This window comes from Salinigranum marinum (assembly GCF_024228675.1).
GTDB lineage: Archaea > Halobacteriota > Halobacteria > Halobacteriales > Haloferacaceae > Salinigranum > Salinigranum marinum.
Genome location: NZ_CP100461.1, coordinates 1,127,892 through 1,182,849, shown reverse-complemented (window position 1 = coordinate 1,182,849; position 54,958 = coordinate 1,127,892). Strand labels below are relative to the sequence as shown.

General features: G+C 69.0%; 57 protein-coding genes and 1 pseudogene (1 of these 58 running past the window's edge). 17 read left to right on the top strand and 41 right to left on the bottom strand.

Features of this window, described 5'->3' with window-relative positions; translation table 11 throughout:
• Positions 1-38 precede the first annotated feature (38 nt).
• Positions 39-1,238, top strand: a complete 1,200-nt coding sequence (locus tag NKJ07_RS05795) for an MFS transporter (RefSeq protein ID WP_318569636.1) — start codon at positions 39-41, stop codon at positions 1,236-1,238.
• Between the two features lie 27 nt (positions 1,239-1,265).
• Positions 1,266-1,661, top strand: coding sequence for a hypothetical protein (locus NKJ07_RS05790; RefSeq protein ID WP_318569635.1), 396 nt, complete (start codon positions 1,266-1,268; stop codon positions 1,659-1,661).
• Between the two features lie 6 nt (positions 1,662-1,667).
• Here NKJ07_RS05790 and NKJ07_RS05785 read toward each other — a convergent pair whose 3' ends face one another.
• Together NKJ07_RS05785 and NKJ07_RS05780 are read right to left on the bottom strand one after the other, a co-directional pair.
• Positions 1,668-2,372, bottom strand: coding sequence for an NAD(P)H-binding protein (locus tag NKJ07_RS05785; protein WP_318569634.1), 705 nt, complete (start codon positions 2,370-2,372; stop codon positions 1,668-1,670).
• 52 nt (positions 2,373-2,424) lie between these two features.
• Positions 2,425-2,688: a hypothetical protein gene (locus NKJ07_RS05780; protein WP_425504744.1), complete on the bottom strand. Its 264-nt coding sequence runs from the start codon at positions 2,686-2,688 to the stop codon at positions 2,425-2,427.
• Positions 2,689-2,906: 218 nt separating this feature from the next.
• On the opposite strand from NKJ07_RS05780, the gene NKJ07_RS05775 reads away from it, so the two are divergent.
• Positions 2,907-5,216, top strand: coding sequence for an ATP-dependent DNA helicase (locus NKJ07_RS05775; RefSeq protein ID WP_318570417.1), 2,310 nt, complete (start codon positions 2,907-2,909; stop codon positions 5,214-5,216).
• A gap of 6 nt (positions 5,217-5,222) precedes the next feature.
• On the opposite strand, the gene NKJ07_RS05770 is transcribed toward NKJ07_RS05775, so the two are convergent.
• Positions 5,223-5,417: a DUF7576 family protein gene (locus NKJ07_RS05770; RefSeq protein WP_318569632.1), complete on the bottom strand. Its 195-nt coding sequence runs from the start codon at positions 5,415-5,417 to the stop codon at positions 5,223-5,225.
• Between the two features lie 63 nt (positions 5,418-5,480).
• Positions 5,481-5,771: a hypothetical protein gene (locus tag NKJ07_RS05765; protein ID WP_318569631.1), complete on the bottom strand. Its 291-nt coding sequence runs from the start codon at positions 5,769-5,771 to the stop codon at positions 5,481-5,483.
• 141 nt (positions 5,772-5,912) lie between these two features.
• On the opposite strand from NKJ07_RS05765, the gene NKJ07_RS24390 reads away from it, so the two are divergent.
• Entirely contained in the window at positions 5,913-6,098 is a 186-nt protein-coding gene (locus tag NKJ07_RS24390) for a DUF7511 domain-containing protein (protein ID WP_425504729.1), read from the top strand.
• Here NKJ07_RS24390 and NKJ07_RS05760 read toward each other — a convergent pair.
• The 11 genes from NKJ07_RS05760 to mce form a co-directional block, all read right to left on the bottom strand.
• Positions 6,029-6,262, bottom strand: coding sequence for a DUF1059 domain-containing protein (locus NKJ07_RS05760; RefSeq protein WP_318569630.1), 234 nt, complete (start codon positions 6,260-6,262; stop codon positions 6,029-6,031). The genes NKJ07_RS24390 and NKJ07_RS05760 overlap by 70 nt on opposite strands.
• A gap of 140 nt (positions 6,263-6,402) precedes the next feature.
• Positions 6,403-8,133 carry a MutS-related protein gene (locus tag NKJ07_RS05755; RefSeq protein ID WP_318569629.1) on the bottom strand — a complete coding sequence of 577 codons (1,731 nt, stop codon included), beginning with the start codon at positions 8,131-8,133 and terminating at the stop codon, positions 6,403-6,405.
• 58 nt (positions 8,134-8,191) lie between these two features.
• Positions 8,192-8,443 carry a UPF0058 family protein gene (locus tag NKJ07_RS05750; protein ID WP_318569628.1) on the bottom strand — a complete coding sequence of 84 codons (252 nt, stop codon included), beginning with the start codon at positions 8,441-8,443 and terminating at the stop codon, positions 8,192-8,194.
• Between the two features lie 85 nt (positions 8,444-8,528).
• Entirely contained in the window at positions 8,529-8,927 is a 399-nt protein-coding gene (locus NKJ07_RS05745) for a helix-turn-helix domain-containing protein (protein ID WP_425504728.1), read from the bottom strand.
• A 139-nt stretch (positions 8,928-9,066) separates the two neighbouring features.
• Positions 9,067-9,876 (bottom strand): N-acyl homoserine lactonase family protein, encoded by an 810-nt coding sequence (locus NKJ07_RS05740; RefSeq protein WP_318569627.1) that lies wholly within the window; start codon positions 9,874-9,876, stop codon positions 9,067-9,069.
• 155 nt (positions 9,877-10,031) lie between these two features.
• Entirely contained in the window at positions 10,032-10,925 is an 894-nt protein-coding gene (locus NKJ07_RS05735) for a dihydrodipicolinate synthase family protein (protein ID WP_318569626.1), read from the bottom strand.
• Between the two features lie 47 nt (positions 10,926-10,972).
• Positions 10,973-11,785 (bottom strand): SDR family NAD(P)-dependent oxidoreductase, encoded by an 813-nt coding sequence (locus NKJ07_RS05730; RefSeq protein WP_318569625.1) that lies wholly within the window; start codon positions 11,783-11,785, stop codon positions 10,973-10,975.
• 94 nt (positions 11,786-11,879) lie between these two features.
• Positions 11,880-13,028, bottom strand: a complete 1,149-nt coding sequence (locus tag NKJ07_RS05725; protein WP_318569624.1) for an acyl-CoA dehydrogenase family protein — start codon at positions 13,026-13,028, stop codon at positions 11,880-11,882.
• Positions 13,029-13,172: 144 nt separating this feature from the next.
• Positions 13,173-14,828: a long-chain fatty acid--CoA ligase gene (locus NKJ07_RS05720; protein ID WP_318569623.1), complete on the bottom strand. Its 1,656-nt coding sequence runs from the start codon at positions 14,826-14,828 to the stop codon at positions 13,173-13,175.
• Between the two features lie 46 nt (positions 14,829-14,874).
• A complete protein-coding gene (gene menE, locus NKJ07_RS05715) occupies positions 14,875-16,821 on the bottom strand; it encodes an o-succinylbenzoate--CoA ligase (protein WP_318569622.1) in 1,947 nt (648 codons plus the stop codon).
• Between the two features lie 235 nt (positions 16,822-17,056).
• Positions 17,057-17,440, bottom strand: coding sequence for a methylmalonyl-CoA epimerase (mce, locus tag NKJ07_RS05710; protein WP_318569621.1), 384 nt, complete (start codon positions 17,438-17,440; stop codon positions 17,057-17,059).
• Between the two features lie 150 nt (positions 17,441-17,590).
• Between mce and NKJ07_RS05705 the strand changes: the two genes are divergently transcribed.
• Positions 17,591-17,734, top strand: coding sequence for a hypothetical protein (locus NKJ07_RS05705; RefSeq protein WP_318569620.1), 144 nt, complete (start codon positions 17,591-17,593; stop codon positions 17,732-17,734).
• A 29-nt stretch (positions 17,735-17,763) separates the two neighbouring features.
• Here NKJ07_RS05705 and NKJ07_RS05700 read toward each other — a convergent pair whose 3' ends face one another.
• Both NKJ07_RS05700 and NKJ07_RS05695 read right to left on the bottom strand, forming a co-directional pair.
• On the bottom strand, positions 17,764-19,443 hold the full coding sequence (locus tag NKJ07_RS05700) for an acyl-CoA mutase large subunit family protein (protein WP_318569619.1): 1,680 nt from the start codon (positions 19,441-19,443) through the stop codon (positions 17,764-17,766).
• A 164-nt stretch (positions 19,444-19,607) separates the two neighbouring features.
• Positions 19,608-19,736 (bottom strand): hypothetical protein, encoded by a 129-nt coding sequence (locus tag NKJ07_RS05695; RefSeq protein ID WP_318569618.1) that lies wholly within the window; start codon positions 19,734-19,736, stop codon positions 19,608-19,610.
• Positions 19,737-19,883: 147 nt separating this feature from the next.
• Between NKJ07_RS05695 and NKJ07_RS05690 the strand changes: the two genes are divergently transcribed.
• On the top strand, positions 19,884-20,555 hold the full coding sequence (locus NKJ07_RS05690) for an O-methyltransferase (protein ID WP_318569617.1): 672 nt from the start codon (positions 19,884-19,886) through the stop codon (positions 20,553-20,555).
• A gap of 29 nt (positions 20,556-20,584) precedes the next feature.
• On the opposite strand, the gene NKJ07_RS05685 is transcribed toward NKJ07_RS05690, so the two are convergent.
• Genes NKJ07_RS05685 through NKJ07_RS05675 form a run of 3 tightly spaced genes read right to left on the bottom strand, consistent with a single transcriptional unit; the run spans position 20,585 to position 22,505 of the window.
• Positions 20,585-21,064: a hypothetical protein gene (locus NKJ07_RS05685; protein WP_318569616.1), complete on the bottom strand. Its 480-nt coding sequence runs from the start codon at positions 21,062-21,064 to the stop codon at positions 20,585-20,587.
• Positions 21,065-21,117: 53 nt separating this feature from the next.
• The gene (locus tag NKJ07_RS05680; protein ID WP_318569615.1) at positions 21,118-21,702 is read right to left on the bottom strand and encodes a PH domain-containing protein; all 585 of its coding nucleotides are present in this window, start codon (positions 21,700-21,702) and stop codon (positions 21,118-21,120) included.
• Entirely contained in the window at positions 21,699-22,505 is an 807-nt protein-coding gene (locus NKJ07_RS05675) for a hypothetical protein (RefSeq protein WP_318569614.1), read from the bottom strand. The genes NKJ07_RS05680 and NKJ07_RS05675 overlap by 4 nt, the downstream gene beginning before the upstream one ends.
• Before the next feature lie 102 nt (positions 22,506-22,607).
• On the opposite strand from NKJ07_RS05675, the gene NKJ07_RS05670 reads away from it, so the two are divergent.
• The 4 genes from NKJ07_RS05670 (at position 22,608) to NKJ07_RS05655 (ending at position 25,846) form a co-directional block, all read left to right on the top strand.
• The gene (locus NKJ07_RS05670; protein WP_318569613.1) at positions 22,608-23,822 is read left to right on the top strand and encodes an outer membrane protein assembly factor BamB family protein; all 1,215 of its coding nucleotides are present in this window, start codon (positions 22,608-22,610) and stop codon (positions 23,820-23,822) included.
• A gap of 53 nt (positions 23,823-23,875) precedes the next feature.
• On the top strand, positions 23,876-24,649 hold the full coding sequence (locus tag NKJ07_RS05665; RefSeq protein WP_318569612.1) for a creatininase family protein: 774 nt from the start codon (positions 23,876-23,878) through the stop codon (positions 24,647-24,649).
• Positions 24,650-24,720: 71 nt separating this feature from the next.
• On the top strand, positions 24,721-25,119 hold the full coding sequence (locus NKJ07_RS05660; RefSeq protein WP_318569611.1) for a nascent polypeptide-associated complex protein: 399 nt from the start codon (positions 24,721-24,723) through the stop codon (positions 25,117-25,119).
• 4 nt (positions 25,120-25,123) lie between these two features.
• Entirely contained in the window at positions 25,124-25,846 is a 723-nt protein-coding gene (locus NKJ07_RS05655) for a methyltransferase domain-containing protein (protein WP_318569610.1), read from the top strand.
• A 544-nt stretch (positions 25,847-26,390) separates the two neighbouring features.
• Here the strand turns inward: NKJ07_RS05655 and NKJ07_RS05650 are convergent.
• The 7 genes from NKJ07_RS05650 to NKJ07_RS05620 all read right to left on the bottom strand — a co-directional run bounded on the left by NKJ07_RS05650 (position 26,391) and on the right by NKJ07_RS05620 (position 31,620).
• On the bottom strand, positions 26,391-28,145 hold the full coding sequence (locus NKJ07_RS05650) for an alkaline phosphatase D family protein (RefSeq protein WP_318569609.1): 1,755 nt from the start codon (positions 28,143-28,145) through the stop codon (positions 26,391-26,393).
• An 88-nt stretch (positions 28,146-28,233) separates the two neighbouring features.
• The gene (locus tag NKJ07_RS05645; RefSeq protein ID WP_318569608.1) at positions 28,234-28,803 is read right to left on the bottom strand and encodes a DUF6517 family protein; all 570 of its coding nucleotides are present in this window, start codon (positions 28,801-28,803) and stop codon (positions 28,234-28,236) included.
• The gene (locus NKJ07_RS05640) at positions 28,800-29,396 is read right to left on the bottom strand and encodes a DUF6517 family protein (RefSeq protein ID WP_318569607.1); all 597 of its coding nucleotides are present in this window, start codon (positions 29,394-29,396) and stop codon (positions 28,800-28,802) included. The genes NKJ07_RS05645 and NKJ07_RS05640 overlap by 4 nt, the downstream gene beginning before the upstream one ends.
• 1 nt (position 29,397) lies before the next feature.
• Positions 29,398-29,724 (bottom strand): RPA12/RPB9/RPC11 RNA polymerase family protein, encoded by a 327-nt coding sequence (locus NKJ07_RS05635; protein ID WP_318569606.1) that lies wholly within the window; start codon positions 29,722-29,724, stop codon positions 29,398-29,400.
• A 27-nt stretch (positions 29,725-29,751) separates the two neighbouring features.
• A complete protein-coding gene (locus NKJ07_RS05630; RefSeq protein ID WP_318569605.1) occupies positions 29,752-29,991 on the bottom strand; it encodes a DUF5789 family protein in 240 nt (79 codons plus the stop codon).
• A gap of 109 nt (positions 29,992-30,100) precedes the next feature.
• Positions 30,101-31,156, bottom strand: a complete 1,056-nt coding sequence (locus NKJ07_RS05625) for a PAS domain-containing sensor histidine kinase (RefSeq protein ID WP_318569604.1) — start codon at positions 31,154-31,156, stop codon at positions 30,101-30,103.
• Between the two features lie 206 nt (positions 31,157-31,362).
• Positions 31,363-31,620 carry a DUF5789 family protein gene (locus NKJ07_RS05620; protein ID WP_318569603.1) on the bottom strand — a complete coding sequence of 86 codons (258 nt, stop codon included), beginning with the start codon at positions 31,618-31,620 and terminating at the stop codon, positions 31,363-31,365.
• Positions 31,621-31,749: 129 nt separating this feature from the next.
• On the opposite strand from NKJ07_RS05620, the pseudogene NKJ07_RS05615 reads away from it, so the two are divergent.
• Positions 31,750-33,015, top strand: a pseudogene (locus NKJ07_RS05615) (MFS transporter).
• A gap of 7 nt (positions 33,016-33,022) precedes the next feature.
• Here the strand turns inward: NKJ07_RS05615 and NKJ07_RS05610 are convergent.
• Positions 33,023-33,802 carry an enoyl-CoA hydratase/isomerase family protein gene (locus NKJ07_RS05610; protein ID WP_318569602.1) on the bottom strand — a complete coding sequence of 260 codons (780 nt, stop codon included), beginning with the start codon at positions 33,800-33,802 and terminating at the stop codon, positions 33,023-33,025.
• Between the two features lie 301 nt (positions 33,803-34,103).
• Between NKJ07_RS05610 and NKJ07_RS05605 the strand changes: the two genes are divergently transcribed.
• Positions 34,104-34,643 (top strand): DUF5797 family protein, encoded by a 540-nt coding sequence (locus NKJ07_RS05605; RefSeq protein WP_318569601.1) that lies wholly within the window; start codon positions 34,104-34,106, stop codon positions 34,641-34,643.
• A gap of 7 nt (positions 34,644-34,650) precedes the next feature.
• On the opposite strand, the gene NKJ07_RS05600 is transcribed toward NKJ07_RS05605, so the two are convergent.
• Positions 34,651-35,622: a DUF5787 family protein gene (locus NKJ07_RS05600; RefSeq protein ID WP_318569600.1), complete on the bottom strand. Its 972-nt coding sequence runs from the start codon at positions 35,620-35,622 to the stop codon at positions 34,651-34,653.
• Between the two features lie 9 nt (positions 35,623-35,631).
• The gene (locus tag NKJ07_RS05595; protein WP_318569599.1) at positions 35,632-36,087 is read right to left on the bottom strand and encodes a bis(5'-nucleosyl)-tetraphosphatase; all 456 of its coding nucleotides are present in this window, start codon (positions 36,085-36,087) and stop codon (positions 35,632-35,634) included.
• Positions 36,088-36,266: 179 nt separating this feature from the next.
• On the opposite strand from NKJ07_RS05595, the gene NKJ07_RS05590 reads away from it, so the two are divergent.
• Positions 36,267-36,599, top strand: coding sequence for an uS10/mL48 family ribosomal protein (locus NKJ07_RS05590; protein ID WP_318569598.1), 333 nt, complete (start codon positions 36,267-36,269; stop codon positions 36,597-36,599).
• A gap of 49 nt (positions 36,600-36,648) precedes the next feature.
• Here the strand turns inward: NKJ07_RS05590 and NKJ07_RS05585 are convergent, their stop codons facing one another.
• From NKJ07_RS05585 to NKJ07_RS05575, 3 genes are all read right to left on the bottom strand, one after another.
• Positions 36,649-36,909 carry a DUF7513 family protein gene (locus NKJ07_RS05585; RefSeq protein ID WP_318569597.1) on the bottom strand — a complete coding sequence of 87 codons (261 nt, stop codon included), beginning with the start codon at positions 36,907-36,909 and terminating at the stop codon, positions 36,649-36,651.
• On the bottom strand, positions 36,906-38,429 hold the full coding sequence (locus NKJ07_RS05580; protein ID WP_318569596.1) for a Na+/H+ antiporter NhaC family protein: 1,524 nt from the start codon (positions 38,427-38,429) through the stop codon (positions 36,906-36,908). Before NKJ07_RS05580 ends, NKJ07_RS05585 begins: the two co-directional genes overlap by 4 nt.
• A 126-nt stretch (positions 38,430-38,555) precedes the next feature.
• Complete coding sequence (locus NKJ07_RS05575) at positions 38,556-39,287, bottom strand: hypothetical protein (protein ID WP_318569595.1); 732 nt, start codon at positions 39,285-39,287, stop codon at positions 38,556-38,558.
• A 150-nt stretch (positions 39,288-39,437) separates the two neighbouring features.
• Between NKJ07_RS05575 and NKJ07_RS05570 the strand changes: the two genes are divergently transcribed.
• The gene (locus tag NKJ07_RS05570; RefSeq protein WP_318569594.1) at positions 39,438-40,709 is read left to right on the top strand and encodes an amidohydrolase; all 1,272 of its coding nucleotides are present in this window, start codon (positions 39,438-39,440) and stop codon (positions 40,707-40,709) included.
• Between the two features lie 161 nt (positions 40,710-40,870).
• Complete coding sequence (locus NKJ07_RS05565) at positions 40,871-41,878, top strand: sensor histidine kinase (RefSeq protein WP_318569593.1); 1,008 nt, start codon at positions 40,871-40,873, stop codon at positions 41,876-41,878.
• 42 nt (positions 41,879-41,920) lie between these two features.
• On the opposite strand, the gene NKJ07_RS05560 is transcribed toward NKJ07_RS05565, so the two are convergent.
• From NKJ07_RS05560 to NKJ07_RS05535, 6 genes are all read right to left on the bottom strand, one after another.
• On the bottom strand, positions 41,921-42,994 hold the full coding sequence (locus NKJ07_RS05560) for a sodium:phosphate symporter (protein ID WP_318569592.1): 1,074 nt from the start codon (positions 42,992-42,994) through the stop codon (positions 41,921-41,923).
• Positions 42,995-43,088: 94 nt separating this feature from the next.
• A complete protein-coding gene (locus tag NKJ07_RS05555) occupies positions 43,089-44,456 on the bottom strand; it encodes a geranylgeranyl reductase family protein (protein ID WP_318569591.1) in 1,368 nt (455 codons plus the stop codon).
• Positions 44,457-44,531: 75 nt separating this feature from the next.
• The gene (locus tag NKJ07_RS05550) at positions 44,532-45,722 is read right to left on the bottom strand and encodes an MFS transporter (protein WP_318569590.1); all 1,191 of its coding nucleotides are present in this window, start codon (positions 45,720-45,722) and stop codon (positions 44,532-44,534) included.
• A gap of 84 nt (positions 45,723-45,806) precedes the next feature.
• Positions 45,807-46,877: an ABC transporter permease gene (locus NKJ07_RS05545; RefSeq protein WP_318569589.1), complete on the bottom strand. Its 1,071-nt coding sequence runs from the start codon at positions 46,875-46,877 to the stop codon at positions 45,807-45,809.
• Positions 46,870-48,114: an ABC transporter permease gene (locus tag NKJ07_RS05540; RefSeq protein ID WP_318569588.1), complete on the bottom strand. Its 1,245-nt coding sequence runs from the start codon at positions 48,112-48,114 to the stop codon at positions 46,870-46,872. Before NKJ07_RS05540 ends, NKJ07_RS05545 begins: the two co-directional genes overlap by 8 nt.
• Entirely contained in the window at positions 48,111-49,694 is a 1,584-nt protein-coding gene (locus NKJ07_RS05535) for an ABC transporter ATP-binding protein (RefSeq protein WP_318569587.1), read from the bottom strand. Before NKJ07_RS05535 ends, NKJ07_RS05540 begins: the two co-directional genes overlap by 4 nt.
• A gap of 590 nt (positions 49,695-50,284) precedes the next feature.
• Between NKJ07_RS05535 and NKJ07_RS05530 the strand changes: the two genes are divergently transcribed.
• Positions 50,285-50,434: a hypothetical protein gene (locus NKJ07_RS05530; protein ID WP_318569586.1), complete on the top strand. Its 150-nt coding sequence runs from the start codon at positions 50,285-50,287 to the stop codon at positions 50,432-50,434.
• Positions 50,435-50,440: 6 nt separating this feature from the next.
• Entirely contained in the window at positions 50,441-51,808 is a 1,368-nt protein-coding gene (locus NKJ07_RS05525; RefSeq protein ID WP_318569585.1) for a glycine cleavage T C-terminal barrel domain-containing protein, read from the top strand.
• A 683-nt stretch (positions 51,809-52,491) separates the two neighbouring features.
• On the opposite strand, the gene NKJ07_RS05520 is transcribed toward NKJ07_RS05525, so the two are convergent.
• Both NKJ07_RS05520 and NKJ07_RS05515 read right to left on the bottom strand, forming a co-directional pair.
• On the bottom strand, positions 52,492-53,577 hold the full coding sequence (locus tag NKJ07_RS05520; protein WP_425504727.1) for a BMP family lipoprotein: 1,086 nt from the start codon (positions 53,575-53,577) through the stop codon (positions 52,492-52,494).
• A 65-nt stretch (positions 53,578-53,642) separates the two neighbouring features.
• Positions 53,643-54,958: the 3' portion of a phosphohexomutase domain-containing protein gene (locus NKJ07_RS05515; RefSeq protein ID WP_318569584.1), read on the bottom strand. 58 nt of this gene lie beyond the right edge of the window; 1,316 of the gene's 1,374 nt are visible here — the last part of the coding sequence; its start codon lies beyond the right edge, outside the window — the gene reads right to left on this strand; its stop codon occupies positions 53,643-53,645.

Here is a 54,958-nt window from a genome sequence, read left to right as displayed (position 1 = left end):
AGAGCAACCGTTTTCCGCCGACCGGAGTCACCCTCTGTGTGACCCGCCGCCTCTTCGGCTCCCTCCTCGGTCTCGTCTTCCTCGTCAACTTCGGGCGGACCGCGTTCGCGCCGCTGTTGCCCGAGTTGCAGACGGCGTTCGGCGTCGGCCCCGCCACGGTCGGCGTCGTCGCCTCGCTCGTCTGGCTCGGGACCGGAGCCGTCCGCTTCCCCGTCGGCTACCTCCTGACGCGCGTCGCCCGCCACCGGGTCGTCGTCGTCTCGGGGGTCGTCCTAGCGGCCGCGGCCGCCTTCACCGCCGGGGCCGACTCCGTCCGTGCGCTCCAGGCCGGGTCGCTCCTGATCGGCCTCGCCTCGGGCACGTACTTCGCCACCGCGGTCCCGCTCATCGGCGACCTCTTCCCCGAGGGCGTCGGGCGCGCGGTCGGCGTCCACGGCATGTCCGCCCAGGTGGCCGCAGTCGTCGCCCCGACGGTCGTCGTGGTCGTCCTCGCGACTGCCTCCTGGCGGGCGGTGTTCTGGCTCCTCGCGGGCGGGAGCCTGCTGGTGACGGGCGTCCTCGTCGTCGCGACCCGGGGAGAGGGTGTCCCGGCGGACGCGGGGGCCGACCGGAACTTCCGCGCCGCGCTCGGCCACTGGCGCGTGATCGGCACCGGGATCCTCATGATCGCCACCGCGGGGTTCGTCTGGCAGGGGCTGTTCAACTTCTACGTCTCGTATCTCACGACCGTGAAGGCCCTCGACACGGCGACCGCGAGTACGCTCCTCACGATCACGTTCGCTGCCGGCGTCCCCGCCTTCTGGCTCGGCGGCCGCCTCGCCGACCGCCTCCCGCACGTCCCGTACATCGTCGGGCTACTCGTCGCGTTCACCACGGGCGTCCTCGCGCTCACCGTCGTGCAGGACCTCGCCGGCCTCGTCGCCGTCTCGCTCCTCGTCGGCTACGTGATCCACAGCCTCTTCCCCGCCCTCGACACCTACGTCCTCGGCGCGCTCCCCGCCGACGCCCGCGGGAGCACCTACGCCGTCTTCAGCGGGCTCTCGCTCCTCGTCGAGGCCAACGGCAGCGGTGCCGTAGGGGTGCTCACGGAGGCGGGCTACGCTTTCGACACGGTGTTTCGCGCGTTCGCCGCGGGGCTCGCGGTCGTCGTCGTGATGCTCGTCGCGCTCTCGGCCGTCGGACGGCTGCCCGGAACGACGGACGAGGTTCGCCCGGGGGGCGAGCCACACGAGGGTTGATACGCAATGCCGCCGGATCTCCGACCGATGCCCGCTCTCCTCCCGCCGGCGTCGTCCCCGTCCGGCAGACACGACGAGTACTGGGACTGGTTCGCGGTTGCGCTGTTCCTCCTCGTCACGGTCGACCTGCTGACGACGCTGGGGGCGGCCGCGCGGTTCGGCGTCGGTGCCGAGGCGAACCCGGTCGTCGCAGCCCTGCTCGCGGGGCCGACCTGGCGGCTCGTCGCGGCCAACCTCGCGACCGTCGTCGCCGTCACGTGCGGCTTCGCCGCCCTGCTCGGACTGCTCCGCCGGACGCCGCTCCGACAGCGACCCGGGTTCGCGCTGGCCGTCGAAGCCTGGCTCGGATTGCTCGTCGCCGGCGGGCTCATCGTCTTCGCCAACAACCTCACCGTGGTCGTCCACGGCGTGAGCCTGCTGTGAACCGCCTCAGGGCCGACGCGGCCCGTCCACCCAGTCGATCGCGACGCGGTCCGGGTGACCAGTCAGGAGGGGGTTGTCGACGACCTCGAACGTGCGGTCGGTCACCGCCGGCGTCCACGGCGCGGCGGTCATGAGCCGAGCGACGTCGGCCCGCGAGACACAGCCCCAGAGCTCCGCACCCGGCGGCGCGACCTGGACCGTGTCCGTCCGCCGGCCGCCGGTCAGGAGCCCGGGTCGGAGGATCGTGTGTTCCATCGCCGCGTCGCGGAGCGCCGCCTCCGACTCGGCTTTCGCCCGCTGGATCGGCCCGATGACGGCGTTGAAGACACTCCCGAGCGGGCTGGTCGGCTCGTCGCCGACCCCGAGCGCCGACTCCATGACGAACGCTCGGACGCCGGCGTCGGCCGCCGCAGACACGAGGGCTCCCACGCCCTCGCCGTCGACGAACCGCGCCCCCCGAAGCGCCCGGAGGTCGGAGCCGACCGCCGACAGCACCACGTCGACGTCCGCGACGGCGGCCGTCGCGTCCGCGGGGTCGAACAGGTTCCCCACCAGGACCTCGTCCGCGCCGCGGGCTTCGAGCTCCGCGGTTCGGGTCCCCGAGCGCGTCAGCGCACGCACGGTCACGGGGCGGGGCGCGAGCAACCGGAGGATCTCGCGGCCGGTTTTTCCTGAGGCGCCGGCGACGAGCACGCGAGGACGACTCGACATGGCGTGTCGTCGGTGTCACACGTTCGAGAGGGTTTCGGCCAACCCGTTCCCGTCAGAGGACGCGGAGCCGATACGCCTCCGCGGCGGTCGGGGCCGCGAGGCGTCCGGTCTCGGCGGCGACGTCGAGCAGTTCCGCGACGAACGACTTCGGCACCTCGACCCCGATGAAGTCGGCGCCGCCGGGGACGGTCAAGCGCGCCATCGTCTTCTGCGTGCCGTAGTCGTTGTAGATGCTCCCCACCTTCTCGCCGTCGCGCAGGAAGTGGAGCGTGACGTCCGTCGGATCGAGCGTGTCGAAGTTGACCTCGAACACCATGTGGTCGTCCTCGATGCGGGCGAGCAGTCGTCCGTCGTGCTCGGCGATCGTCGAGTTCACGGACGGGCTACGGACCGAGCGGGCATATGCTCCGCGCCGCCACGCTCCGGGGACGGCGGCACCGACCGTCCGGACGTTCAAATACGAAGCCGGCACAACCCGCTCCCGTGAGAACCGAGGGCGACACCGCTTTCTACGTCGAGGAGCGAGGGGCGAGCGTGCAGTGGGAGGAGGTGTTCGGCCACGACTCGCCGTACCCCGAGCAGGTCGACGGCATCGAGACCGCGATCGAGACGGCGCGCCGGGGCGGCTTCACCGTGCTCGAAGGCGCGTGCGGGACGGGCAAGACGATGCTCGCCCTGACAGCGGGGATCGACCTCGTCCGGGACCCCGACACCGACTACGAGCGCGTCGTCGTGCTGACGAGCGTCAAACAGCAACTCCGCCAGTTCGAGTCCGACCTCGACGCGATCAACGAGAACCTCCCCGACGAGTGGCGCCCCGTCTCGGGGCTGACGCTCGTCGGCAAGGCCGACGTCTGTCCGTACGCACGCGAGCGCACCGGCGGGGTCGACCCGACGAACGTGTACGAGCGGTGTGAGGGGCTCCGCGAGCGGACCCGCAACCTCGCCGGTGAGAACGGTCCCGCCACCACGAACGCGCTCGTCCAGGAGGCTCGACGGGCACAGACCGGACTCGCCGACTCCGGGGCCGACGGCGTGCGATACCTCGAAACCGCCGCGGAGCCGACGCCGTATCTCCCCGAGACGCCCGAGTTCGACGGGACGGAGTTCTGTCCCTTCTACGCGGGCTACCTCGAAGATCTCCCCGAGGACGGCGATCCCGTCGAGGCCGTCCCGTTCGCGTTCGACGACCGGGGGCTCGTCGACACCGAGACACTCGTGGGTCTCGCGGCCTCACGCGGCTCCTGTCCCCACTCCGTGATGGGCGCGCTCCTCCCCGAGATGGAGGTCGTCATCGGCAACTACTACCACGCCTTCGACCCCACGACGGCCGCGACGTTCACGGGTGCGCTCTTGGACGAGTCGACGTTCGTCGTCTGCGACGAGGCGCACATGCTCGAACCACGGGTCAGGGATCTCGTGAGCGACGGCGTCGGCGACGCGACGCTCCGGGACGCCGCCACGGAGCTGAACCGGATCGTCACGCCCTTGGAGTTCGACGACGCGGGCCACGAGACCGAGGGGGCCGAACTTGTCCGGGCGGGGTTCGCCGACGCGGACGTCACTCTCGACGAGGTCCGCGCCGTCCGGGACGCGATCGAGGCACTCCGGGAGGAGATCGACCGACGCGTCCGTGCCTACCTCGATCGCGAACGCCCGGACTGGCGCGCGTCGCTCGCCGACGCGCCCGAGACGTTCGACGACCACGAGCTCCCTCTCAGAGACCCCACTGCGACCGATGAGGACGAACTTACCCGGTGGGCGCGCGAGGCGGGCCACCTCGACGCGTGGACCCGCGCCGAGGCCGTCGGGGCAGTGGTCGCTCGCGTCCTCGACGAACTCGACGACGAGGACCGCTCTCGGGCAGTGACGGCCGCCGGCCACGCCCTCACCGCCTGGCGCTCGCTCGACCACGGGAACTACTTCCGCGAGATCGAACTCGAACGGACGTGGGACGAGGGGTCGAGAGAGTGGCGTCGCGGCTACAACGCCCGCCTCGCGCTCCACAACTGCCTCCCCGGAGACGCGATCGCCGACCGCCTCGGGGAGTTCGGCGGCGGCGTGTTGATGAGCGCGACGCTCGAACCGACGGCCGTCTTCCGGCAGGTGACGGGGCTCGACGCGCTCTCGGCCGCGGGCCGACCGGTCGTCGAGCGGACCTACGGGCTCGGCTTCCCCGAGCAACACCGTGCGAGCTTCGCCGTCGACGCGCCGAAGTACACCTACGAGAACCGCGGCTCGGTGGGATCGAACTCCGAGACGCGGGAGGTGTACGTCGACGCCGTCTGCGAAGTCGCACGCTCACCCGGAAACGTCCTCGTCGGGATGCCGAACTACGCCGAAGCGCGCTGGCTGGCCGAGCGCCTCCACGACCGGATCGACAAGACCGTCCTGCTCGACGAGTCGTCGGACGACACCGCCACCGAGTCGTTGAAAAGCGAGTTCTTCGCCGGCCCCGGCAAGGTGCTGGTGACGAGCCTCCGCGGAACCCTGACCGAGGGCGTCGACTACCGCGGCGACCGCCTCGCCGCGGCCGTCGTCTGTGGCGTCCCGATCGTCGACACGTCGAGCCCGCGAACGAAGGCCGTGCGGGCGGCGTACGATCGGGCGTTCGGCGACGGCTTCCGGACCGCACTGCTCGTCCCCGCGGTCCGGAAGGCCAGACAGGCACTGGGGCGAGTGATCCGGGGGGCCGACGAGCGCGGTGTCCGCGTCCTGGTCGACGAACGCTACGCGCGGGAGAGCTGGGACAGCGTTCGCGGCTTCCTCCCGCCGTCCGAACGCGAGGAGTTCCGGCCGGTCAGCGCCGATATGCTCTCGCTCGCCCTCGATCGGTTCTGGTGAGCGGCCTCAAGAACGCTCGCTGTCGTCCCACGCGCCGCGACAGTCCTCGCTACAGAAGTGCCGCACCTGAATCGATCCGTCGGCGACCCAGGTGACGACGTGGTGGGCCGGATCGCGGATCAACTTCTCGCCGCAGACCACACACGCCGGGGCGTTGCTCTCGTCGACGTCCTCGTCGAGGTCGGAGGTCGGGTCTACCATCTCTCGGAGTGAGGCCCGCGCTGGTACTTCAAACCGGCACTTTCGTCGTCGACTCTCTCGCCGTCAGGGATGGCGGAAGACGTACCGGGCCGCTGCAGTCTCGACGAGGAGCTTCCCCGCGGCGGGGTCGACGCCGATCGCCTCGACGTCGGCGGCCTCGAAGCCGTGCAGCGGCATGCCCGCCTCGACCGCGCCCGTCCGGCTGACGGAGAACGTCGCCCCGCCGAACCGACACCGGATCCGCTCGTCGTCACCGTCGACGCCCCCCGCACAGAACCGATCGAGCGCGTCGCGGAGGCGGTCGAACTCCGTGAGCGGGATCAACTCGAACTCGGAGTCGGAGTCGATGACCATACCAGTCGAACAGCCGCCGTCCACTACAGCCCACCGGTGGAACGACCACGAGAGACGAGGACGGTCCTCACAGTAATCCTCCCGCGAACTACGTAGTCGACTTAGCAGGGTTCATGACCGTCCGTGACGCGCCCTGAGGTGATGAGCCTCCACTCGGAGACGGCGACCTGCCAGCGTCGGTTCGATCTCCACGGCGTCGTGGTCAGCGACGAGAACGGGCCGGATCGGTGTACGATCTATCGCCGGGGTCGCTCACGTCACGACCGTCTGGAGACGTGGCTGTCGGCCGACGCCACCGCGTTCGTCTCGCTCCGCGAGATGCGGTGAGTCGGTCGCACCATCTCGCGGACGTCGAGTGGGTCGACCGGCAGCCTGTGCGCCTCCCACATGTGTGTCGTCATCCGTTCGACGGCAGTCTGCTCGTCGGTCGACTCGACTTCGTAGCCGCAGTCGGGGAGGCAGCCGACGCGGAGGAGGGACTCTGAGTTCACAATATCGATCAATAGCTGTATGTACTAAAACCTTTGCAACAGTAAATAAAATTCGTCATTTTTTGTCCATATATGTGTATGATAACACTGTTTTAGTGAATTTTCACCAGTGGATGTTTCGTTTCAGGCCAGATAGCTGCTCACCCCGACCAGCGCGCGTCCGAGAGCGTCCCCTGGACGGCCTCCTCGCCGACCGCCGCGGCGAGCGCCTCGAACCCCTGGCGCTCGGTTCGGTCGCGAGCGTTCGCCACCAGTCGGGAGACGATGAACTCCGGTGTGGACTTGCCGACGGTTCCGAACCGCGGCTGGTAGTCCACTTCGAGTTCGAGGTCGGTGGTGAGCCCCTCGGCGAAGATGCCGTCGGTCCGCGCCTCGGGGGGGAGCGGCGCGAGGTCGTCGGCGAGGTGGGTGACGTACACGCCCAGAGCGTCCCGGTCGACCGTGAGCGAGACCAGCCCGTTGAGGAGGTCGGCAGCCCGGCCGGGCTCCGTGATCGCCTCGAACTCGTCGACGAGCATCAGCGTGCGACCCTCGCGCGACAGCGGCGGCACGATGGTTTTCAGCGTCGATTCGAGGACGCCCGCGTTGAACGACGCGTGCCGCCGGTGGAACACGACGGCGTCGAACGCACCCACCTCGGCCGCGTCGGCCGGGACCGGCAGCCCCATCGACGCCAGCAGGACGACCTGACAGAGCGTCTCCAAGAGGGTCGTCTTCCCGCCGCTGTTCGCCCCCGTGAGAACCGCGACCCGATCCGTAGTCGGTGCCGACAGCGAGTGGCTCCCGATCCCGTACGAGATCGGCTGCGGATCGGAGATCGAGAGGTTCCGGGCCGCGTCGACGGCGAGTCCGTCCGCGACGAACGTCGGCCGGATGAGGTCGTTCGCGTCGGCGAACCGCCCGAGCGACAGCGCGACGGCGATGTCGTCGACCGCGTCGACCGCGCGTTCGACGTCCTCGCGGACCTGGTCGACGGCGGCTTCGAGGTCGGCGCTCACGACCGCCTCGCGCTCGTCGACCTGCTCGCGGAGATCGGCCACGAGCGTCCGGAGCGAACTCGACACGAAGTCGGCGGCATCGACCGCGTCGTCGGCCGTCGCGGCGGTCACCTCACCGCGCGTGAGTTCGGTCTCCTCGGCGACGTACTCGGCGAACGCGCCCCGGAACGCCGCGAGGTCGCGGACGCCGCGCTCACGGATCGTGTCGATGACGTCGAACGCGCTCCCCTCTAGCTCCTCGGCGGCGGCCAGTCGCGCTCGGAGCCGGTCGAGGTCGTCGTCGACGCCCCGTGCGACCCCGTCTCCGTCGTCCACATCGAGCGCCTCGAGCGCCGTGGCGGCCTCGGCGAGCGCGCGCTCGTCGACCCCGTCGAGCGCTGCGAACGTCTCCCCGCTGAGCCCCACGTTGCGGAGTGCGAGCGCGGCTCTGACCGCCGCCGGGCGGGCGGTTTCGGCCTCGTCGTACGCCTCGAACGCGTCCAGTACCCCGGTTCGTTCGCCGTCGTCCAGCGCGCGCCACGCGTCCCGGGCGGCGAGCACCCTGTCCAGGCGGGCCTCGCGCGTCTCGGCGTCGGCGACCGGAGTCATGACCCTGATCCGGTCGGCCGCGTGCGCGGTGATGGCGTACGACGCCGCCCGCGTGACGAGGTCGTCGTAAACGTTCCGAGCGTCGCGCGTCGCGAGCAGGTCCATCCCCGCGCCGCCCTGTGCCCGCCTGAGGATTCGCGTCGCTCGTCCACGGGTGACGCCAGCGTCGACCAACCGCCGCACGTCCGCCGATTCGATCGCGTCGACGGCGGCCGCTTCCCCGAGTGCCTCACGGAGTCGTGCCGCCGTCTTCGGCCCGACTCCCCAGAACTCCTCCAGTGACATACTCGTGGCTACGCCGGGTGTCCCTTAGTGGTTTGCAGAACGCGTGTACCGGGACCGCTCAGATCGTCGTCGACTCTTCGAGCGTGCGGTCCGACCGGCGTGACTGCGCCGTCGACTGGCGTGCGAGGGCGCAAGCGAGCGCTCGCGTGGCCGCCTCGTGGTCGGCACGCGACCGCCGAAGGGCCATCGGGGTCGTCCCAAGGGCGTTGTACGTGGTGAAGTCGTCGGGCGTCGCGAGACCCCGTTCGACGTAGTCCTCGGCCACCCGTGCCAGGAGGGCGTGGAGGTGGACGAGTTCGTTCTTGTTCATATCAGTGCTGATAGGGGCTCGAACAGCCTAAAGCACACGGTGGGGTGCGTGGCCTCCTGACTCGGCTCGGCCTCCCGACCGGCCGTTAGTCGGCGACGGTGGTCTCCAGTTCGTCGTCGTACTTGTCGCGGAACTCCTGGATGAGCTGCCCCATCTTCGCGTACCAGTCGTTGAGCATCCGCTGCATGTCGTCGGTCACTTCGTCCGCGCTCACCGGGCGGTAGACGTGGTAGTAACCGCCCTGCTCGTAGTTGACCTGTTCTTTCTGAACGAGGCCCGCCTGGAGGAGGCGCTGGACGCTCCGGTACGCGGTCGACCGTTCCCGCTCGACCCGGTCTGCGATCTGGTCGACAGTCAGGCGTTCGTCCGCGTCGACGAGCAGCTGAAAGACCTGCCTGTCGAGGTCCTTGAGCCCGTGGAAACACTCGAGGAGCCCCTCACACTCCATATCGGCCCGCAGATACTCGGCCATCGAACTCGGCATTGGTAAACGAGTAGGAATCCCGTGTGTAAAAGGGTTTGTCCTCTTCGCACACGACTGATCGACGAACGACGGGTCGTCGACGGCCGACGCCGGGGTTCGGCGGCGAGCGTCCGCCGATCGGCCGCTGCTGGGCGTCTGCTCAGCGGTTCCAGCCCCCCGCGAACGAGTCGAAGCGGTCGAGGTCGTGGCCGTACAGCACGTCCACCCTCCCGTCCGTCCGGCGGACTTCCTCTTTCAGCCGCTGGAGGCTGTCGAACCAGTGGGGTTCGCTCCAGAGCAGTCCCGGCCCCAGCGGCACCTCCTGGGCGTAGTTGGCGTCGACGTAACACTCGTCGCCGGCGACGAGCACCGTCACGTCGGGGAGGTCGATTCGGGCCCCCAGCACGCCGGGCGTGTGACCCGGGAGGTGGATGAGTTCGAAGTCGGCTGCGAGGGTGTGGCGGTCGCGGTGGACGACCTCCCAGGCGAGGTCGTGATCGAAGTCCGAGGCGAGGTACGCGATCGAGCCCTCGGTTGTCTTCGCCGAGTAGTACGCGAACTTCAGTTCCTCCTCGTGGACGTAGACCGGTGTGTCGGTCCCCGCGAAAGCCGCGAGGCCGCCCGCGTGGTCGAGGTGGAGGTGGCTCATCACGACGGCGTCGATGTCGTCGAGGCCGAACCCCGCGGCGGCGAGATCCGACTCCAGGTCGTGATCGGCGGCGTCGACGTGCTCGAACGCCGCGTACAACGGCTCGGGCCAGTAGCCGCCGCCCGCGTCGGGGTGTGAGCCCGTGTCCCACAGCACCGTGCAGTCGGGGTGATCGACGACCGCGCTCCAGACGACGAACTCGTCTCGCTCGTGGTCGGGGTTCGGTTCCTGCGCGGAGGCCATCGAGTAGCCGTCGACCACGTACCCACGGTCGGCGTGGACGCGGCCGCGGTCGAGGAGGTGGACGGAGGCGTCGACCATACCACCGGGTAGGGACGGGCGGGAATAAGCGTTCAGCCGCGGGTGTGGCGGACGGGCGACACGGACCGGTGCGCCGCACGACCGCGGACGGCCCGTGACAGCGGTCAGGTCACGGGACCGCTGGCCGCGGGATCGGAGATGAACCCTCGCCCGGATCAGTCGGCGTCGACCACTGCCAGCGAGTTTTCGACGGCCTCACCGACCGCCGCCTGCGCGTCGCCGTCGAGTTCGACGAGCGGCGGGCGGACCGCCGTCGACTCCAGAAAGCCCCGCGAGGCGGCCGCCGCCTTCGTCGCCGGAGCGAAGCCGTGAGTCGCACACTGTTCGAAGAGCGGGCCGATCGCCGTCTGCGAGATCGTCACTGCCCGCTCGATGTCGCCGGCCGCGAGCGCCGACGTAGCCGCCTCGAACACCTCGGGAACGACGTTGGCGAGGGCGTTGATGCCGCCCGTCGCGCCGCTCGCCAGCGCCGGAACGAGGACGCTGTCGGAGCCACAGAACAGCCCGAAGTCGTCGGGCGTCTCGCGCACCACTCTGAGCAGGTAGTCGAGGTCGCCGCTGGAGTCTTTGAGTCCCTGGACGCGTTCGTCGGCGGCCAGTGCCACGACCGTCTCGGGATCGAGCTCCGTGCCGACGTAGACGGGGATGTTGTAGAGGTACACCGGGAGGGGGGCGTCGTCGACGGCGGCGCGGAGGAACGCGGTCGTCCCGCCGGTCGCATTCTCGGTGTGGAAGTACGGTCCTGTCAGGAGCACCGCGTCACAGCCAGCCGCCGCCGCGGTCTCCATCCGCGACCGGACGCCGGCGACGCTCGTGTCCGCCACCCCCGCGATCACGCGACCGCTGGCGGCGTCGGCCGTCGTCTCGACGACTCGGCGGTACTCGTCACGGGAGAGGCTAGCGAACTCGCCGGTCGTCCCGCAGGGGACGACGCCGTCCGTCCCCCGGTGTTCGACGCTGTCGACGAGCGACGCGAGCGCCTCGGCGTCGACCGCGTCGTCGTCGGTGAACGGGGTCACGAGCGGCGGGTACACTGGATACGGGGTCATGCTCGTCGAGACCGACCGTCATGAAATAAACGTTGGGAGTGTGGCGGTTAGATGACGTTCTGGGTGATGCCGCCGTCGACTTTGACGGCCTCGCCCGTCACGTTCCGGTTGGTCGCGAAGTAGACCGCGAGCCGGCCCATGTCTTCGGGCGTCTGGTCGCGGCCCAGGGGGATCACGTCGCCGATGATCTCGTCGTAGCTCCCCTCCATCGCCGGTGTGAGCACCTTCTCCCACATCGGCGTGTTCACGATCCCGGGACAGATGGCGTTGACCGTCACGTCGTCCGGCGCGAGTTCGAGCGCGAGACACTTCGTCAGCCCCATGACGGCGTGTTTCGACGCGACGTAGTGCCCGAGTCCCGCCGCGCCGATCTCGCCCGCGATCGACGCCGTGTTGATCATCGTGCCCGTGCTCTTGCGGAGCTCCGGGATGGACGCCTTCGCACAGAGGTAGACGCCCTTGACATTGACGTCCATGACCGAGTCCCACTCCGCTTCGTCCAGCTCTTCGACCGGCGAGAGCGTGATGATGCCGGCGTTGTTCACCATGACGTCGAGCGCGCCGAACTCCTCGACCGTACGGTCGACCATCGATTCGACCTGGTCGGCCTTCGTCACGTCACACTCGACCACCATCGAGCGCCGGCCCATCGTCTCGATCTCGTCGGCGAGCGCGTGCGCGGTCTCCGCGCCGTGGACATCCTCGCTGCCCTGCTGGTTGTACGCCGTGTCGAGGACGTCCACGTCCGCGAGGACGACGTCACTGCCCGCCCGTGCCAGTTCACGGGCGATGCCGCCGCCGATCTGTCCTCCCGCCCCGGTCACGACCGCCGTCTTCCCGTCGAGTTCTGTTGTCGACATGCGCACCGAGTGTATGTCTGACGGTATCAAATAACACTCTCATCGTTCGGCTGAGTATCGTCTCTCTGTGACTGTCGGTCACTGCGACTATCGGTCACCGTGACTGTCGGTAGACCAGGTCCCGCTGGATCTCGTTCGCCCCCTCGTAGATGACGGGGATACGGACGTCCCGGTACACCCGTGAGATCCGGTTCTCCGCGAGGATCGAGCGTCCGCCGTGCAGTTGCATACCGCGTTCGGCACAGTCCATCGCGACCTCGGTCGCCTTCAGCTTCGTCATCGCGGCCCACAGCCCGGGCTGGTCGGCGTCGTGGACCTTCTCGGCGGCGCGCCAGGTGAGCGCCCGGGCGGCCTCGAACTCCGTCCGCATGTCGGCGAGCGTGTGCTGGACGGCCTGGAACTCGCTCACCGAGCGGTCGAACGCCTGCCGATCGTGGACGAACGCCCACGCCTCCTCGATGGCCGCCGCGGCCAGTCCGAGACCGTGACCGCCGACGATCACCCGACCCTTGTTGAAGAAGTCCGCGAGCATCCCGAAGCCCTCGCCCCGCGCGCCGACGAGGTGCTCGGCCGGGACGGTACAGTCGTCGAGGACGATGTGGCCCTGTTTGGAGGCCCGCATCCCGATCTTCTCCGGGATGTGCTCGGCGTGGTACCCCTCGCGGTCGGTGTCGACGATGAACAGCGAGTAGTTCGCGTGGGCCTTGTCGGTGTCGTCCGTCTTCGCGTAGACCGTGAGCCAGTCGGCCTCGACCGCGTTGCCGACCCAGTACTTCTCGCCGTTCAGCACCCAGCCGTCGTCGGTTCGCTCGGCCGAGGTGGTCATCCCGGCCATGTCGCTTCCCGTCTCCGGCTCCGAGACCGCGAGCCCCGAGAGCTGGTCGTTGGCGGCGACCGGTTCGAGCCACGTCTGCTTCTGGGCCTCGTCGCCGTACGACTCCACGATACTACAGCCGAAGCTCGCGAGTTGGAGGGTGAGTGCGATTCCCGCGTCCGCCCGGTACAGTTCCTCGGCGATGGCCAACTGCTGTGCGAGGTCGAACCCCGACCCACCCCACCGTTCGCCGATGTCGCCCGCGACGAGCCCGGCGTCCATCCCGGCTTCGAGCACGTCCCACGGGTACGCGCCCGAGGCGTGGTAGTCGGCGGCCACGGGCTCGATCCGTTCGGCGGCGAACTCGCGGGCACGACGCTTGATCTCGCGGGCACGTTCGGGCACGACGGAGTCGTCGAGGAGGTCCATGTCTCGCGGTAGGGATGAACGATCAAAATAGTTCGTGAACGTTACCGAACCGGCCGGCGGTTCATCAGGTCTGTCGTCAGTCGGTGCCGGCTATCGCCGACCCCAGGGGCGGCGACGACCGGGAACCAGCGACGACAGACCGTCTCAGTCGTCGTCGGGTGCGGCCCCCTCGGGCACGTCGTCGACGTCGTGATCGGCGTACTCCTCGCGGAGCACCTTCTTGTCGAACTTCCCGGTCGCGGTCTTCGGCACCGCGTCGATGTAGACGACGTCGTCGGGGACCCACCACGTCGGGTAGTCCCCTTCGAGCAGGTCGGCGATGTCGCTCCGGAGCGGTCCCTCACCGACGCCCTCGCGCGGGACCACGAACGCCACCGGCCGCTCCTGCCACTTCTCGTGTGGGACGCCGATGACGGTCGCCTCGACCACGTCGTCGTGAGCCATGATGGCGTTCTCCAGTTCCTGGCTGGAGATCCACTCGCCGCCCGACTTGATCACGTCCGTCGCGCGGTCGACGATCTGGATGTATCCGTCGGGGTCGACGGTGACGACGTCACCGGTCTTCAGCCACCCGTCGGCGAAGTCCGTCTCGTTGGCGTCCGGGCGGCGGAAGTACTCCGTCGTCACCCAGGGCCCGCGGATCCAGAGCTCGCCGAACTGCTCGCCGTCCCACGGCACCTCGCCCTCGTCGCTCATGACTTTGAACTCCAGTCCGGGGAGCACGAGCCCCTGTTTGACCCGTTTCTCGTCGCGTCGTTCGGGGGGCAACGACTCCATCCCCGGTTTGAGGTGGGCGACGGCGGCGACGGGCGAGGTCTCGGTCATCCCCCACGCGTGCACCACCTGCACGTCGTACTCCTCCTCGTACGTGCGGACGAGCGACTTCGGTGCCGCGGCCCCGCCGATGGCGACCCGTTCGAGCGACGAGAGGTCCGCCTCGTTCTCCTCGAGATACTCGAGCAGACCCAGCCAGACGGTGGGGACGCCCGCCGAGAACGTCACGCCCTCGGTCTCGATGAGCCGGGCGAGGTCGGCCGGGTCGGGCGCGGGCCCCGGATAGACGTGTTTCGCGCCGGCGGCCGTCGTCGCGTACGGGAACCCCCACGCCATCACGTGGAACATCGGCACGACGGGCATCACGACGCTGTCGGCGCGGAAATCCAGCCCCGCCTCCGGGAGGATCCCCATCGTGTGCGCCCACATCATCCCCTGGCTGTACTCGACGCCTTTCGGTTTGCCCGTCGTCCCCGATGTGTAACACATCCCGGCGGGCGTCTCGTCGTCGAGCGCGGGCCAGTCGTACGTCTCCGCGTGCCCCCCGACGAACGACTCGTAGTCGACCACGGGGTCGAGCGACGTCTCGGGCACGTCGCTCCCCATCACGACGAACCGCTCGACGGTGTCGAACGCGCCGTCGGCCTCTGCGGCCGCGCCCTCGAGTTTCTCCACGAGCGACGGGTCGACGAACAGGAGTCTGTCCGCGGCGTTCTCGACGATGTACTTGACGTGGTGGTCCGGCAACAGGGGGTTGATGGTGTGGAGCTGTGATCCGCGGGAGGGGACCGCGAAGTACGTCTCGAAGTGCCGGGTGTGGTTCCAGCAGAACGTCGCGACCCGCTCTCCGTCGTCGATCCCCACCCCGTCGAGCGCGTTCGCGAGTTGGGCCACCCGACGGTCGTACGCCGCGTACGTCGTCCGATCGATCCCCTCGTGTGTACGCGAGACGATCTCACGGTCGGGGTACAGTTTCGCCGCCCGCCACAGGAACGGTCGTAACGTCTGGGCTGTCGTCCCTACCATAGCTCCAACTGACACGGAACCATAATGATTGTTCCTCCGAGACGGCTCAGTTCTCGTGTGGCTCGGCGTCCGACGCCGCCCGATCGTCCGCCTCGGCGTCGTCGGCTCCGTCGTGATCGTCCTGTCCCTCGGAGTCGTCTCCGTCCGTGTCGCCAGCGCTGTCTGTTCGCTCGTCGGGGTCGGCTTCGACGTTCGAACCGTCGGCGGGGTCCTCCGGAAGCACCTCCCGAACGAAGTCAGGTGGATCCGGCTCGGGCTCCGCGTCGTCCGGCGCGTCGGTCGCGTCGTCCGCCCCGACGGAGTCCTCGGCCGGTTCGTCGCCCAGCCCCCAGGCCGACCCGCCGCCGAGGAACCCGTCGCCGTTCGCGTCGGCGGCCGACTCCGCCCCGCCGCCGACGGTCCGGTCGTCGTCGATCAGTGTCTCGGGCGCGGCGGAGTCGGACGGGTCGGTCTCGCTCTCGTCGGACCCGCCGGCCACCGCCGTGTCGGCGGCGGCCTCGGCGTCCGGGATCGCCGTCCCCTCCGCCAGGCGGTCCCGAACGGCGTCGCGCCGGACGGTCCCCGACTCGGTTCGTGGGAGCTCGTCGGCGAACGACACCACTCGGGGGAGTTTGAACCCCGAGAGTCGCTCGCGGCAGTGGCTGTCGAGTTCGTCGACCGTCAGATCGTCCCCGACGGGCACGACGAGCGCACCGACCAGCTGCCCCCACTCGTCGTCGGGCACGCCCACGACGGCCGTGTCGGCGACCATCGGATGCGAGCGGAGCACGTCGGCGACCTCGCGGGGGTAGACGTTCTCCCCGCCGGTGATGATCCGGTCGTCGACCCGGCCGACGAGAAAGAGGTGGCCGTCCTCGTCGCGGTAGCCCACGTCGCCCGTCCGGAGCCCGTGCGGGCCGAACGCCGCCGCCGTCGCCTCGGGGTTTCCGTAGTAGCCCGGCGACACCGTCGGGCCGTCGACGACGATCTCGCCGATCTCACCGGGACCGAGGGGCGCGTCGTCGTCGCCACGGATGGACACCGAGGTCCAAAACAGCGGCCGGCCGACAGTCCCGATGTCGTCGAACGCCTCGTTCGGCGTGGCCGTGGCGGCCTGGGATGCGGTCTCGGTCATCCCGTACGTCGGGTGGATCGGCACGGAGAAGTCACGACAGCGTTCGAGGAGTTCGTCCGGGGCGGGCGCGCCACCCAGCAACACCACCCGGAGCGAGTCCGCGAGCGTCCCCCGGAGGTCGAGCATCCGCCTCAACATCGTCGGGACGAGCGAGATGCAGGTGACGTCGTAGTTCCCGATGTCGTCGGCGGTCCGCCCCGCGTCGAACGACTCCCGGAGCACGACGGTCGTCCCGTACAGCGGCATCCGGATGACGGGCGACAGGCCGCCCATGTGGCTGAGCGGGAGACACACCAGCCAGCGGTCGTCGCGGTGCAGTCCGAGCCTGAACGCCGAGGCGACGGCGTTCCACAGGAGGTTGCCGGTCGTGAGGCGGACGACCTTCGGCTCGCCGGTCGTCCCGGAGGTAAACAGCAGAAGCCGCGTGTCGCCGAGGTCCCAGTCGACGGATTCGACCGCCGCGGGGGTCGTCTCCGCGAGCGCGACGGCGTCGTCGGTCGTGGGGTCGTCGACCGAACAGATCGGCCCGTCGAACGCCTCGATCGCACGCGCTTCGGTCGTTTCCGAACAGACGAGGGTGGTCACGTCCGCCGCGTCGATCTGGTCTCTCAGCTCGTCAGCGGTGAGCCGATGGCTGAGCGGGGCCAACACGACGCCGAGTCGGTCGGCCGCGTGGATCGCACAGACCGCGGCCAGTCGGGTTTCGAGGACCGTTCCGAGATGGTCGCCGGCCTCGACACCGAGTGCGGTCAGCCGGCCGGCGAGGTCGTCGACCATGGCGTCGAGACCCGCGAAGGAGAGCGTCTCGCCGGTCGCTGCGCGGACGAGCGCCGTGCGCTCGGGAGCCGCTTGTGCCCGGTGAGAGAGCCAGTCATACATCCGTGACTCCAACGTCGCCACCCGGCCACTACTGTCTTTCTCTCGGCGTCGCCCGGCGGCCGATCCGGCGGAACCGCCCACGGCAGGCTCGGAGACGCCGACGGGAGCCGTCGGATCGTCGACGTACCGGTCTCCCTGCGGTCGGCCGCGTCACAGCGGGACTGTCGCAGCCGTGTGTACCGGTGCCTCGTCACCGCGATCCGGCGAGACACCGGTGACGACTCGCGACGGCCTCTCAGTGCTCGACGAACTCCACGAGGACGCCGCCCGTCGACTTCGGATGGAGGAACGCGACCGTGTGTCCCCACGCCCCCGGGCGGGGCTCCTCGTCGACGAGGTCGACGCCCAGCTCCCGGGCCCGTTCGAGCGAGCTGTCGATGTCCGGCGTCCGCAACGCGACGTGGTGGATCCCGGCTCCGTTCCGTTCGAGGTAGCGGGCGATCGCCCCGTCGTCCCGTGGCTCCAGCAACTCGAAGTAGCCGGTGTCCAGTTCGAGAAAGACGACCGACATCCCCTCGAACGTCTCTTCGTGTGCGACCGGCGTCCCGAGCAGATCGGCGTACAGGTCAGCGAGGTCGGCGGCAGCGGTGGTCGCGACACCGATGTGGTCAAACTCCATGCCTCGGTGGTCTCGCCCCGTCGGATAAACTCCACCGCCGAACAGCCGCGCCGGCCGGAGAGTTTCCGATGGTGAATGGTACCGACAGGTATTTGTTCTTCCTGTGCAGATACATCATTAACGATGATGAAGGAATACGCACCGTGCCCGATGTGTTCACAACGCTTCGAGAACCGCACTGATCTCAGGGTTCACCTCATGTGTGAACACCGCAAGAGTGCGATCACGGACGAACTGCTGGCGGCCGTCGAGACCGCCTCCACCCGCCGCACGGTGAGCGTACTCGACTCCTGACCGGGCAGTTCAGTCGTCGCTTTTTCGGCTCAGAGCGCGCTTCCGGGCTGATACTCGCCGAACTCGTCGCGGAGCACGCCGCACACCTCGCCGACCGTCGCGGACGCCTTCACCGCCTCGATGATCGGCGGCATGAGGTTTCCGTCACTGCGGGCGACGTCGCGCACCGTCGCGAGCGCGTCCTCGACCGCCGCCTCGTCGCGGTCGTTTCGGACCCCGTTCAGATGCTCGACCTGGCGGCGTTCGTCCTCCTCGGAGACCTCCTCGATGTCGACCTGCGGTTCCTCGTCGACGCGGAACTCGTTGACGCCGACGATGACCCGGTCGCCTGCTTCTATCTCGCGCTGGCGCTCGAAGGCGACGTCCTGGATCTGCCGCTGGACCCACTGGTTCTTGACGCAGTCGAGCATCCCGCCGCGCTCGTCGATCTCGTCGAGGAGCGCGAAGGCGTCCTCCTCGACGCGGTCGGTGAGCGACTCGACGTAGTACGAGCCCGCGAGCGGGTCGATCGTGTCGGCCGCGCCGGACTCGTGAGCGAGGATCTGCTGGGTCCGGAGCGCGGTCCGAACCGACTTCTCCGTGGGCAGTGAGAGCGCCTCGTCCTTCCCGTTGGTGTGGAGGCTCTGCGTGCCGCCGAGCACGGCCGCCAGCGCCTGGTAGGCGACGCGGACGATGTTGTTGTCGACCTGCTGTGCCGTGAGGGTGGAGCCGCCGGTCTGGGTGTGGAACTTCAGCTGTTTCGACTTGGGGTTCTCGGCCCCGAACCGCTCGTCCATGATCGTCGCCCACATCCGCCGCGCCGCGCGGAACTTCGCGACCTCCTCTAAGACGTTGTTGTGGGCGTTGAAGAAAAACGACAGCTGCGGCGCGAACGAGTCCACGTCGAGCCCCGCGTCCACGGCGGCCTGGACGTACTCGATCCCGTTACCGAGCGTGAAGGCGATCTCCTGGGCTGCCGTCGAGCCGGCCTCGCGGATGTGGTACCCCGAGATGGAGATGGTGTTGAACTTCGGCGTCTCGGCGGCACAGAACTCGAAGATGTCGGTGATGAGCCTCATGGAGGGCTCCGGCGGGTAGATGTAGAGGTTCCGCGCGACGTACTCCTTCATGATGTCGTTCTGGATCGTCCCCCGGAGCTTCTCGCGCGGGACGCCCTGCTCGTCGCCCACCGCGATGTACATCGCGAGCAGGACCGCCGCAGGCGCGTTGATCGTCATCGACGTGGAGACCTCGTCGAGCGGGATCCCGTCGAATACCGTCTGCATGTCGTCGAGCGTGTCGATGGCGACGCCGGACTTGCCGACCTCGCCCGCGGCCATGTCGGCGTCGGAGTCGTAGCCCATCTGCGTCGGGAGGTCGAAAGCGAGAGACAGCCCCGACGAGCCGTTGTCGATGAGGTAGCGGAACCGCTCGTTCGTCTCGCGGGCGGTGCCGAAGCCGGCGTACTGTCGCATCGTCCACAGCCGGCCGCGGTGCATCGTCGGGTAGACGCCCCTGGTGTAGGGCTCCTCCCCGGGGAATCCCAGGTCCTCGCGGTAGTCCGTCTCGACGTCCGCGGGCGTGTACAGTCGGTCGACCTCCTGCCCGCCGGTATCGGTCGTGAACGTCTCCTCGCGCTCCCCGAACCGGTCCAGCGTCGGACCGAGCGTCTCTTCCTCCCACTCGGATTTCGCAGCGCGAATGCGTTCGAGGTCTGCGGGGTCGTACATCGACTACCGTGACGGTCGGGGCGGACTTAACGGTGGTCGTTGGCGGACCGCGAACGCGCGACTCGGGCGAGGCGAGGGTGGGACGAGACGCGAAAGTACGGGAGAACGAGACTGGGTCCCGGTCGCTGGGCGGGCCTGACGCGGCCGGACGCGACTTCGGTCGTCTACGCGCCGCCGGACGGCGTCGAGGGGTCGTTGTCGCCGTTCAGGATGCGGTCAAGGATCTCGTCGAAGTCCGGGAGGTACGGGTCTCGTTCGGGCTCGTCTGAGGGGTCGTACGGAACGAGTGGCATCTGTGTATCCTCCGTTCGGTTCTCGACAACTCCCCGTCAGGTGATAATAGTTGTCCTTCTCGGACGGGGAGACGGGGTTGATCGACGGCCGCCGGCGACGACACCCACGGGGGAGGGTTAATCCCGGACCGGGGCAACCGGTGAGGTATGGACGAACAACTCCGTCGACTCCTCGGGGCGGTCGCGCCGACACACGACGACCGGCAGTCCCGGATGCTCGACCACGGCGTGGCCGAGGGCTTCCCGACCGTCGGGCCGCAGGTCGGGGGCGTCCTCCGCCTCCTCGCGCGACTCACGGACGCCACCGACGTCTTCGAGTTCGGGTCGGGGTTCGGCTACTCCGCCTCGTGGTTCGCCCGCGGGATGGACGGCGGTCGGATCGTCCTCACGGAGTACGACGACGAGGAACTCGCGCTCGCACGGGAGTTCCTCGACGGCGCGTACGGTGTCGACTTCGTCTTCGAGTCGGGCGACGCGATGGCCGCGGTCGGCCGGTACGACGGCCCGTTCGACGTGGTATTGCTCGACCACGAGGGGGCACGCTACGCGCCGGCGCTCGCGCGGGTTCGCGAGAAACTCGAACCCGGCGGTGTCGTCGTCGCCGACAACGTGACTGCCGGCCCCGTCGACGCCGAGACCCTCTCCGTGATGCTCGACACCGAGGAAGATCCACTGGTCACGCGCGACGAGCCGTGGGACGTCGACACGACGACCGAAGGGATCGCGTCGTACCTGGACCTCGTTCGGAGCGATCCGGCGCTCGAGACGGTCGTCCTCCCGGCCGGGGAGGGCGTGGCGGTCAGTGTTCGGGTCGGGTAGTCGCTCCGTCGACGCGTGCGGGGGAGGGATTACTCGGACGCGTCGAAGGTCGTCCGCCGCCGGTACAACACACCGAAACCGGCGACGAGCAGTCCGAGGAACGCACCGACGACCACGGGAATCAGCGGCGCGTATTCGAGTGCAGACGTCTGTCCCGTCCTCGGGGTGGGTGTGGGTTGCAACCAGAGTGAGACGCCCAGCGCGACCCCACCACAGACCACGAGCGCCGCGACGACGTACGACGTCCGAACGACGACGAAGCGCGGAGCGGGCTGTCTCGCGCCGTCGACCGCGACGAGGAGCCCCGTGCCCGCGGCGAGGGCACCGAGTTGCGCGAGCGAGAACTGGAGCGGCGTCGTGGCCTCGACCACCGGGGTGAGCAGGAGGGTCACGAGTGCGGTGACGCCGCCGGCGAGAAGCGCGACTCCGAACCGCAGGACCGGGCCCGGCGTCGGTGTCACGTCCCCGTCGGTTCTGTGCCCGTCTCGCTCGCGTGGCTCCGTCGACATCAGCGCGCTCCCGTCCGAGCGACCAGTGCCGTGAGGTGACGTCCGGGCATCGGTCAGTACTGCTCCCGTTCGACGTGCCGTCGGATCAGTGCCTGGACCCGTTCGGACTCGGGGACGTTCTCGAACGCGAGGAACCCGATACCGCGGGCGTCCGCGGCCGTGAGGAACCCGACCGTTCCGACGTTGAGGGCGGTCTGGACGCGACTCTGTGTCCGTTCGTATCCACGGACCTTCTCGAGCGGGAGTTCGCGCGACTTCGAAGAGTACAACAGCGAGTACTCCCGGCGAAGCGCGTCTTCCGTGACCACGTACCGGAACCGTGTGAGAAGGTAGACCCGGACCAGCAGTCGCGCGACGGCGACCACGAACACGAACGCGACGACGTACACGCCGATCTGTGTGGCCTCTGGCCCGCCGAGCAGGTCCGGCCTGGACAGGAGGTACCCGACGACCGCGAGTCCGACGAGGGCGGTGAGTCCGAGTTTGACCGCGGTCGGTTTGGCCGACGGGTTCGTGACGAACAGGACGCCGGACGCTCCCTGGTCGGCGTGGCTCCCGTTCGTCGGGTCACCGTCGGTTCGCTTCCCGTCGGTGTCTGCGAGCTGTTCTGCCGTCGTCCGCTGATTCGCATCTGTCATACGAGACTGCCTCCAGTGAGGGTGAGCGCGATGGACCCGAGCACGAACGCTGCCGGGGTCGCCCCGACCGTGACGACCGTTATCGCTGCCGTCGTCTGCGACGCGCCGTGGTTGAGCCGCGACCCGAGGTACATCGAGTAGACGAAGTACCCGACGGTGACGACGAGCGTAGCGAGTGCGAGCTGCCCGGTGGGCGTCGCCCCCGCGAGGTCGACTGCGGTCGGACGCCCAGACGGGAGTTCGAGGCCGGCCCCCGTGGCGTCGATGAGGGTGTAGATGAACCGCTTCTGGACGTTCAGCACGAACTGGTCGACGACGACCACCGACGGAGCGGTCGCGATGAACCAGACGACGCTGAACACGCCCGCGAGGTACGCACTCGTGCTGTAGACGACCGTGTGTAACGACGGGAGGACGCCGGCGGAACTCCGGGTCAACCAGACGCTGCCATGGAACGCGAGAAACGTAAGCGCGGCCCCGAGCGAGATGTACAACGAGTTCTGCACGAACCGTTGTGCGAAATCCCACGCCTCGATCGGCGAGAGGCCGCCGACCCGCGTGACCGCCGCGATCGCCGACGGCGGCGCGGTAGCGGTGAACGTCGAGCCGAACCCGGCCAGCGTGATCGGGACCGCGTAGATCACGAGATTGACGACGAACACCGTAAGGAGACGGCGACTCCCCGAGACAGTTGCTCCGAGCGAGCCGCTGGCACGAGCGACGTCCGCCCGGACGAACCGCGAGGGGCGAACCACCGCGTTGTAGGTACTGCCGACGACACCAGTCGTCACGAGACGACGCATACGGAGTAATGGTCGGAAGTACTGAATATAACAGTTCCGAGAAATAATCAGAATCGATATCGTCTACTCAAGCTATATGTCAGCCGAGCCGTACCGTACCCTATGCACAGACGAGATCTGTTGGCTCTCGTCGGGATGGCGGGAACGAGCGGGTGTCTTCGACTACAGGAGAGCGGCCCGGCAGCGGCCGATACGACGACCCCGGCGACCGGAGGCCCCGACGGCGACGACGCGGACACCGAGCCGTCCACCGGCGAGGAGGACACTGGAGACACGGTCGGAATCGGCGAGGTGACGCTCACCGAACGCTGGACCGACGGGTGGCACGTGAACGACGGCTGGGTGTCGAACCAGACGTTCTACCTCAGCGGGACCGACGGCGTGGGGACGGCACATCAGTCGGAGATGGGCTGGACCGCCGAACTCGCCGACGACGACGTCCTCGGCACCGAGGCGTTCGGAATCAGTGGTGGTCGGGCGGTGTTCGGCCTGAGCCCCGACCCGGACGGCGAGGGTTACTCGCCCGAGGTCGGGGCGCAGTTCTACGCGTACGACCACCCCGCCGGCGAGAAGGCGTGGCGCTTCGACGCACCACCCGACGCGCGACACAACTACGCCCGGGGCGTCGCGGTCGTCGACGGTGTCGCGGCGGTCGGAAGCCACACCTACGGGATGGACATCGACTACGACCCGCTCGTCACTGGCGTCGACATGCAAACGGGCGAGCAGGTGTGGGACACTCACCTCGCCGAGGTCGGTGGCCGCTATCTCGTCGACATCGCGACGTACGACGGAGCCATCTGTGTGGGGTCAACCGGGACGTCCGACGCGGGAATAACGCTTCTCGACCCGGCGACGGGTGAGATCGTCAAGCACTACGACAGGATCAGGATGTCGACCGACGGCGCGGCCGTCTCGGGCAGCAGTTACTACCCGTGCGCGTTCGACCAGATGGCCGCTTACAGCCTCGACGACGGGAGCACGCGGTGGTCGACAGACGTCGACGACCGCATCGTGGCCCAGCCCGTCGTCGACAACACGCTGGTCGTCTGCGGGACGGTCGCCGGGACGGTCTACGCGATCGAGCGGGACACCGGAACGGTGCGCTGGCAGGCGAGTGTCGACGAAACCGTCGAATCAGTGGCGCTCTCGGTGTCGCACGTCTGGGCAGCCAACCAGGCAAACGGCCTCACCGGGTTCGCCCGGGACGGTGGGTCTGTCGTTCACCGGTCGACGCAGGACGTGAGCGATCTCGCCGTGTACGACGACACCCTCCTCGTCGGCGGTGACGACACGACCGCCTACACCATCGAGTGAGGCGCGCCGGCGCGGGCCCAACTTATACGTACCCGACGACGGATGTTCAGTCGATGTATCTCGCAGACGAGGCGTGGCCCGACCTCGAAACCTACTTCGAAGCGGAGTCGCTGGCGATCGTCCCGCTCGGCTCGACCGAACAGCACGGCCCACATCTCCCCGAGGGCACGGATCACCTCATCGCCGAGGCCTTCGCGCGCGAGGCCGCCGAGCGCACCGGCTACCTCTGCACCCCGACGATAACCGTCGGCGTCAGCCCACACCACCGGCAGTTCCACGGCACGATGTGGGCGGACGCGCCCGCCTTCAGAGACTACGTCGAGTCGCTGACGCGGAACCTCACCTACCACGGAATCGACCGCGTCGTCTACGTCAACGCCCACGGCGGCAACGTCGTCCATCTCCGTGAAGTCGGTCGCCGCCTCCGCGACGCCGGCGACGCCTACGCCATCGAGTGGATGTGGGACGAATCGATCCCCGACCTGATCGAGGACGCCTTCGCCCAGCCCGGCCCCCACGGCGGCCCGAAGGAGACGTCGCTCATCCAGTACCTCCACCCCGAACTCGTCCACGACGAGCGGTTAGCGGACGCGCGAGACGGCGGCCTCGTCGACTGGGAGAACCACCCCGAGGCCGTCCAGAACGGCGCGCGGACGTTCTACGACGCCATCGACAACACGGACAACGGCGTGCTGGGCGACCAGACCGACGCCTCCGCCGAGACGGGCGAGCGGCTGTTCGAGGCCGCGACGACCCAGCTCGTCGAGCTCTGTGAGTGGCTCGCAACCCGGGAGTTCGAGGCGCTGTTGCCGAAAGACCACGTCTGAGCTCTCTCGCGCCGGCGGACGCGCTCCCGTGGTTCGCCACGCTTTTGCCGACCCACACCCTCTCGCGAGATATGTTTGGAGGCGGCGGCATGAACCCGCGGAAGATGCAGCAGATGATGAAACAGATGGGCATCGACGTCACCGAACTCGATGCCGAAGAGGTGATCATCCGGACCGGAGACGAGGAACTCGTCTTCTCCGACGCACAGGTCACCCGGATGGACGCCCAGGGGACCCAGACGTACCAGGTCGTCGGCGAGCCCGAGACGCGAGAGCGCGGAGCCGGTGAGGCGAGCGACGCCGATGCTGTCGACGATGCCGACGACGGCACGACGGGAGTCGACGACGCGATCCCCGACGAGGACGTTCAGCTCGTCGTCGAGCGCGCCGGCGTCACCCCCGACGAGGCCCGCGAGGCGCTCGCCACGGAGGACGGCGACCTGGCGGCGGCGATCGCCCGGTTCCAGTGACGCGGTGAGGCTCCTCTTCGTCAACGGCGACCGCGAGTACCTCCTCGAACCCGGCGCGGAGTTCGGGACCGATCTCGGCGTCATCGACGTGCCCGACGACGTCGCGGCTGGCGACACCGTCGAGACGCATCTCGGCGAGCGCTTCCAGGTGCGCGAGCCGCGTGGCCCCGACCTCTTCGACCACTTCGAGCGCACCGGCGCGCCGATGATGCCGCGCGACATCGGCCTCGTCGTCGGCCACACGGGTGCCTCTCGCGGCGACCGCGTCCTCGACGCCGGCACGGGCACGGGGGTCCTCGCCGCCTATCTGGGGAGAGTCGGTGCCGACGTGGTGAGCTACGAGCGCGACCCGGACTTCGCCGACGTGGCCCGCGAGAACATGACCCTCGCGGGCGTCACCGACCGGGTCGAGGTCCGAACCGGCGACCTCACTGACGACCTCAACTCGCTCGATGGGGAGTACGACCTCCTCACCCTCGACACCGAAGACGCACCGGCGGTCGTCGCGCGCGCGCCGGACCTCCTGGTTTCGGGCGGGTTCGTCGCCGTCTACTCGCCGTTCGTTGAGGGGACCCGCGCCGCCCACGAGGCCGCCCGCGAGGCGGGCCTGTCGGAGGTCCAGACGTTCGAGACGATCCAGCGCCGCATGGACTTCGGCGAGCGCGGCTCCCGGCCGTCGACCGCGGGCGTCGGCCACACCGGCTACCTCCTGTTCGGGCGGCGCTGATCGGCGAGACGGTTGCGAGTTCTCGTGATCGACATCGATCTGTCTCGGAGGGATGCCCGCGAGAGGATTGGGGATCGAGGATATGAGGATCACCGATACGGGGAACGAAGGCGCAGTAGCCGGGGCGCGACGAACGGCCTCACCCTCCCCAGCCGGGTCGCTCGCGCACGGAGGCGCGAGCAGGCCCCTCGCACGGTCGCTCAATCCCTCCGGCCGATCGCTCCTCGCGCGCCGACCGCTTTTGAACTGCGGTGCCGTGGCGCGTGCCGTCGCCGGCTCCGTCCGGCAACGCGCGCGCGAGGGATGAGGGGTGCAGCGAGCGCGCACCGCAACCGGCTGGGGAGGTCCTCACGGGTAAAACGAGTGCGGGGTCGAAGCGACCGGGCCCATTCAGTGCCGTGGTATCACCGCCCTGACGCTCGCCTCTCGTGCGGTCCGTCTCCGAGAACGATACGTAGCCCGTTACCTCAGAAACCGCTCCCACGTGCAGTCCGTCGCTGAGCATGACACGTGACGACCTCGTACTGGAATCGACACCCACCAGTTAGACCGAGTGCTCGCAAGTCACGTCCTCCAGTTCGACGCGGCCCTCGGGGACGCGGTACGCGACGACGACCTCCCGGTCGGCGTCGGGGGAGTTCACCGTCTTGTCGACGGCGTAGCCGACGTAGGTGCAGTCGTCGGGTGTGAACTCCACGACCGAGTAGCCCCAGTTGTGGCCGTCGAAGAAGTCGATGTGGGGGTTCATCAGCGGGACGAGCTTCGAGAGGAGCGGCTCGGTGAGCCGCTTTCGCCGCCCGCGCGTGAGGTGGAGCGCTTCCGCGACGTTCAGCGACGTGATCGCGGGCGTCATGAACTCGACGCCGATCCGGTCGCCCTGTGCGACCCCCTCGCCGCCGGTCACCCGGCCGGGGTAGGAGGTCTGCTGGTAGGCGGCGACGTAGCTGTGCATGTCGCCGGTGAGCGTGACGAAGTTGTCGACGCCCGCCTCGGCCACCGCTTCGGTGATGCGCATTCGCTCGCGGGTGTAGCCGTCCCAGCCGCCCTGCACCGGGTAGAGCGAGAGCGGGCCGGAGCCGATCCGCAGGGGGACCGTCAGCACCTCGTCGGCCCAGACGGTCCACGTCGCCTCCGACGTCGTGATCGTCTCGACAAGCCACGCGCGCTGTTCGTCGCCGAGCATCGTCCGCCCGGGCGGTTCGTACTGCGGGCCGACGTTGTCGACCGTCGGGATGGCCTCGCGCGGCGGATCACGGAACAGCCGCTCGTCGGTCATCACGAGCGTCACGAGGTCGCCGAACTCGAACGAGCGCCAGAGCCGGAACCGCTCCTGGAGGGAGTCGCCCCCGGGGTCGTACTCGACCCGCGCCGGCATGAACTCCCACCAGGCGTGCATCGCGTCGGCGATCAGTTCGGTCATGAACTGGGGATCGTCGCCGCGCGGATGGTCGCCGGCGGGGGCGTTCGTGACGCGGTCCCAGTAGACGTCGTTGACCATCTCGTGGTCGTCCCAGCCGGCGATGAGCGTGTGTGACTCCATCGCCTCCTGGAGGAACCGGTCGCTCCGGTAGGTGCGGTACAGATACCGGTAGTCGTCGAGGTTCCACACCCGGCCGTTCCCGCTCGGGAGCGACTTCTCGCGGTCGGGGTAGTCGTACGAGCCGAATCCCTTGAAGTCGCCGCCGTCGGACTCGTAGACGAAGTCGCCGACGTGGACGAGAAAGTCGACCTCGGCCTCGGCGACGTAGTGGTAGGCGGGGTAGTAGCCGTTCGAGTAGTTCTGACACGCCAACAGTGCGATCCGGAGCGACTCGGGCGAGGAGTCGGGGTGCGGGAGCGTCCGGCACCGTCCGGTCCGGGAGGCGACGCCCCGGTAGACGAACCGGTACCAGTACTCGCGGTCGGGATCGAGGCGGCCGTCGAGGTCGACCTTGACCGTGTAGTCGTGCGCCCGGACGCGCTCGGCGTCGGTCACGACGCCCTCGTAGACGACGTCGGTCAGTTCGGCGTCTCGGGCGACCTGCACGCCGAGCGATTCGTCGGGGGCGAAGGCGTCGGGAGCGATCCGCGTCCACAGGATGACGCCCTCGGGGGTCGGCCCCCCGCTTCCGACCGACTGCGGGAACGTCTCGTCGGGGTCGGCCGTGGGGTCGTCGTCGAAGACGCCCGCGTCGGCCGGCGCCTCGGGATCGGTCGCGACCGCGAGGTCGTGCGAGTCGAGTTCCGAGAGGAGTTCCGAGTGATCGCCCGGCACGCGTGCCGGTTCGTCCCGCCCGCCGATGCCGCCGTCGTCTCCCATCGCCGACCGTTCGACCCGGCAGGACTTGCCCGTTACGGCTCTCCGACCCCGCCGTCACCACGCTCACCGGGAGCGACGCGGTGTGTGGTCAGCGGACGCTCCGCAGGATGGAAAAGAGGTCGTTCCTGAACCGGTTCGGTTCGAGCACCTCGCTCAGGTCGCCCTCGAGGACGTGCGTCGGGTAGGCCCCCCCGGCGACGAAGTATTCGCCGTCCGCCCCGGGCCAGACAGCGACCCAGCCGTCGACGGCGAGGGTCGTCCCCTCGATCGTACAGGTCGCGTCGTAGCCGACGAGCGGGGCGTCGGTCCCGTCGACGCGGAACCGTCGCGTCTCGCACGCGTCGACGTCGGCCATCCCCCGCGCTTCGAGGCGGTCGGCGAACCCCGCCTTCGCGCGCGACGTGACGAGCTTCGTCAGCGGCTTGGACGGCGTCGCCGACGGACGGAGCCGGAGTCGACTGGCGAAGACGAACCGGTGAAAAGCCGCGTCGGTCTCCCGTTCGACCCGCTCGCGGAGGCGCTCGTCCTCGTAGACGACCGTCGTCGCCGTGACGGTCACCTTGCTCACCGAGAAGACGCGTTCGGTCGTCGTCTCCAGTTCGACCCAGCCGTCGGGCACCTCCACCGACGGGGGCCGCGGGTCGTCCTCGGCGCTCATCGGGTCCCCCGGACGAGGTCGATCAGTTCGTTCCGGAACTCGTTCGGGTCGGTCTCCGGCGCGCCGTTGAGCGTGCTCGCGAGCGACTGCTCGGGGTACCACCCGCCCGCGAGGCGGAAGTCGCCGTCGTGGGTCCACACCCCGAGCAGGCCTGCAATCGGGACGTCGAGCGGGCCGCCGTCCTCTTCGAGTCGGTACCGACCCCGGTAGCGAGTCAGCGAGACCCGGTCGCCCGTCTCGGTCCGGGCCCGCTCGGTTCGCCCGCGCTCGATCGCCCCGACGCCGCGCTCGCGGAGGTCCTCGACGAACGCGTCGCGCGACTCCGACCGCACCGAGCCGTACACCGAGGCCGTCCCCGTCAGCGGCGGGAGCGGCGGCTCGAAGCCGAGCCGGGTCGCGAAGAAGAAGCGCCAGGTGTGGTCGATGCCGGTCGCCTCGCGCACTCGCTCGCGGAGGGCGTCGTCGTGGTAGACGAGCGTGTGCGCCAGCACCCGCATCGTCGGCAGCTCGAAGCGGACCTCCTCGCGGTCGGCCGCGAGCGTCCACCCCCGCCCGTCGAGCGCAGGGAGCGTCGGAGCGGGGGGGCGGGCCATCTCAGTGGTCGTCCTCCCGCCACTTCTGGCCGCACTCGGTACACGTGAAAAAGCGCGTCTCGCTCTCGTCGGCCGACCGGATCTGCTTCATCTCGTAGCGGGCGCGGTCGTTGTCACAGTCGGGGTTCGGGCAGTTGACCCGGGTCGTCGGACCGATCTCGGCGTCGTCGACGTCCGACATGTCGACCGCACTGCTGTGTTCTTGACCCTGGGTCGTCGTCATCGTGGCCTCGGTCGCCTCGTTCCGCAGCTTCTCGTGTCCGTTCGGACAGACCCACTTGTCCCCCTCGGTCTTCATCATCGAGCCACATTCGTCACAGAACTCCATAGTATGGGATTCACTTGGTTGGCGCACTTAAGCTCCTCGGAGTTCGGAACCGGCCTCGACAGACGCCACGAGTTCGTCGTACAGGTCGTCCGGGCCGGTGAACGAATCGCAGGCTAACTCCGAGATGACGACGCCGAGGTTCGTCTCCCCGTCGTCGGTCTCGACCGTCACGTCGGCGAAGGCCGCAGCCGCATCGGCCCGCAACAGGGGGTACTGCTGTCGCTCGCAGCGTGCCCTGAGGTCGGTCGAGCCGAGCGTGTCGTCCATACGCGGCCCACGGCGGCGACCGACTTGGCTCTATGGACCTCTCGGCGCAGTGATACGCAGACGACCGTTCCAGAGGCCGCCCCCTGGGCCACACGCCGCGCGCGACGCGTCACACGTCACGCGCGACGCCGGCGATCTCGAATCGCGCCCCGCCGCTGTCGCCCCGTGTCACGGCGACCGTCCAGCCGTGTGCCTCGGCGACCGACTCGACGATCGAGAGCCCGAATCCCGTCCCCGTCTCGTGCGTCGAGTAGCCGTTCTCGAAGATGCGGTCGCGGTCCGCGGGAACGATACCCGGACCGTCGTCCTCGACGTAGAACCCGTCGTCGAGGTCGCCGACCGTCACGGCCACCGCCACGTCGCCGTTCGCACCGTCGTCCTCGTGAGTCTGCGAACGAGGGTCCGTGGAACCGTGTTCCACGGCGTTCCGAAACAAGTTCTCGAACAGCCGCTGGAGCCGGGGGCGGTCGGCGAGGATCGTGGCCTCGGTCCTCGTGGCGAGAGTCGCCCCGTCGGTTCGGACGTTCTTCCAGCTGGCTTCGACGAGCGCGGCGAGATCGACCGGATCCACTTCGACCGTCGAACCGGCCTCCCGCGCCAGCGTCAGGAGATCCTCGATCAGCGTCGCCATCCGGTCGTGCGCCTGTGCGACGTGGTGGAGGTGATCGCTGTCGCACTCCTGGCGGGCCAACGCCAGCCGGCCGTCGGCCACCCCGAGTGGGTTCCGGAGGTCGTGGCTGACGATGCCCGAGAACGCCTCCAGCCGCTCGTTGGTCCGCCGGAGTTCCCGCTCGCGCTCCTTCCGTTCGGTCACCTCCCAGGAGAAGCCTTCGAGGAAGCGCTCGTCGCCGCAGTCGGTCAGCGTCAGCGTCGTCGACACCCAGATCCGCTCGCCGGAGAGCGCGGTGAGTCGGATCTCTTCGTCGGAGACCGTCCCCTCCCGTTCGAGCTTCCCGAGCAGCCGACGGCGACTGTCGGCGTCGTGGTAAAATTCGCTCGCGTCCCGTCCCACCAGTCGCTCCGCCGAGTCGGCGCGCAGCAGCGAGACGAACGCCGGGTTGACGTCGACGAGTGTCCCGTCGAACCGGCTGCGGAAGACGCCGACCGGCAGGCGCTCGACGAGTCGCGCGTACTGTTCGGTCGTTCGCCCGTCGTCGTCGGTCATCGGACCGGCCGGGCCGTCCGAGACGCCGGCGTCCTCGACAGCGTCGTGTTCGTGCGCTCCTCACGGGCCGCGGTCGTGGTGTCGTTGGACCCCCCGATCCGTCGCGTCCTCACCATCGGCCTACGTCGTTCGCCACGGTTCAAAAGTCTGACCAACCCGGCGGGTCGGACGACCGACTCCCAACGCAGACCCGTGGCGGCAGTCGATCAGGCGTCGCCGTCGGACTGGCCCGGTTCGCCGACGGCCTCGATCGGGAGCACCGTCTGGAGTTCGACGAAGAGGTCTTCGGCCGACGCGAACGACCGGGTGTGCGTCCGCTCGATGAGCGACCCGAGGTTCGTCTCGCCGTCGGCCATCAACAGCGTCGAGTCGTCGAACGCGTCGGCCGCCGCCTCGCGGTCGATCGGGTAGTCGAGCGTCTCGAACTCCTCGATGACAGTGTTGAGTTTGAGTTCCGATTCCATGCACACTATTAATCGTGATCGTACTTAGCCTCGCCGGTCGTGTCAACGAAACTCATAGCATCGACCACGGTCGGTCCACGTCCGGACGACCCGGAATCGTCTTTCCGCCGGGGCCACACCTGGGGGTAGATGGTTCTCGGAACCGACCGCCGCATCCTCGCACTCGGTGTCGCCCGGATGGCCGACGCGCTCGGCAACTCCTTTCTCATCGTCGTTCTCCCGTTGTTCGTCGCCAGCGGTCGGGTCTCGCTGGCCGGCATCGCCGGCGTTCGCCTCACGGCCGGCCCCGTCTCGTTCCTGGTGACCGAGTCGCTCCTCATCGGCGTCGTGCTCTCGCTGTTCGGCTTCCTGAACTCCTTCTCACAGCCATTTACCGGGCGGCTCTCTGACCGGACCGGCCGCCGCCGCGTCTACATCCTCTTCGGCCTCGGACTCCTCGCGGTCGCCAGCGCCGCCTACCTCGTCGTCACCTCGTACTGGATGGTGCTCGTCCTGCGCGCGCTCCAGGGGCTCGCGGCCGGCTTTACCATTCCGTCGACCGTCGCGCTCGTGAACGAGGTCGCAACGTCGGAGGACCGCGGCGGCAACTTCGGCGTGTTCAACACGCTCCGGCTGGTCGGCTTCGGCTTCGGCCCCATCGTCGCCGGGGTGGTCATCGAGACGGTCAGCGTCGACGCCGCGTTCGCCGTCGCCGTCGTTGGCGCGCTGCTGTCGTTCCTCCTGGTGGTGATCCTCGTCGAGGATCCCGACCGGACCGAGACGCGCGCGGCCGACGACCTCTCGGTCGCCGTTCGCGGGACCGACTCCCTGTTCGACCCCGTCTTCGCGCTCGGACTCGGCACGTTCTGCATGGCCATCGGCATCGCGCTGTTCGCGACGCTCGAGGGACAGATCAACGAGCGGTTCTCGCAGGGGACCTTTCTCTTCGGTGTCCAGTTCGGCGCGGTCGTCATCGCCAACGTGGCCTTTCAGATCCCGGTGTGCCGCGCCTCCGACCGCTACGGCCGCCGCCCGTTCCTCCTCGCCGGCTTCGTCCTGCTCGTCCCGTCGGTGCTCGTCTAGGGGTTCGTCACCGACTCGCTGTCGATGGTGGTGGCACGGTTCGTCCAGGGGGCGGCGGTGGCGATGGTGTTCGCCCCGTCGCTCGCGCTGGCCGGCGATCTCGCGGGCGAAGGGGAGTCCGGCACCACGCTGTCCGTCCTGACGATGGCGTTCGGCCTCGGCGTCGCCGTCGGCCCGCTCGTCTCGGGCTTCCTCGAACGGTTCGGCTTCGCCGTCCCGTTCGCCTTCGGCGCGGCGCTGGCAGTCGTGGCGCTCGTCGTCACCTACAGCCAGGTCGACGAGACCGTCGGCGACGCGCGAGGCCTGGGCCGCCCCTCCCCGCAGGACGACTGAGTCCGCCCTACTCGAACTCCGGATCGCGCTTCTCGACGAACGCCTCCATCCCCTCGCGCTGGTCCGGGGTTCCAAACAGCCCCGACCAGGCGCGGCGCTCGAAGTCGAGGCCGACGTCGCGGGGGGCCTCGTGGGCCGTGTTCAGCGCCTCCTTCGCCGCCCGGATCGCGAACTTCGGCTTCGCGGCGAGTTCCGTGGCCATCTCGGCGACGTGATCGTTGAGCTGGTCGTGGGCGACGACCTCGCCGACGAGCCCGTGTTCGTACGCGTCGCCGGCGTCGATCCGCTCGCCGAAGAAGATCAGCCGGCGGGCGACCTCGTCGCCGACGAGTGCCGGGAGGCGCTGGGTGCCGCCCCAGCCGGGGATGATCCCGAGGTCGATCTCGGTCTGGCCGAGCACCGCGCGCTCCGAGGCCACCCGCAGGTCACAGGCAAGCGCGAGTTCACAGCCGCCGCCGAAAGCGTAGCCGTTGACGGCGGCGATGGTGACGCCGGGGAACCGTTCGAGTCGGCGGCAGATCGTGTGGCCCTGTTCGGCGTACGCCTCGGCTTCCTCGGTCGAGAGCGACTGCATGTAGCCGATGTCCGCCCCCGCGACGAACGCCTTGTCGCCCGCGCCCGTGAGCACGAGCACGCGAACGTCGGCCTCCTCGGCGGCGTCGAGCGCCGCTTCGAGGGCGTCCATCGTCTCCGTGTTGAGGGCGTTGAGGCTGTCGGGGCGGTCAACGGTGAGCGTCGCCACGTCATCGTCGACGTCGAGCGAGACTGTCTCCCAGTCGGTGTCCATGGGCGGGGCCACGTCGGCCGCCGGTATAATCGTTGGCTCCGCGGCCGTCCGCACGCCGCCCCGACCGCCCGCTCACGCGTGCTCCGTCGCCTCCTCCGGGATCGCGTCGACTCGTCGCATGAGGCCGACCGTCTCCATCTGATGCCACATCTCGACGACGCGGCCGTCCTCGATCGTCGTGGGCGGCGCCCGAACCGTGGACGGCGAAAAATATCATCTCGTTCATAATTGTCGGGTCGGAGAACCACGGACACGTCTAGAACAGAACATCCATGTACGACGCCGCCGCACCGAACGACAGATGACGCTCTCCGAGGAGGCCACGGAACGGCTGGCCGACATCGTCCGCCTCCAGCCCACGAAGAACAAGGAACTCCAGGAGCGGTGGGGCCTCGACAGCGGGAGCGAGGTCCACCAGTACCTCGAGAACGAACTCAAGGAGTACTACTACCGCGACGACAACAGCCTCATCCGGGCGACCGCCGAGGCCGCGGATCTCGTCGACGTCGACCCCGGCGTCGAGGCCGGCGACGACTCGGGCGTCCCCTCGGTGATCCGCGTGCCGGAGCTCGAAGCGCGCGTGTTCGACACCGTCGCCGGTCCGGACGACGAGTCGATGAGCGTCGTGAGCGTGCTCCACGCGCTCCGACGGACGACGACGCTCGACCCGCCCGTCGAGGCGGTGCGGCAGGCACTCCAGAGCCTACGCCGAAAGGGGGTCGTCGAGATCGAGTACCGGGCCGTCCCGACGTTCCGCCGGGCGGTGGCGGCCGACGCGGTCACTGTCGAAGCCGTCGACGACGAGCCGGCGACGGACGACCGCGAGACGGCCGACGACTGACCCGCCGTCACTCCCGGCGACGGTCCCACGCGCGAACCCGGTCGCGCCGACGATCGAGCAGGAGCCGGACGCCCTTGCCGGGGCCGCCTTCGATGGGCCAGCCGCGCGTCCGCCAGCCGGGCGGCTCCGGCTCGAACGACGGGCACGACCCCGAACACTCCGCGCCGGTCTGACACCGCCCTTTCGCCGCGCAGAAGGGGACGAACGTCTCGCCCACCTCGCGGAGTTCGAACCCCCGGCAGTCCGGCCGCATCGCGTCGGCGTACGACCGCCAGCCGCGGCCGTAGGCCCGCTCGGCGATGACTCGCCGGCGGTCGTGGTCGGCGGGCGACAGCGTCGAGGGGTGCCAGAGCACCTCGGCGGCTCCGTCGAGCGGGTCGACCGCGAGGACGCCGGCCTCGACGGGGAACTCCTCTAAGAGGACGGGCGGGACGGGGTCGTCGGTCGCCCGCGTGGCGACCCACACCTCGTCTAAGAGGCCGCAGTCGACGTCGTACCGGATCTGTGACGCGAGCGCGCGGGCCGCGCTCGCGTCGAGGTCGGGCTTGTTTTCGACGGCGACGATTCGGGAGATCCAGTCGGGGTACGGCGCGACCCGGCGCAGTTCGATCCGGTTGCCCCGGCGTCGCGTCTCGACGGCGTCGCGGGCCGCGGCGCGGTGGACCGCCTCGCGGACGTAGCGCCAGGGGTAGCCGGGGTGGGGCAGGGCGTCGCGGTACCACGCCCACTCCGCGGGCGCGTGTCGGACGACGTGCAGTAAGTCCGAGTCGAGCTCCGCGGGCCCGAACCGGTCGCGGACGGCGACCGCGTCGCGGTCACACTCGACGACGAGGGTGTCCCAGCGGCGGTCGCGCGTGCCGACCTGGCGGCCCACGAGGACGGCGCGGTCGCTCCGTCGGTGCGGCGGCCACTCGCGTTCGGCCCACCGGCAGGTGACGAGCTCGAAGGTGAACTCCGAGTCGACGGCGGGGCCCGTCACGCGCGCTCGCTACGCGAGGTAGGTCCGTCCCTCCTCGGTGGTGTCCGCGAGTTCGTCCAGATACGCGTGTGCGCGTTCGAGGATCTCGCGGGGGCCGTCCTGGGTGATGGTGTTGATCGCCTGCTCGTAGTCGCGCCACTGCAGGTCGCGGTGCTCGCGGGAGAGCTCAGCGCTCGCCTCGAACGACCGCGCGATGAACAGGTGGACCGTCTTGTGGATGGTCGTCCCGTTCGCCTCGAACACGTAGCTGTAGTCCTCGCGGAAGCCGTCGATGAGGCGGAAATCCTCCACCCCGGCTTCCTCGGTCACCTCTCTGATCGCCGTCTGCTGGAGCTCCTCGTCCCCTTCGACCCCGCCTTTGGGGAACTCCCAGTCCCCCGGTCGGCTCTTCAGGAGCAAATACTCCCTGTGGCCACGGGTGTCGCGGAAGAGGATCGCTCCAGCGCTGACCGCTTCCACTGCCATTACCTCTGATAACCATACCAACGTTTAAGAGGGTGTCGGAGGGCAGCCCCGTCGATTCGCCCGTCGATCTCCGCGACGACGGCCCCGATAGACGACGCCACGGGACGGGCCGAGATAAGCCGGGACCCTCAGGACCCGTCTAGGTGCGTTTTTGAACCCGGCGGACCCAGGGAAGGACAATGACCTACGTCACGAAACTCTCGCTCCAGAGCGGTGACCGTGTCGCACTCGAAGAGACCGTCTCCGAGATCAAGACGCTCATCGAGCGCAAAGGTGCCGAGTGTCGGGGACCGTTCAACGACCCACCCGAGCACCTCACCGTGCCGCGGTACCGTAGCCTCGCGCCCGGCGACCGGTTCGAGTCGTGGAACTACTCGGTGTACGCCCGACGCCTCGAGATCCACGGCAACGATCACATCGCCCGGCAGGTGGGCCACATGGAGTTCCCCGACAGCCTCCACGTGGAGATCGAGGTCGAACACCGCAAACCCGCGGGCCACCGTCGGTCCTGACCGGCGCGCGGGCGACCCCGTCTGACGGGACGAGCACCCGACCCTCCGGTCAGTCCGCGTCGACGACCGAGCGGAGTTCCGCCCGCCCCTCGTGGGCCTGGGTGTCGAACGACTCGACGCGGAGGCGGACCCGGCGATCGACGAGCGACTCGTTGCCGCCCTCGAGTCGGAGCACCGAGTCGCCGATCCGGACCAGCGCGTCCGTCCCGTCCGTTCCGGTGACGTAGGCCGTGAACTCCTCGCCCGCCTCGAACGCGGGCGTCGAGGTCCGAAAGGTCAGTCCCGCCAGCACCGTCTCCAGCAGGCTCATACGCGGCTCACCTCCCCCGACCGGCGGTCCGAGACGTACTCGCGGCCGTAGCCCGTCCACGCCGCGAGGAGGAACACCGCGACGAGGAACCAGCCGTGAAAGACGAACGGCCACACCGCGGCGGGGTTGACGAGCATCGATTGGGTGAACCACTCGTACTCCGCGGGGAGCCGTTGCATCGCGGTGAACCCGGCGAGGACGCCGCCGCCCCACGGGAAGATGTACCCCAGCGCAGAGGTGTTGGCGTCGAGGATGTTCGCCCGGCGGTAGCCGTTGATGTTGAACCGCGTGCCGAGGCGGGCGACGTACGGCGCGACGGCGATCTCCGCGGCGGTGTTGATCGTGATGGCGGCGTTGACCGTGGCGGTGCCGAGCACCATCGTCGTCTCCGCTCGCCTGACGTTCGTCGCCACCCGGTCGAGCAGGAACGACTGGACGGCGTCGAAGCCGCCGCCGCGCTGCATCACCTCCGCGCCGGCGACGATCAGGAGCACGAGCACGATGAGGGGGAAGAAGTCCGCCGCACCCGTGTACAGCGCGCCGCCGACGCCCGTCTCCGCGGTCGGGACGAGTTCGACGACACCCCCGACCACCGGCGTGGCGTCGATCGCCTGTACGACGCCCGACGACTCGGGCGCGCGGAAGACGAGCATCCGCGACGCCGGTGCCAGCCCAAGCAGGAGGTTGAGTGCGACGGCGACGACGAGTCCCCACGACACCGCCTCGACGATGTGTCGCCCGCTGACCGCCGTGCCGATGACGACGGCGATGGAGACGAGGTGGACGAGACCGAGCGGCCGGGCCGTCTCGGCGATCCCCGCGGCCCCCGCGAGCGGCACGGCCGACATCGCGCTCCCCGCGACGAGGTAGCCGCCGAGGGCGAAGACGGCCGCGACGACCGCGTACTTGAACCGCGAGGCGACGACGCCCCCGATGTCGGCGTCCTGGGTGACCGCCGAGACGATGGTCGTGTCCGAGACGGGCGCGAGGTTGTCGCCGAACACGGCTCCCGAGAGGATGGCCCCGAACAGCAGGACGGGCGATGCCCCGAGCAGGACGCCCGCGGGGAAGACGAGCGCGGTGAACGCGATTGCGGTCCCGTAGCCCGTCCCGATACCCGTCGCCAAGAGCGCCGCCAGCAGGAACGTGGCGGCGGGGAACAGCGCCGCGCCCACGTCGAGCGCGACGGCGGCCCACACGAGGCCGTCGACGAAGCCGCCCGTCTGGATCGTCGCCGCGAACATCCCGGCCCAGAGCCACGCGACGATGGCCGTCGCGGCCACCCGTTTCGTCATGCCGTCGAACACCACGTCGGCGTACGTCTTCCACTCGCCGCGGACGAGGAACAGCCCCACGATCAGCCCGAGGAGCATCCCCACGACGAGCCCCGTGGTGTCGCCGATCCCCAGCACGCCGCTTTGGACGACCGCCCAGACGACGAAGAACACGACGGGGACCGCGCTCACCGCCGGACCACCGCGGAATCGTAATCGCGTCGCTTCTTCGGGTTCGGAACTCATCTATGCCTATCGAGGTGAGGTGGCTGATAAAATCGTACGGATTGCCGCTTCTGTGACTCGTGTTGACGTGCTTCGTTCGCCTGTGCGGGTGAACCCCGCTGGACGTCCGTTCCTCCCGCCCGAATCTTACGCTTCGGTCTCTTCGTCCTCCGCGTGTTCTTCCTCTCGCCCGTCCGCCGCGTCCTTTTCCTCCCCGTCGCCTTCCGCGTCTTCGTCCCCGTCGCCTTCACCTGTCTCCGCTCCGCTCGCGTCGTCTCCTTCCGACGGCTCTATCTCCTCTCCACCCGGTTCGCCCTCTCGTTCGCGCGCTGCCTCGGCTTCACCCTCCTCGGGCACTTCCGAGGCAACCGCTCGCTCGGCGGCGTTGACCCACCGTCGACCCCGCCCCGGTGCAACGGACGCGGCCTCGGCGACGGCGACGGGGTCAGACACCGCGAGGTCCGCGAGCGTCTCGTATCCGGCCGCCTGCAACCGTTCGGCGTAGGTCGACCCGAGGCCGCCGAGTCGACACAGTTCGCTCTCCTCCGCTGAGGCGTCCGCGGCCGGTTCGGGACGGAGCTCGACGGCGTCCGCGTCTCCATCTCTGCCCTCGCTCACGGCCACGGTTCCGTCTCCGCCCAGTTCCGCGGCGGGTTCTGTAGCGCTCGCCGGCGGACCGACGACCAGATCGTCGCCGGTCGCGTTCTCGACGCGTTCCTCGTGGTCGTCGGCCGACCCGGCGGCCTCCCGTTCCGTCTCGACCGGTGTGGCTTCGCCGCCGACCGTCAGTTCGAGGTCGTCCGGGACGACGTATCGCAGTTGGTGGTTCGGGACGAACCCGATGACCTTCTTCCGTTTCTCGTCCTTCGTGAGCAACACCCCCGAATCGATGGCCTTGAAATTCCGGCAGGACAGTTCTGACCCGTCTGTGAGGATGACTCGTATACACGTATCTCGTCAGCGACGCACAAGAAGCCGCCCACGCTCGTACGCCGGAACCTCTTAGACGGGTGGGTGTTTCCACCCGGTATGAGCAGTATCGAGGATCTCCGAACCCTCCGTCGTGACCTCCACCGTCACCCCGAGCCGGCCTGGCGGGAGTTTTACACCACCGCTCGCATCGTCGACGAACTCGAAACGCGCCCGCTCGACGCGCTCTACGTCGGCCCCGAGGTGCTCGGCGAGGAGCGCCGCGCGGTTCCCGACGACGCCGACCTCAAGGCGTGGCTGGCGCGGGCCCGCGAGGCAGGTGCCCGCGAGGACGTCCTCGACCGACTCACGGGCGGCTACACCGGTGCCGTCGCCGTGCTCGAACGCGGTGAGGGGCCCACGATCGCCCTCCGCGTCGACATCGACGCCCTCCCGATCCGCGAGGCGGAGGGGGACGACCATCACCCGGCCCGGGCAGGCTTCCGCTCGGAGAACGAGGGGTTCATGCACGCCTGCGGCCACGACGCCCACGCGACGATCGGCATCGGCGTCCTCGACGCGCTCGTGGAGAGCGACTTCGAGGGCACGCTCAAGATCGTGTTCCAGCCGAGCGAGGAGGTCATCGCGGGCGGCGAACCCGTCGTCGCCGGCGGCCACCTCGACGACGTCGACTACCTCCTCGCGGTGCACGTCGGCCTGGATCACCCCACCGGGGAGGTCGTGGCGGGCGTCGACGGCTTCCTCGCGGTGAACCACCTCTCGGTCGCCTTCCACGGAGAGTCCTCCCACGCGGGGGCCCGTCCCGAGGGCGGGCGGAACGCGAACCTCGCGCTCGCCGCGGCGGTCCAGAACCTCCACGCCATCCCCCGGCACGCCGACGGCGCGACCCGGGTGAACGCCGGCGTGATCTCGGGCGGCACGGCGTCGAACATCGTCGCCGAGGAGGCCGAACTCGAAGCGGAGGTGCGCGGCGAGACCACCGAACTGATGGAGTACATGCTCGCCCACGGCGAGCGGGTCGTCCGCGCAGCGGGGCAGATGCACGACTGTTCGGTCGACGTCGAGAGCGTCGCCAGCGCCCCGTCGGCGACGAGCGACCCCGAACTCGCCGACGTCGTCGGCGCGGTCGCGTCGAGCGTCGACGGCGTCGACTCGATCCTCCCGGCGGACGACCTCGGCGGGAGCGAGGACGCGACGTTCCTCATGCGCCACGTCCAAGAGCGCGGCGGTAAGGCCGCGTACGTCGGCATCGGCACCGACCACCCGACCGGTCACCACACCTCGCGGTTCGACGTGGACGAGGAGTCGATCCGGATCGGGATCGAGACGCTCGCGGGGGCGATCACGAGGATCGCCGCCCAGCGACCGTAGCGAGACGGTCGCCCGACGGTAGCGCCGCCGACGCGCGCGCGACGGTCGCCCGACGCGGGACAATCATTGACGCAGGACTGTCGCCGCCAGTGACCTGTCGCCGTTCCGGTCAGTACACGTACATTTTTGAGGGGCCTCGCCATGTTGTCACCAGAATCCGGATGCAAGCCGACAGCTGTGACCTCGACGACGAACACCTCCTCAGAGCGCTCGACCGCATCAGGGACGTGTTCGCCGTGTTCGACGATCATAACCGACTCGTCTACTGGAACGCCCACTCCGAGCGGCGGTCGGGCTACTCGGCCGAGGAGTTGGCCGGGATGCGCCCGGAGCAATTGGTCGCGGATGCGGACCTGCCGACGCTCAGGAGCTACCTCCGGGACGTCCACCAGACCGGGCGGAGCACGGTCGAGGTCCGACTCGTCACGAAGAACGGCGAGACGGTGCCGCACGAACTGTACTCCGACCTGCTGACTGACGCCGACGGGAGCGTGATCGGGCGGGTCGTCGTCGGCCGCGATATCAGCGAACGCTGGGTGTACGAGCGCGTGCTGGAGCACAAGAGCGACCGCCTCCAGGAGTTCGCGGAGTTCGTCTCACACGACATCAGGACGCCGCTGTCGGTCGCGGCCGGGTGGCTCGACGCGTACCACGAGACGGGGACCGAGGCACACTACCAGCGGGTGGTCGACGCACACGAGCGGATCGAGCAAGTCGTCGACGACCTGCTCGGGCTGACGTCGTTCGGCGGCGTGATCGAGGACCTCGAACCGGTCGACGTGGGCAACCTCGCCTGGGCCGTCTGGCGGTCGGTCCCCACCGGAGACGCGGCCCTCGAGGTCGACGACACCGGCACGGTCATGACCGATCGGGCCCTGCTCCGGCAGGTGCTGGAGAACCTCTTCGACAACGCCCTCCACCACGCCGGGCCGGCGGTGACGGTCCGGGTCGGCCCGCTCGACAGGGGCTTTTTCGTCGAGGACGACGGGCCGGGGTACCCCGACGACGAGGACAGGTCCGTCCTCGAGGCCGGCATGTCGAGGAGTCCCGAGGGGACGGGGCTCGGGCTGGCGATCGTCGACGAGATCGCCACGATGCACGGCTGGTCGATCGACACGACCGACGGGAGCCGGAGCGGGGCCCGGATCGAGTTCACCGAGGCTCGCTGACGGCTCCGCCCGCGCCGCGGACGCGGGCGTCGATCCCCCGTCTCAGCCGAACAGGACGAGGCCCAGGGGCGTCCCGACGAAGCCGACGAGCGCGGCGATCGTTCGTCGCCACGAGACGAGTACCTCGTCGAGGACGCCCGTGGCGAGTCGGAGGAAGGGGCGAAAGGCCACGAGCGCGAACGTCGTCGCGACGCCCGCCGTGACTGTGACCGCCAACACGGTCGCGACGCCCACCCCGTCGCCGATGAGCACCGCGACCGCGAGCGTGTCGGCGAGCGTCCCGACGTTCGCGCCGAGGACGTACGGCACCGTCTCGCGGCGACTGACGTAGCCGCGGTTGTACAGCGGGACGATCACCCCGAGCGAGAACGCGACGCTCGTCGTGAGCGCGGTCACGACGCCGCCGACGGCCGCGGCGCGCCAGCGGCCGTCGAGCCACACCGCGACGGTGGACCGGACGCGGTCCGTGTCGGCCGCCCCGAGCACGCGGTCGAAGAGGTCAAGCGCGACGAACACGAGCCCGACGGCACAGAGCGCGGTCGCCGGTGCGCCGATCAGGTTCGTCAGCGAGACGGCCACGGGCTCGAAGACGGTCGGTGGCGAGAGCCCGCCGTCGACGCCTATGCCGATGCCGATGGGGGCGTCCGCCGTCCGGCCGATCGCATCGACGACCGTGTCCGACCGCGTCAGGACGTATCCGGCGACGGCGGTCGGGAGGTAGACGGCCGCGGTGAGGCCGGCGGCGAGCAGTCCGAGTTCGAGCGACTCGCCGACCGCCTCGGGCCGTCCCCGGAGGTGGTCGACACCGCCGATGAAGATGACGATCCCGGTCGCGCCGAGGCGGGACCCGACGATCAGGAGGAACAGCTGAGGGGCCGTGACGAGCCCGGTCGCGTGAAGCGAGAGCGAGACGGCGGCGACGATCGTCCCGTTCCCGAGCGTGGCCGCCGCGACCCACCCCAAGCCCAGGGCCGGCGGGTCGGAGACGAGGACGGCCCCGAGGAGCCGTCCGAGTGTGGGTGCGCCGGCTCCGGTGGCCGTGCCGAGGAGACGGACGGCGAACAGGAACGCGACCACGGCGACGGCCGCGCCGGCCCAGGTCGGCAGGCTGGACACGGCGCGCCCTATCGGCCCGTCGGCTCCCCGAGGTCCCCCCATCCGGGCGTGCCTAACGACCACCAGATCAATAAGCGACCCGGTGGGTGGCGCGTCAGTACTTCGCCTCGGCCCCGGTCGTCTCGTACACGCGGTCCATGATCCCGTCGCGTCCGGCCTGCCAGCCGCCGAGCGCCCCGGGCCGCGACGGGTAGCGCTCGTAGTGGCTCAGCAGTTCGTCGGCGACGCGTTTCGTCTGGAAGAAGTTCCAGATCTGCTCCCAGTGACCGTAGCTCTCCTTGATGGTTTTCGCGACCAGTAGCGGCGACATCGAGGTGGAGCCGTCGTACAGCGCCTCGGCGATCTTCTCGCCCGGGAGCGACGCGAGCAGGCCCATTAGCCCGTCGACGTCGACAGCAGTAGAGAGGATGTTGTAGACGTCGAGCGCGGCGTAGCGCGCGCCGAAGTGGTCCATGACGCGCTCGTTGTAGCGCCAGAGGTTCTCCTCGCTCACGTCGCCGTCGCTCACGGCCTCGATTATCTGCTCGGCGGCGTACTGCCCGGAGTAGGCGGCCCCGGCGATGCCGCCGCCCGTGGTCGGGTTGACGAGACCGGCGGCGTCGCCGGCGGCGACGAACCCCGGCGCGACCGCCGAATCGTACGGCCGTCTCGTCGGCAGGGCCGCGCCCAGTTTGTCCGTGACCCGGGCGTTCTCGAATTCCGGCCGGTCGTGGAGATCGCGCTTGAGGTCCTCGACGAGCTTCATCGGCTGTTCGTTCATCTGGAAGCCGAGCCCGGCGTTGATCTCCGTCCCCGTGCGCGGGAAGTACCAGAGGTAGCCCGCGGCGCGCTGGGTGGGCTTGAACACGAGCGCGTCCTTCCACGGCACCTCCTCTTCGACCTCGACGATCTCGCGGTACGCCGAGGAGAACTGCGAGTACGAGACGTTGGTGTCGAACGTCGCCCCCGAGAGGTCGGCCTTGTCCTGGAGCAGCGAGAGCGACCCTGCCCCGTCGAGCGTCACCTCGGCGTCGTACTCGATCACGTCGCCGTTGTGCTTGGCGCGGACGCCCGTCACCCGGCCCTCCTCCTGGGTGACGTCCTGGACGACGGTGTCGTAGTGGAACTCCGCGCCTGCTCGCGAGGCTCCCTCGATGATCCGGCGGCCGTACTCCCAGCGGTCGATGACCGCGAGCTCCCCCGGGACGGGGATCTCGAGGACGGTGTCTTCTTGCGGGATCTCGAAGCGGCCGTGGTCGACGCCCGTGTTGGTAAAGGCAGGTTCGAGCTGCGACTTCGGGATGGCGTCGGGGAAGTTGTCCGCGCCCTTGAGGGCGTCGCCACAGGCGATGTGGCCGGCCTCTTCCTCGGTCTTCCGCTCGACGATGACGACGTCGAGCCCTGCGTCCGCGGCCGTCGCCGCGGCGTAGCAGCCGGCGGTCCCGGCCCCGACGACGACGAGGTCGCACTCGTGTGTACTCATTGGTACTCTTTCCCGAGTGCGGCAGGAAAACTCTTTACTCCCGATCCGGTCGCTTCCAAGGCGACACGATCGCGGTCACCGACGCCCGACGGTGAGGAGCAGGAGACAGCTCACGAGGAGACAGCCGACGAGCCCGGTGAACGCCACGGCGTAGTCGGCCGCGTCGGCCACGACGCCCACGTACGTCGGGCCGAGCGCGCCAACCCCGATGTAGACGGTTCGCATCGCGCCGAGATCCCCACCCATGCTGTCGGTCGGAAACGAGTCCATGAGGTACGCCTGCATCACCGGCGGGAACGCCATGAGCCCGAGGGCGAACGCGACGACGGCACCGAGCACGACGGCCGGCGTCGACGCGAGGAGCATCACGGTCAACATCGCGGCGGCGACCGCCAGGACGACCGTCGCGAGCAGGCCGCGCGAGAGCCGGTCGCCCACGCCGCCGGCGACGGGTTTGGCGACCGCGCCGACGACGAACAGCGCCGCGAACCCGGTGTTGGCGAGCGCCGGCGAGAGCCCCTTGCTGACCCGGAGGAACGTCGGGAGGAAGCCGACCATCGACTGCCAGGTGAACGCGTACAGCGAGTACGAGAGGAGCAGCCACCGGAGCTGGGGCTCTCTCAGGAGGCGGCGACCGGTGTCGACGACCGCGAGATCGACCCGTTCGAGGACGTACGTCTCGCGGCTCCACCAGTGGAGCGCGAGCGCCACCGCGGCTACGACGACGACGACGGGGAGAAAGGCCGCGCGCCACGTGGCCAGGCCGAGCACGAGCGTCGCCAGGACGGCCGCGACCACGCCGCCCGTGTCGCCCGACGCGGTGTGGATGCCGAACGCCTGGCCGCGCCGGTCGACGAAGAGGTCCGAGACCAGCCCGCGGGCGGGCGTCGGATAGAGCCCCGCGCCGACGCCGACGACCGCCGCACCGACGAGGAAGACGGGGTAGGTCGGCGCGGTCGAGAGCGCGACGAAGCCGGCGCAGAGCAACACGAGCCCGCCGACGAGGAGCGTCTTGCGGGAGAGCCGATCGGAGAGCCGACCGCTGGGGTACTGCAAGAGCGCGTACAGCCCCCAGAGGACGGTGAGCGCGAACCCCGCGCGCGTACTGGAGATGGCGAGGTCGGCGCTGATCGCGGGTAACAGCGGCGAGACGACCAGCCGGCCGGTCTGGATGAGCCCCCAGCCGATCGAGACGGCGATCAACAGCCGTCCGCTGTAACCGGTCACGAGGCGCTCGTCGTCGCGGGCGGCGGCCGGTTCGGTCACTGCTTCGAGCAGAGCCGCCGAGCACTTGAACGCGCGTGTTCCGGCACGCGGCCGTCGGCCCCGTGCGGCGAGTGCGGGCCGCCGTTACCGGCTGTCGTCGCCCGACTCGTAGTGTTCCCCGGCGGCCTCGGGGATCCGCGTCCGGCCGACCAGCGCGAGGACGACGATGACGGTCACGAACGGGAGCACCCGGATCAGCTGGTTCGGCACGCCGACGTTCTGTAACTGGAGGGCGGTCTGCATCGCGTCGAGCCCCGCGAAGAGGAGCGTCGAGAGGAACGCTCCGATCGGGTTGTAGTTGCCGAAGAGGTACGCGACGATGGCGATGAACCCCTTGCCGTTGACCATCGTGGGGCCGTTCCCCGTGAACTGCCCGAGGTCGAGCGACAGCGCCGCGCCGCCCATCCCCGCGAGGAGGCCCGAGAGGAGCACGGCGGCGTAGCGCACGCGGGAGACGCTCACGCCGGCGGTGTCGAGCGCCTTGGGGTTCTCCCCGGAGGCGCGCACCCACCGGCCGAAGCGCGTCCGGTTGAGCAGGTACCACGAGGCGGCGACGGCGACGAACATCAGGTAGACGGTTGGCGAGGCGTCGAACAGCGCGCCGAAGAACGGAAGCTCCGACAGGACGGGCACCGTGATCGTGCCGGGCGTCGACACGCTGGGCGAGTTCGGCCGGCCGTAGATGACCTGCGAGGCGAAGGGGGCGAGGCCGAGCGCGATGAGCCACACCGCGAGCCCGGCGATGATCTGGTCGGCGCGGAACTCGATGACGACGACCGCGAACAGCCCCGCGAGGAGGATCGAGGCGACGACGCCGCCGGCGAAGCCGATCCAGACCCCGTCCGTCACGTCGGCGACGTAGATCGCCGAGAACGCCGAGATGATCAACAGCCCCTCGAGGCCGATGTTGATGACGCCCGCTTTCTCGGAGAAGATGCCGCCGAGCGCCGCCAGCGCGATCGGCACGGAGAGCCGGAGCGCCGACGAGAGCGTCCCCTCGCTGGTGAGGATCTCCACCAGCGTCCCGGCGACGGAGCCAGGGGCGAGGAAGCCGGCGACGAAGACGACGAGGAGCGCGCCGATCGCGGCCGCGGCGGTGATCGCTCGCGGGGACAGCGCCGCGAGCCGCCCCTGCGACACCGTCCGCTCACTCATCGGACCCACCCCCCGCTCGGCCGCCGTCGGTGGCGACCGGCTCGGGGCCGCTGCCGCCGACGTCGAGGAACCGACGGCCGACGAGCCGGAAGAACTCCGGCATCGCGACGAAGAGGATGATGAGCCCGCGGAGCACCCCGACGAGCTGGGGTGGGACGTCGGTCGCGAACTGCACTACGGTGGTCCCGCTCTTGAGGACGCCGAACAACAGGGCTGCGAAGCCCACGCCGAGCGGGTTGTTGCCCGCGAGGATCGAGACGGTGATGCCGTCGAAGCCGTACGCCGGGACGCCGGTCTGGAACTTCCCGAGGATCATCAGCACGTACATCGCGCCACCGATCCCCCCGAGCGCACCCGAGAGCATCATGCTGGCGACGATCGTCCGGCCGGCGTCGACCCCGCCGTACTCCGCGGCCTCGGGCTGGAGCCCCGATGTTCGAACGTCGTAGCCGAACGTCGTCCGCTCGATGAGGACGTAGAGGACCCAGAGCGCGACGACGCCGACGAGGAGCGCGACGAGCGAGAAGTCGGTCGAGGAGTCGAACAGGAGGGCGGGGAAGCTCGCGAACTCCGGGAGTGGGACCGTCTGGTTCGCCTGGCTGTTTGGGTCTTTGAACACGTCGGAGACGAGATACAGCGTCACGCCCGTCGCGATGAAGTTGAGCATGATCGTCGTGATCACCTCGTTCGCCTCGGCGTACGCCTTCAGAAGTCCCGGAATCGCGCCGTAGAGCGCGCCGAACGTCCCGCCGATCGCGAGCCCGAGCGGGATCAAGAGCACGGTCCCGACGACGCCCGAAACGAGCGGGGAGGCCCAGAGCACGCCCAGGCCTGTCGCGAGCGCGCCGACGACGAGCTGTCCCTGGGTCCCGATGTTGAAGATGCCCGCGCGGAACGCGATAGCGACCGACAGCCCGGTAAAGATCAGGACGGTCGTCTCGCGGAGCGTCACCGCGAGCTGGCTGTTGAGCGGCGACCACCCAGCCCGAAGCGGGTCGCCGAGCGCGCCGAGGAACAGCCGGTCGTAGACGACGACGGGGTCGTAACAGAAACTGATCCCGAGGTAGTACGCCGCCTGCGCGGGCGAACAGGTCGTCATCCGCCCCGAGACGAGGATGATGCCCGTCCCGACGACCATCGCGAGCGCGAGCGAGGCGAGCGAGATGAGCGCCCGCTCCAGCCGAGAGGCCCCGACGAGCCGTTCGAGCGCCGCCACGACGCCGTCGCGCGCGCTCATCGCCCCTCACCGTCCGTCGCGACTTCGTCGGGCGGTCGCTCCTCGGCCGACCGATCGTCCCACCCGTCGGGGTACTCACCGCCCATCAAGAGGCCGATCTCTTCTTCGGTCACGGCTGCCGGATCGACCGTGTCCATGATCGTCCCGTCGTGCATCACCGCGAGCCGGTCGGAGAGGCCCTGGACCTCCTCGAGTTTCGAGGAGACGAGGAGCACGGCGACGCCCCGTTCGCGGAGGTCGAGCAGGCGCTCGTGGATGAACTCGATGGAGCCGACGTCGACGCCTCTGGTGGGGTGGGCCGCGACGACGAGCGTCGGGTCGCGCTCGAACTCCCGACCGACGATGAACTTCTGCTGGTTCCCCCCCGACAGCGATTCGGCGGTCGTGTCGGCGGTCGGCGGTCGGACGTCGTACTGCTCGATGACGGATTCGGCGTGGTCGCGCGCGGCCGGCCAGTCGAGCCGACCCGAGCGCGCGAAGGGCGCGCGGTGTTGACTGCCGAGCATGCCGTTCTCGACCAGGTCGAACGGCATGACGAGCCCCCGTTCCTGGCGGTCCTCGGGGACGTACGACATCCCGGCGTCGATGCGGTCGCGCCGCGACCAGTCGGTGATCTCCTCGGCGTCGAAGACGATGCGGCCCGCCTCCGGTGTCCGGAGGCCGGTGATCGTCTCGACGAGTTCGGACTGGCCGTTGCCGTCGACGCCTGCGATCCCGAACACCTCGCCCGCGCGGACGTCGAACGAGACGTCGTCGACGGCGCGGACGCCGCGTTCGTCCTCGGCGACGCATCCCTCGACGCCGAGGGTCCGTTCCCCAGCGCTCGCAGGCCGTTTCTCGACGTCGAGGATCACCTCGCGGCCGACCATCAGCTCGGCCAGCTCCTCTCTCGTCGTCTCGTCACCCCGAACGGTCCCGACGTTCACGCCGTCGCGGAGGACGGTGATCTCGTCGGCGGCGTGCATCGCCTCGCTCAGCTTGTGGCTGATGAAGACGATCGTCTTCCCCTGTGCGGTGAGTTCCTCGAAGACGGCGAACAGTTCCTCGACCTCCTGCGGGGTGAGCACCGCGGTGGGCTCGTCGAGGATGAGCACGTCGGCCCCGCGGTACAGCGCCTTGAGGATCTCCACGCGCTGTTGGACGCCGACCGAGACGTCCTCGATCCGCGAATCGGGGTCGACGTCGAAGCCGAAGCGATCGGAGAGCGCCGCCACCTCTCGCCGCGCCTGCTCGCGGTCGACGGCGAGGCCGCCCCACTTGCGGGGTTCGTTGCCGAGCGTGATGTTCTCCGCGACGGTCATCGGGTCGACCAGCATGAAGTGCTGGTGGATCATCCCCACGCCGGCGTCGATCGCATCGCGCGGCGAGTCGAAGTCCCGCTCCGTGCCGTCGACGACGACGCGGCCGTCGGTGGGTTGGTACAGCCCGTACAGGACGTTCATCAGCGTCGTCTTCCCCGCGCCGTTCTCGCCGAGGAGGGCGTGGACGGAGCCTTCCTCGACCCGAAGGGTGACCTCGTCGTTGGCCACCACGCCGGGGAACCGTTTCGTGATGCCGTCGAGATGGACGGCGAGAGTCATTGGCTTCCACCTCGGACACGAATCGTTTAAACCCGCGGGTTCGCTTCGAGCGATCTATCGCGTCGACTGACAGTTCTGGCACGCTGATACGATCGAAGTCCTCGACGCGTGAGAGGTTGTAGAGCCCGTGCTGAATACAGGGCGCGTATCCAGCAGTCGGGCGCTGCTCTGTGAGTCCGTGGTACGGTGGCCGCTGGAGGGACAGAACGAGCGCACGACTCGTCGGAGCGACGGTACACTCAGAACGAAGACGGCGAGTGTCGACGCTCTCTCGGGGCATTCTCTGTGCCGATCAGCCGTGTTCGGTTACGGCTGTGTGTGACGAACTCTCGGACTTTGGGTGGTCTGCAACGTATCCAGACGACCGAAGTCGGCCGTTCACGCAGACACCGACTAGTACTCATACTGTTAACCGAACACCAGTGCTGTGACGACAGCCGCCTCGGTGCTCGCCACTCGTCAGCCTCACCGCTCTCACCCAGCGAGGTACGGACGGGGTGAAGAATCCACGGATTCCTCCGAACCCGGTATAAATAGATTATACGAATAAGCTGCAAACCGATGTGGTCACGGGTCGTCCACTGGGCCGTATGGCAGCAAGAACCCGTGCCGACGATCGAGACAGAGCGACCGAGCCTGAACTCTACCTCCCCGCCGGTGTCACCTCGCCGGTCGAAACCAGTCGGTTCGAGCGTCTCTGGGGACGGCTGTTCAACCACGGCGTAGGACCACTGAAATAGACAGTAATGTCTGAAAACGAACGCAATCCGAACCACCCCAGCGTCGACCAGTCGGATCGCACCGTTCCCCGAAATCTGCGCCAAACGGGCGACGCAGACATCGACCTCGTGATCTCGAACCGGGTCCGGAAGTCACCGTTCTGGCACCTCTCCGTCGAGGAAGGCTGTCACGAGGCGACCGTGTACAACCACATGTACCACCCTCGGGCGTACATCGACCCCGAAGACGGCGGTTCGGAAGCCGAGTACGAGCTGCTGGTCAACCACGTAGCGCTGTGGGACGTCGCGGTCGAGCGCCAGATTCGTGTCGAGGGGCCCGACGCCGAGGCGTTCGTCGACTACGTCATCACGCGGGACGCCACCGACATCGAGCCGATGCGTGGCAAGTACGCCATTTGCTGCAACGAGGACGGCGGCATCCTCAACGACTTCGTCTTGTTGCGACCCGACGACGACGAGTTCTGGTTCTCCATCGCCGATTCGGACCTGCTACAGTGGTTGCAAGGGGTCACGGTTGGGAACGACTTCGAGGTCGACATCGACGAGATCGACGTCTCGCCGATGCAGGTTCAGGGCCCGAAATCGCCCGATGTGATCGAGTCGCTCATCGACGACGCGGTCGAAGACGTTCCGTACTACGGATTGTTGGACGCGACGATCAACGGCGTCCCGGTGTTGGTGAGCCAAACGGGCTTCTCCGGAGAGGCGGGGTTCGAGATATACGTCCGCGAGGCGACGACGAACGCCGAAGCAGTGTGGGAGCCGGTGCTCGAAACGGTCAAAGGTCACGGCGGTGCCGCGACGCCAGTTAACGGTCGTCGACGGATCGCGGCCGGAATCCTGTCGTTGGGGCAGGACATGGACCACGAGACGTCGCCGTTCCAGGTCAATCTCGGCTATCAGGTCCCCGACGACAAGGACGCGGACTACGTCGGCAAAGCCGAACTGGAACGCCAGAAGGAAGCCATCGAAAACGGCGAGTTCCCGTTCACGCACAAACTGGTCGGCCTGAAAATGGCAGGCGAACCGATTCTGGAGTGGGCCTCGGACTTCTGGCTCATCTCGGACCCGGAGACGGGCGACGAATGTGGCTACCTGACGTCGGCGGGCTGGAATCCGGACCTCGAGGCCAACATCGGCCTCGGGTTCGTGCCAGCGGCGACGCTGCAGGCCGCAACCGACGTCCCGCTCGACGACTCGATATACGACGCGGACCTCGACCTGGAGTTCGAGGTACATCTCCCGGACGAGTACGCCGAGGAGTCCGGCGACCCCGTCTATGCGACGCTGGCGAAGGTTCCGTTCAAAGAGTCGGTCAATCCCAGTGCTCGCGAACAGGCTAAGATTCACGCCAGGGACGACGTGGACGAGTGAGAGTCGTTTCTCCGAAGCCAACTCATGGGGAACGCAGCGGGGTACCGGCGTTTGCGTGCTGAAGACGCTCTCCGTATTCTGCGGGTCGTCTCCCGCACCCGCTAGAGCCTCTGTATCGGTCACACGGGTTCTGACTGGACGCTGAGGGTCGTTCAACTGGTGCCGAACACGAAGCGCGAGTCGGTCGCTACCGATCAACTGAGCGACTGGCGGAATTGCCGACCGGGGACGGGAATCAGCACCGTGCAGATTCGAGGAGTTCTTGCTGTGCGGAGCCATCCTCCAATACGAGAGAACGGTTCATGCAGATGCGACCGTTTACTGCAGGCGATGCTGATGCTGTCTACGAGGTGCATCGGCGTGCATTCGACGGGGGGACGGACTCGTCGCGTACCAACCAGAGTTTCGACAGGCGGAGAATTAACTCACGTTTCGGACTGCTGGCTCTGCTTACGGAGTGAAACGGAGTAGCATCCACCAGTATCCAGACTGACCGACTCGACCTCGGTGTCCAGCAGGCTGGTTCTGACAGGGTACGACGGAATCAACAGCGTCAGGTCTCCTGACGCTCGGGTCCAACCGACTCCTTCTCGAAGAGTCGATACCTACGAAACAAGGGTTCGGTACGGGCCACCATCTCCTCGAGAAACCGGTAACGGTCGGCGTCCGCCTCGGACTCGGCCTTACTGCGGGCTGGTCGGCACCGACACGTCGCCGGCGATGATCGACTCCCGGGAGGCGGTGACTGCGTCCGTGACCTCTTGGGGGAGTTCGCTGCCGAGTTCGGAGCCGTAGACGGCGGCGACGCCCTCGGCGTCGAGGCCGAGCGTGACCGTGCTCCCTCCCTGGAACTCGTCGTTGACGATCGACTCGATGGCGTCGTACACGGCGGTGTCGACGCGCTTGACCATGCTGGCGAGGATGACGTCCGCGAAGGAGTCCTTGGTGACGGACTGGTCGCGGTCGACGCCGATGGCGAACCGGCTCTGTTCCTGGGCCGCCTGGAAGACGCCCGTCCCGGTGTTGCCCGAGGCGTGGTAGACGACGTCCGCGCCGTTGTTGTACATCGCGAGCGCCGCCTCCTTGCCCGCGGCGGGGTCATTGAAGCTCCCCGTGTAGTTCGTCAACACCTCGATATCCTCGTTCGCGGCCGCGACGCCGGCCTCGTAGCCGGCCTGGAACTTCCGGATGAGGTCGGACTCGACGCCGCCGACGAAGCCGACGGTCGACGAGTCGGGAGCCGTCGACCCCGCGCCGGCCGAGAAGTCCATCGTCGTGAGCAGCCCCGCCATCTGCCCGACCAGATACGACCCCTCGTGTTCGGCGAACACGTAGTTGGCGACGTTCGACGCGTCGACGACCGAGTCGACGAGCATGAAGTTCTGGTCGGGGTACTCCTCGGCCGTGGCGCTCAGCGCGTCGGTCTGGAGGAAGCCGATGCAGCAGATGAGTTCGTACGTCGGGTCCGACGACTGGGCGAACTGCTGTTGGAACGTGCTGAACTGGGCCACCTCGTCCGGCTGGGTCTCGCCGATCTGGACGCCGAGTTCGTCGCGAGCGCGGAACGCCCCCTGCTGGGCCTGGTCGTTGAACGAGCCGTCGCCGAGGCCGCCGGTCGCGTACACCATCCCGACGTTGGTCGCGTCTTCGCCGCTTCCGCCGTCGCCTCCGCCACCGGAGGCGCCACCGGCACAGCCGGCGAGTCCAGCGAGGCCGACGACCCCGGTTCCCTTGACGAACGTCCGTCTATCCACGTTTTCGAGAGGCATACGCAACACCAGGCGGCGTGCCGTCAATAAATCCGTCGTTTAGTGGACCACGCGAAACGGGCGGCTCAGGCGTCGTCGACGGCGCGTTCGACGACCTCGCGCGCCTCCGCGACGAGCGCGTCGACGGCGTCGCTCTCGGCGTAGATCCGGACGTACGGCTCCGTGCCCGAGGGTCGAACGAGGAGCCACGAGGCGTCGGGGAACTCCACCCTGACGCCGTGTTCGGTGTCGACGTCCGCCCCGGGGAACGCCTCCGGGAGGTCGGTTTCGAGCCGACCCATGGCCGTCCGCTTGGCCGCGTCGGGACAGGGGACAGACACCTTCCGGTAGGGCCGTTCCGTGACCGGCGCACGGAGCCCCGCCAGCCCCTCGTCGTGGCCGGCGACGAGGCGGGCGACGACCGCGGCCGAGCAGATCCCGTCGATCCAGCCGCCGAACGCGGTGTGGACGTGTTTCCACGGTTCGGCGGCGAAGGCGACGTGACCGCCCGCCGCACGGGCGCTGGCGATGCCCTCGTGGAGCGCCCCCAGGCGGACCCGTTCGACCCGCCCGCCAGCCGCGGCGACCTGTTCGTCGATGCGGCCCGAGGCGTTCGGCGTCGTCACGACTACGGGCGTCTCGATCCCGTCGGCAACCGCCGCACGGACGTACGCCGACGCGAGGATCGCGACGACCGTGTCCTCGTGAACGACCTCGCCGTCGGCGTTGACCACGACGATCCGGTCGGCGTCGCCGTCGTGACCGATCCCGAGCGAGACGTCGCCGTCGGCGACGAACGCACGGAGGTCAGCGAGCGATTCGGGCGTCGGTTTCGACTCCCGCCCGGGGAAGTGACCGTCGACGTTGTCGTTGAGGCCGACGACGCGCGCGCCGAGTTCGCGGAGCACGCCCGGCGTCCCGAGCGACCCCATACCGTTACCGCAGTCGACCGCCACCGGGAGGCCGTCGAGCGCCCCGCCCACGCCCCGGGCGTACGAGACGACCGCGCGACGGTACCGCGGCAACGGGGCGACGTGTTCGGTGGCGCCCCAGCGATCCCACGAGACCGGCGGGGCGTCCTCCTCGACGCGCGACTCGACGACCTCCTCCATCGAGCGGTCGTACTCGACGCCGTCGACGAACAGCTTGAGCCCGTTGTCGGCCGGTGGGTTGTGGCTCGCGGTGAGCATCACGCCGCGCCGACCGCGGGAGGCAAACGCCAGCGTCGGCGTCGGGACGACGCCGGCGCGCCGAACCGTCGCACCCGCGGACAGCAGTCCGGCCTCGACCGCCGACGCCAGCGCCTCGCCCGTCGTCCGCCCATCTCGCCCGACGACGAACTCCGCGTCGCCCGTCGCCACCGCGGCGAGGCCCGCCGCACGGCCCACCGCGAGCGCGAGCT

Excerpts from the sequence above, each read along its gene's own strand:
- NKJ07_RS05735 (WP_318569626.1), bottom strand. The coding sequence starts at position 10,925 with ATGACCCCGTATCCAGTGTACCCGCCGCTCGTGACCCCGTTCACCGAC.
- NKJ07_RS05635 (WP_318569606.1), bottom strand. The coding sequence starts at position 29,724 with ATGGAGTTCTGTGACGAATGTGGCTCGATGATGAAGACCGAGGGGGAC.
- NKJ07_RS05660 (WP_318569611.1), top strand. The coding sequence starts at position 24,721 with ATGTTTGGAGGCGGCGGCATGAACCCGCGGAAGATGCAGCAGATGATG.
- NKJ07_RS05695 (WP_318569618.1), bottom strand. The coding sequence starts at position 19,736 with ATGCCACTCGTTCCGTACGACCCCTCAGACGAGCCCGAACGAGACCCG.
- NKJ07_RS05530 (WP_318569586.1), top strand. The coding sequence starts at position 50,285 with ATGGCAGCAAGAACCCGTGCCGACGATCGAGACAGAGCGACCGAGCCT.
- NKJ07_RS24390 (WP_425504729.1), top strand. The coding sequence starts at position 5,913 with ATGAGCCTCCACTCGGAGACGGCGACCTGCCAGCGTCGGTTCGATCTC.
- NKJ07_RS05630 (WP_318569605.1), bottom strand. The coding sequence starts at position 29,991 with ATGGACGACACGCTCGGCTCGACCGACCTCAGGGCACGCTGCGAGCGA.
- NKJ07_RS05685 (WP_318569616.1), bottom strand. The coding sequence starts at position 21,064 with ATGTCGACGGAGCCACGCGAGCGAGACGGGCACAGAACCGACGGGGAC.
- NKJ07_RS05525 (WP_318569585.1), top strand. The coding sequence starts at position 50,441 with ATGTCTGAAAACGAACGCAATCCGAACCACCCCAGCGTCGACCAGTCG.
- NKJ07_RS05650 (WP_318569609.1), bottom strand. The coding sequence starts at position 28,145 with ATGGGAGACGACGGCGGCATCGGCGGGCGGGACGAACCGGCACGCGTG.
- NKJ07_RS05765 (WP_318569631.1), bottom strand. The coding sequence starts at position 5,771 with ATGGTCATCGACTCCGACTCCGAGTTCGAGTTGATCCCGCTCACGGAG.
- NKJ07_RS05680 (WP_318569615.1), bottom strand. The coding sequence starts at position 21,702 with ATGACAGATGCGAATCAGCGGACGACGGCAGAACAGCTCGCAGACACC.
- NKJ07_RS05785 (WP_318569634.1), bottom strand. The coding sequence starts at position 2,372 with ATGTCGAGTCGTCCTCGCGTGCTCGTCGCCGGCGCCTCAGGAAAAACC.
- NKJ07_RS05750 (WP_318569628.1), bottom strand. The coding sequence starts at position 8,443 with ATGAACAAGAACGAACTCGTCCACCTCCACGCCCTCCTGGCACGGGTG.
- NKJ07_RS05620 (WP_318569603.1), bottom strand. The coding sequence starts at position 31,620 with ATGGAATCGGAACTCAAACTCAACACTGTCATCGAGGAGTTCGAGACG.
- NKJ07_RS05555 (WP_318569591.1), bottom strand. The coding sequence starts at position 44,456 with ATGAGTACACACGAGTGCGACCTCGTCGTCGTCGGGGCCGGGACCGCC.
- menE (WP_318569622.1), bottom strand. The coding sequence starts at position 16,821 with ATGTATGACTGGCTCTCTCACCGGGCACAAGCGGCTCCCGAGCGCACG.
- NKJ07_RS05645 (WP_318569608.1), bottom strand. The coding sequence starts at position 28,803 with ATGAGCGCCGAGGACGACCCGCGGCCCCCGTCGGTGGAGGTGCCCGAC.
- NKJ07_RS05625 (WP_318569604.1), bottom strand. The coding sequence starts at position 31,156 with ATGACCGACGACGACGGGCGAACGACCGAACAGTACGCGCGACTCGTC.
- NKJ07_RS05780 (WP_425504744.1), bottom strand. The coding sequence starts at position 2,688 with ATGGTGTTCGAGGTCAACTTCGACACGCTCGATCCGACGGACGTCACG.
- NKJ07_RS05725 (WP_318569624.1), bottom strand. The coding sequence starts at position 13,028 with ATGGACCTCCTCGACGACTCCGTCGTGCCCGAACGTGCCCGCGAGATC.
- NKJ07_RS05565 (WP_318569593.1), top strand. The coding sequence starts at position 40,871 with ATGCAAGCCGACAGCTGTGACCTCGACGACGAACACCTCCTCAGAGCG.
- NKJ07_RS05740 (WP_318569627.1), bottom strand. The coding sequence starts at position 9,876 with ATGGTCGACGCCTCCGTCCACCTCCTCGACCGCGGCCGCGTCCACGCC.
- NKJ07_RS05580 (WP_318569596.1), bottom strand. The coding sequence starts at position 38,429 with ATGAGTTCCGAACCCGAAGAAGCGACGCGATTACGATTCCGCGGTGGT.
- NKJ07_RS05690 (WP_318569617.1), top strand. The coding sequence starts at position 19,884 with ATGGACGAACAACTCCGTCGACTCCTCGGGGCGGTCGCGCCGACACAC.
- NKJ07_RS05700 (WP_318569619.1), bottom strand. The coding sequence starts at position 19,443 with ATGTACGACCCCGCAGACCTCGAACGCATTCGCGCTGCGAAATCCGAG.
- NKJ07_RS05535 (WP_318569587.1), bottom strand. The coding sequence starts at position 49,694 with ATGACTCTCGCCGTCCATCTCGACGGCATCACGAAACGGTTCCCCGGC.
- NKJ07_RS05665 (WP_318569612.1), top strand. The coding sequence starts at position 23,876 with ATGTATCTCGCAGACGAGGCGTGGCCCGACCTCGAAACCTACTTCGAA.
- NKJ07_RS05610 (WP_318569602.1), bottom strand. The coding sequence starts at position 33,802 with ATGGACACCGACTGGGAGACAGTCTCGCTCGACGTCGACGATGACGTG.
- NKJ07_RS05640 (WP_318569607.1), bottom strand. The coding sequence starts at position 29,396 with ATGGCCCGCCCCCCCGCTCCGACGCTCCCTGCGCTCGACGGGCGGGGG.
- NKJ07_RS05755 (WP_318569629.1), bottom strand. The coding sequence starts at position 8,133 with ATGTCACTGGAGGAGTTCTGGGGAGTCGGGCCGAAGACGGCGGCACGA.
- NKJ07_RS05540 (WP_318569588.1), bottom strand. The coding sequence starts at position 48,114 with ATGAGCGCGCGCGACGGCGTCGTGGCGGCGCTCGAACGGCTCGTCGGG.
- NKJ07_RS05770 (WP_318569632.1), bottom strand. The coding sequence starts at position 5,417 with ATGGTAGACCCGACCTCCGACCTCGACGAGGACGTCGACGAGAGCAAC.
- NKJ07_RS05605 (WP_318569601.1), top strand. The coding sequence starts at position 34,104 with ATGACGCTCTCCGAGGAGGCCACGGAACGGCTGGCCGACATCGTCCGC.
- NKJ07_RS05570 (WP_318569594.1), top strand. The coding sequence starts at position 39,438 with ATGAGCAGTATCGAGGATCTCCGAACCCTCCGTCGTGACCTCCACCGT.
- NKJ07_RS05705 (WP_318569620.1), top strand. The coding sequence starts at position 17,591 with ATGTGTTCACAACGCTTCGAGAACCGCACTGATCTCAGGGTTCACCTC.
- NKJ07_RS05545 (WP_318569589.1), bottom strand. The coding sequence starts at position 46,877 with ATGAGTGAGCGGACGGTGTCGCAGGGGCGGCTCGCGGCGCTGTCCCCG.
- NKJ07_RS05720 (WP_318569623.1), bottom strand. The coding sequence starts at position 14,828 with ATGGTAGGGACGACAGCCCAGACGTTACGACCGTTCCTGTGGCGGGCG.
- NKJ07_RS05595 (WP_318569599.1), bottom strand. The coding sequence starts at position 36,087 with ATGGCAGTGGAAGCGGTCAGCGCTGGAGCGATCCTCTTCCGCGACACC.
- NKJ07_RS05670 (WP_318569613.1), top strand. The coding sequence starts at position 22,608 with ATGCACAGACGAGATCTGTTGGCTCTCGTCGGGATGGCGGGAACGAGC.
- NKJ07_RS05745 (WP_425504728.1), bottom strand. The coding sequence starts at position 8,927 with ATGCCGAGTTCGATGGCCGAGTATCTGCGGGCCGATATGGAGTGTGAG.
- NKJ07_RS05585 (WP_318569597.1), bottom strand. The coding sequence starts at position 36,909 with ATGAGCCTGCTGGAGACGGTGCTGGCGGGACTGACCTTTCGGACCTCG.
- NKJ07_RS05675 (WP_318569614.1), bottom strand. The coding sequence starts at position 22,505 with ATGCGTCGTCTCGTGACGACTGGTGTCGTCGGCAGTACCTACAACGCG.
- NKJ07_RS05590 (WP_318569598.1), top strand. The coding sequence starts at position 36,267 with ATGACCTACGTCACGAAACTCTCGCTCCAGAGCGGTGACCGTGTCGCA.
- NKJ07_RS05790 (WP_318569635.1), top strand. The coding sequence starts at position 1,266 with ATGCCCGCTCTCCTCCCGCCGGCGTCGTCCCCGTCCGGCAGACACGAC.
- NKJ07_RS05520 (WP_425504727.1), bottom strand. The coding sequence starts at position 53,577 with ATGCCTCTCGAAAACGTGGATAGACGGACGTTCGTCAAGGGAACCGGG.
- NKJ07_RS05730 (WP_318569625.1), bottom strand. The coding sequence starts at position 11,785 with ATGTCGACAACAGAACTCGACGGGAAGACGGCGGTCGTGACCGGGGCG.
- mce (WP_318569621.1), bottom strand. The coding sequence starts at position 17,440 with ATGGAGTTTGACCACATCGGTGTCGCGACCACCGCTGCCGCCGACCTC.